Here is a 57,671-nt window from a genome sequence, read left to right on the forward strand (position 1 = left end):
AGGCAGCGCAAAAATCCTGTTTGGTGGCGATGGCGGAGGGGTTCCACGCGTACCCATCCCGAACACGACCGTTAAGCCCTCCAGCGCCGATGGTACTTGGACCGAAGGGTCCTGGGAGAGTAGGACGTTGCCAAGCGAAGAACCACTGTTGATGTATAATCGACAGTGGTTTTTGTTTTATTCAGGTGTTGTAACCATGCTTCATGGATAACGAAGGAATGAATCGCGCCATAATAAGAATCCATGGATTTTGTCCGTTGGGTGCTTCTCATTTGAAGCCAATATTCATAACCCCGCAGGGCATGAGGGCGCACAGGCATTGCTCCGCGATAAAGTGTGATGGAAGCCAGCAGCGGAATAGCTAAACAAAATAACATCTGAAGTAACGCTTACGAATTTTGGAGATCCAGCCAAGAGATGTCTTTTTATAAGCCGTTGTCTTTTACCAGTGGACATATATGTTCAGACATTAGACAAGTGCATTTTCTGTTTGTTTTACCATGTTCAATTCCTTGACAGCTTTGCGGCGCCTTTGCTAAGATGGCAATAATATATTTTCAGAAAACGATTTTCAAGCGATTTTAAAGCCTTGTAGTATAAGGGTTTTGACGAAAACAATACATGACAATGAGGGGGAAGTTCCAAGGTGTGGGAAGACAAATTCAGTAAAGAAGGATTTACTTTTGACGATGTGTTGCTGGTGCCGCGTAAGTCTGAGGTGCTGCCGAAGGAAGTGGACGTGTCCACGAGATTAAGCAAACATGTGAAGCTCAACATTCCGCTGATCAGCGCCGGCATGGATACCGTAACCGAATCCGCAATGGCCATCGCGATCGCAAGAGAAGGCGGGATCGGGGTCATCCACAAAAACATGCCCGTTGAGCAGCAAGCTGAAGAAGTAGACCGCGTAAAACGCTCCGAAAGCGGCGTCATTACAAATCCATTTTCCTTGACTCCCGACCACCTTGTTTCCGATGCCGAGCAAGTGATGGCCAAGTTCCGGATCTCCGGCGTTCCGATTGTGGACGAGCAGCACAAGCTTGTGGGGATTTTGACAAACCGCGACCTTCGTTTTGTACACGACTATAGCATCCAAATCAAAGAAGTAATGACGAGAGAAAATCTTGTAACGGCTCCGGTAGGCACGACGCTGCAAGAAGCCGAAATCATTTTGCAAAAGCATAAAATCGAAAAGCTTCCATTGGTTGACGATAACAACGTCCTGAAAGGGCTTATTACGATCAAAGACATCGAAAAAGCGATCCAGTTCCCGAATGCGGCGAAGGATGCGCAAGGACGCCTTTTGGTCGGCGCAGCGATCGGTATTTCCAAGGATGGCCTTGACCGCGCCGAAGCGCTGGTAAAAGCGGGCGTCGACATGATTGTGGTCGATTCCGCGCACGGACATCATATTAACATTCTTGATTTTGTCCGCAAGCTTCGCGGCTTGTATCCGGAACTTACGATCGTAGCCGGCAACGTTGCAACCGGTGAAGCAACACGCGACCTGATTGAAGCCGGCGCTTCTGTCGTTAAAGTCGGCATCGGACCTGGTTCCATCTGTACGACGCGTGTCATTGCCGGTATCGGCGTACCGCAAATCACGGCGATTTACGACTGCGCGCAGGTCGCCCGCGAATACGGCATTCCGTTGATCGCCGACGGCGGCATCAAATACTCCGGTGAAATTACGAAGGCATTGGCCGCAGGCGGACACGCGGTCATGCTCGGAAGCATGTTTGCCGGCACGGAAGAAAGCCCCGGCGAATCGGAAATTTACCAAGGACGCCGCTACAAGGTATACCGCGGCATGGGCTCCATGGCTGCAATGAAACAGGGCAGCAAGGACCGTTACTTCCAGGACGACGACAAGAAGCTCGTACCGGAAGGCATCGAAGGACGGGTGGCCTATAAAGGCCCGCTGAAGGACACGATCCATCAACTGATCGGCGGTTTGCGCTCCGGTATGGGATATTGCGGCACGAAAAACCTGGAGGAGCTCCGCGAGGATACCCAATTCGTCCGTATTACGGGCGCAGGCCTTCGCGAAAGCCATCCGCATGACGTACAAATCACGAAGGAAGCTCCAAACTATTCCGTATAAATTCGAAGATGGTTTGCACTTAACCAACATCTTCTTGTACAGACAGGCCGAATTTAGGCCTGTCTGTCTTTTTTTGCTTAATTCCCTGTGATAGAATAGAACAAGCGAGATTTTATGGGCAAGAGGGGAGTTAACAATTCATTGAGTAAGAAATGGAAATTATCCGGCCGTCATGGCCACAAAAAGAACAAACGTCACTTCGTTAAAAAGAGCGTAGCTTCGGTTATGCTTTTGAATATGCTTTGCTTAACCGCTTTACCTGCCACGATGGTGTTTGCGGAAAAGGCGCAGACGACTACGAATGCCCAAGTGAACAGTTCGACTTCGGTAGCAGGCAGCATTCAGAAACCGGATTTGAACTTGAAGTCCGCAGTTTTGATTGAACCTACAACCGGTCAGGTGCTTTTGTCGATGAATGCCGATGAGCCGCTTCCGCCGGCCAGCATGACCAAAATGATGACCGAGTATATCGTCGCTGAGCAGGTCAAGCAGGGGAAACTGAAATGGACGGATAAGGTCACGGTTGGGGAAAATGCGGCCAAAACGATCGGTTCGCGTATTTTTTTGGCCCAGGGAGACGTGCATACGGTTAAGGAACTGTATATTGCCATGGCTGTAGGCTCGGCGAATGACGCAACGGTAGCCCTTGCCGAACGCGTAGCCGGCTCCGAACAGGAATTCGTGAAGCTGATGAACGAAACGGCCAAGCAAATGGGCATGAAGACCGCGTATTTCATTAATGCGACCGGCCTTGATAAAAAGGACATGCCTGCCAAATTCCAGCCGGACACCGACAAGGAAGACGTCATGTCGGCGATGGACGCTGCCATTCTCGGCTTGCATATCGTGAAGGACCATCCGGACTACGCCCAATTCACGGCGATTCAATCGTACAAATTCCGGGAGCGCGATAAAGCACCCATCGTGAACTACAACTGGATGCTGGAAGCGAATAAGAACATCCCGAACTTCAAAGCTTATGCATATCCGGGTCTGGACGGCCTGAAAACCGGGCACACCCAAAATGCGGGCAACTGCTTTACGGGTACGGCCGTACGCAACGGCATGCGCTTGATCAGCGTCGTAATGGGGGCAGATTCCGAAGCTCACCGCTTTACGGAAACGAAAAAGGTTTTGGACTTCGGTTTCGACAATTTCGAAGTTAAACAGGTCGTACCCGGCAAATCCAAAGTTCAAGGCCTGGACAGCGTGCCCGTGAAGAAAGGCGTAGAAACGAGCGTTGGCGTCGTAACCGACGGAGACGTCAGCTTCATCGTGCCGAAGGGCAGCGACGTCAAAGGCGTTCAGTTCAAAACGCAACTCGAGCCGGCCGATAAGCTGGTAGCGCCGATCGAGAAGGGAACGAAGGTCGGGACTATAACCTATACGTACAAAGCTGCGGGAATGGACAAAGCCCAAACCAAGACGGTGAATCTGGTAACTTCCGAAGAGGTCGAAAAGGGCAGCTGGATTCGTTTATTCTTCCGGGCTATCGGAGAAATGTTTTCCGATTTGTTTGACGGAATAAAAAATCTTTTTTAAGATATTCAAAAAGCATTGGCTTATAGAATAAGAAGACACACATTTTCGGGAGGCGTGGACATGGAAACAGGGACTTCGAGAGTAAAAAGAGGCATGGCGGAAATGCAAAAAGGCGGCGTCATCATGGACGTCATGAATGCTGAGCAGGCAAAAATCGCCGAGGCGGCAGGCGCAACGGCCGTCATGGCATTGGAGCGTGTGCCATCCGATATTCGCGCAGCCGGAGGGGTAGCCCGTATGGCGGACCCGACGATTGTCGAGGAAGTAATGAAAGTGGTATCCATTCCGGTTATGGCGAAAGCCCGTATCGGCCATTACGTGGAAGCTAAAGTGCTGGAATCCCTGGGCGTCGATTATCTCGACGAGAGTGAAGTGTTGACTCCTGCCGATGAAGTGTTCCATATCGATAAATGGGACTTTACCGTTCCTTTCGTATGCGGCGCAAAGGACCTTGGTGAGGCGCTCCGCCGGATCGGCGAAGGCGCGTCGATGATCCGTACGAAAGGCGAGCCGGGAACAGGCAATATCGTGGAAGCCGTCCGTCATATGCGCCTCATTAACAGCCAAATTCGCAAGGTGCAAAGCATGTCGAAGGACGAGCTGTATGCGGAAGCGAAAAACTTGGGTGTGCCTTACGACCTTCTTCTTGGCGTACATGAGAACGGCAAACTTCCGGTCGTCAACTTTGCTGCAGGCGGTGTGGCAACACCGGCTGACGCCGCGCTGATGATGCATTTGGGCGCCGATGGGGTGTTCGTTGGTTCCGGCATTTTCAAATCGGACAACCCCGAGAAATTCGCGCGCGCGATCGTGGAAGCAACCACCCATTACCAAGATTACAAGCTGATCGCCGAAGTTTCGAAGAACCTCGGGGCTCCTATGAAAGGCATCGAGATTTCGAAGCTTAGTCCGGCTGAACGGATGTCGGATCGAGGCTGGTAAGAGAGAAGGCTGGACATAGATGAAAATCGGGGTGTTGGCACTTCAAGGTGCCGTAGCAGAACATATTCGCAGCATTGAGCTTGCAGGGGCGGAGGGCGTCGCCATCAAGAAAACGGAAGAGCTTCAGGATATACAAGGCCTGATCATTCCCGGCGGCGAAAGCACGACGATCGGTAAATTGATGAGAAAATACGATTTTATCGATGCGATACGCGAATTTTCCGCGGCAGGCAAGCCGATTTTTGGCACCTGCGCAGGCCTTATTGTGCTTGCCAAAACGATTGAGGGTCAGGAAGAAGCCCATCTGGGGCTGATGGACATAAATGTGGCCCGCAATGCATTCGGACGCCAAAGGGAAAGCTTTGAGACCGATCTGGACGTCAAAGGCATTGACGAGCCGATTCGGGCCGTGTTTATTCGCGCGCCGCTCATCCGCAGCGTAGGGGACCAGGTGGACGTATTATCCTCTTACAACGAAGAAATCGTAGCGGCGAGACAAGGGCATTTGCTGGCCTCTTCGTTCCATCCGGAGCTGACGGACGACTACCGGCTCCATCAATATTTCGTGGATATGGTCAAAGCCGTTCAAGCGTCATAAAACCCTGCGTTTGTGCCGATATATAACATGACAGACACCTTGACTCTTTTTATGATATCTAAAGCCCCCAAATAGGGTAAGCTTTGGATAAGCGGATTGTCAGCTTGCCGTTTGTTCCGGTATTCCCGGGGCCGGCCGGCTGGCGCCATCTGCTACAAGGGTCGGGGTTCTTTTTTTGAAGATGCAAAAAGGATAAGAAGGATTCGTTGTTCAAAAATGAGCATCCTTATATCTCAAGAAAAACTTCGGTTGAACGTGGTCTGCTTCCTTTTAAAAGTATGTTGGTGGAAGTTTTTCTTCAGATGTACGAATGAAGGATTTAAATGAAAAGATTAAGGAATTCGGCCGGATCTATGTAACCATTTTGGGAGGAATTTTGGAATGCTGGATGTAAAAATATTGCGGACCGACTTTGGGAAAGTCGAACAGGCGCTGAAAAACCGCAACAAATCGCTGGATTTGATCGCAGGTTTTCCGGAGCTTGACACACGCCGCAGAGAACTGCTGCAGGAAAGCGAAGCGTTGAAAAACCGCCGCAACGTCGTGTCGGGCGAAGTGGCAAAACGCAAGAAGAACAAAGAGGACGCGGAAGAGCTGATCCTGGAGATGCGCGAAGTATCGGACCGGATCAAAGCTTTGGACGAGGAAGTGCGCGAGCTTGAGGCTTCCATTTCCGAGCTGATGATGGCGATTCCGAATATTCCGCACGAGTCCGTTCCTGTAGGCGCTTCCGAAGAGGACAACATCGAAATCCGCCGCTGGTCCGAGCCAAGAAAGTTCGATTTCGAACCGAAGGCTCACTGGGACATCGCGCAGGGGCTTGATATTCTGGATTTTGAGGCGGCGGCTAAAGTAACGGGCTCGCGCTTTACTTTCTACAAAGGGCTTGGGGCCCGATTGGAGCGCGCTTTGATCAACTTCATGATGGACCTTCACAGCGGAGAGCATGGTTATGAGGAAATGCTGCCGCCGTACATCGTGAACGGGGACAGTTTGCGCGGAACGGGACAGCTGCCGAAGTTCGAGGAAGATTTGTTCAAAATCCGCGATACCGACTATTATTTGATTCCGACGGCCGAGGTGCCTGTCACGAACTATTACCGGGACGAGATTTTGACGTCCGAGGACCTGCCGAAACATTTCGTGGCTTATAGCTCCTGCTTCCGTTCAGAAGCCGGCTCCGCGGGACGGGATACGCGCGGTCTTATTCGCCAGCACCAATTTAACAAAGTCGAGCTGGTGAAAATCGTGGATCCGGAGAAATCATACGAAGAGCTGGAAAAAATGACGGCCGACGCCGAGCATGTGCTGCAGCTGCTGAAGCTGCCATACCGCGTCATGACGCTGAGTACGGGCGATATGGGCTTTTCCGCGGCCAAAACGTATGACCTTGAAGTATGGCTGCCTGAAAGCGGTATGTACCGCGAAATTTCGTCGTGCTCGAATACGGAGGATTTTCAGGCTCGCCGTGCCAATATCCGGTATCGTCCGGAGCCGAAGGCGAAACCCGAGTTCGTGCATACGCTTAATGGTTCCGCGCTCGCCGTGGGACGTACGGTTGCGGCCATCTTGGAAAATTACCAGCAGGAAGACGGCAGCGTGATCGTGCCTGACGTTCTGCAGCCTTATATGGGGAACGTAAAGGTCATTGCGCCAAAACAGAAATAAGCTTGATCAATAAAATAAATTATGGTATAATACTTTTGTTGCGCCTAACGTAACATTTTAATGTTTATACCATACGGAGAGGTACCGAAGCGGTCATAACGGGGCGGTCTTGAAAACCGTTAGGGTGCAAGCCCACATGGGTTCGAATCCCATCCTCTCCGCCAGATATAATAAATGACGCCGCATAAGGCATTGCGGTGATTATGACTGAAACGCACTTGACTGTTGAATAGCGGTCTGATGCGTTTTTTTGTGTTCATGACCGTTAGATGAAAATCTAACGGGAGGTACTGAAATATGAATGCAAGAACAAGTAAAACACCACAAAAACGAGGGAAAAGAAAGAACAATTTAGAGATACCTCAGCGGCTTTTAGACCGCCTGACTCCTTCGGTCTTAGAAACGCCCCGCTCCGCACATCAAGAAGCCGAGAAGCCTCGCCCTGAGACGTTGACACTGGACAAGCTATTTAACCGTTACTATGCCGCAAGGCAAGCGGCTGGGGCCGCAGAGCGCACCCTAGAGGACTACAGGAAGCACATGAACTGGTTTCGTCAGTTCTTGGCATTAGAGTACAACGGTCTGGATAACTTTGTACCGAATCGTGATGTCATTCGTTCATGGATTTCCCATATGTTGACGGTACAAAAATTGAAGCCCTCAACAATTAACATTAGATTAAGAACAGTTAAGGCAATGTTCAACTGGGCCATTAGCGAGAGAATCATTAAAGAATCCCCATTTGATAATATAGAATTACTAAAAGTGCCAGAGGAAGATTTCCAAGTAATTTCAAAGACACAGGAACGGAAACTGTTTAACTGTTGTGACTTGACCACCTTTACTGGATTACGCGATGCGCTATTAATGTCATTTCTGCTTGATACAGGGGTGCGTATCGGGGAGTGCATGAGAATTTTTGTAGAGGAAGTTGATCTGCAAAATCGGTCCGCATTTGTTAGGGCTGAATCAGCTAAAACCAGAAAAGCCCGGACAGTTTACTTCGGAGCGAGAACACAAGAGCTATTGGTTATTTACCTTGCTTGGCATGAGATCAATGGACAAGCTCCAAACTTATTTCTTAACGAGTTCGGTCAGCCACTGGATAAGAATTGGGCAACCAGATGTATCAGTTTTATCGGCAAAAAGGCAAAGATTTCAGGTGTTCGCATCAGCCCCCACACGTTCCGACATACGTTTGCTACTCGTTATATAAAGGCAACAGGTGACCCGTTTTCATTACGCAGATTGCTTGAACATTCCTCTATGGAAATGGTCAACCGCTACGTTAATCAAGATGTCGCTGATGTTCGTGAGCAATATGAGAAGTTCATGAACGGAGGAAATGCGCAATGATAATCACACGAACTATATAGTTGGCTATGGAGGATAATATCACCGCTCAAAAGCTTCTGGAGATCGCCAGAAGGCATTGCAAGCTTGCTCTTGAGCATGGAAATAAAGATACCTCTCCTGAACACCGCAAGGCTATAAAATCTGAGATTGCGGTTCTCAGAGACAAAAGCCACAAATACTTGCTTCTTATACTTTGTGAAACAATGGAGGTGTCCTACCATGTAAATCGTAATCTCCAGCTTCGATTTTTTAAAACCCATTTTTGATTTTGAGTTATTCAAAGTCCGCCACCAGGATAAAGAGACGTAAGGAATGACACTATTGTCCGCATCTTGGAGTCCGTAAAAAACTATACGCGACAACCGGGGTGGCACAGGCGACATGTCTACCATGACGAACTATACTATTTCTACAAAGGACAGCGCGGGTGAGAACAATGGCGAACTTGGACTGAACACGTGGATTGAAGTACGTGTTGACAGTACAGGTGAAACTGGTTTCACCAAAATCGATAGAAATCTAACCAAGGCAATTCAAGCGGGTGGAAATACCGCCAACGCTAACGGAACCTTCTCTCCGAATGTGAAGGAGATTTTGGGAGTCATTAACGAAGGCTCGACAGTTAACTGCAAAGGCAACTTCGCACAGGTAACGCTTCAAGCCAATGTACCTGTGACAGCAACTGCAGGTAATGCCAACTTCCTGACCGTGTGGCTTATCAGTACGTGTAACCTGCATCCCTGTTTGTATATTGAGGGGCTAAAGAAATAAAAGTCGCCCCTGCGGGAACAGGAAGCGACCAGTAACAAACACCAAGAGAATGGGTGGGAGCCAGAAGGTTTCCACCCCTCTTGCCTTCATTATATGGGCTATTTTTAAGCAAGTAAAGCGTATAGAGCTAACTGAGGGCGGCTATTTTAGCCGCTTTTTGTATGCTCGCTTTACTGTAGAGATGGAAGTAGTTCAATTTTAGTCATTCGATTTGTATTACCTTTACGGATTAGATAGAATCTCCCCAATTCATGCACTTTTATAAGATGACTTCTACGAATTATTACTTTTTCTAACTGTATGATCCTACTGGTTTCATACCAAAAAGGTTACCTTCGTTCCTCTCCGCATGTTTCAAGTCAAAGACACGCTTGCTAGGGATAGTGACTTCCTTTTCAAAGCAAGGTGGAGAAGATGGCTATTTCTCTGTTACTTTGGCAGATAATCTGGAGGACAATCCATACGTAGTTTTAGATGTTGCAGAAAAACAAGTCATCCAAAACTGCACAGTTTCTATGAAAAAAGGTAGTAAGGGTAACTTAGCTGACTTATTTATGATTGTTAAGGAAGCCGCAGACTCTGTTGAAGCCAACTTTATTAAAAAATTGTCACATGAGGTTGGAAAACTCGATGAATGTCCGTCAGTGAAGGAGTATAAGGAATTTCTGAAAGCAAATATTGTAAAATCCGGTTTAGGGACATTTGATGAAGGTAGTAAAGGAGTCGCCAAAGCAACTAATAGGCGTACTTCTTCGAGAATGATGGCACAGAAGACGCAAACAGTACAAGAAGCGAAACAGGAGCGCAAGGGAATGTCCCTTGAAGAACTTGATAGAATACTAGGAGGGTCTTAAATAATGGAGAAACCAGAATACGCTAAACCCAACGTTGGCCTTGAAGGGCGTGACCGTCGCAATTTGACAATTGTATGTGAAAAGCAGAATATTTTCTGCCATATGCTGAGGATGGAACGGAAAATATTCTTTTTTAAAACAGACTTTGTTCTGTAATTGAACTGAAATAAATCTGTGAAGTGGTAATTTCCACAGACTTTTTTCAGTGATAAATCAATGGAAATCCTTATACAGAAAGGGTTTTAAGCTCCTCTAATAAGTATTATATAAAGAAGTATAGAAGAAGTTTTAAATAAGTGCAGGAGCATTTGTTTAAACCTTGTCCTAAGCTGTAGCCGATCATCCAATAGCGGGTTAGGTTTCAAGACACTTCCTTCGTTCCACTGACTATAATAGACTACTTAGAGCTGTCCCCAAAATGTTCGAATGACAATCTCAATGTACAACCGAAAGGGCCTCAAATTCCATTGTATAGTGGAGATTGAGGCCTTTTTTTTCGAAGAATTTCAGTTCAAAGTGGGGGACAAAAAAATCAAAATTGACTTTTGGGACAGTCCCTTACTTTTAAGAAATGGAATCATGATTTTACAGGCCGATTATCAGGCTTATTGGGTTTTACGATAAAGAAAACATATTGACAATATACATAATTTTACATTTCTATATTCGGGTATTATAATTTATAAAACCAGACAGAAGGGAGTGAGACGATGGAATTACTGATGGTCTTGATGTTCGGTGTTTCAGCAATTCTGCTGACAAAAAGTGCTGTCATGAATCATCAGACACTAAAGCTAATCAAAAAGCAGAAATCGAGTAAAAATGGGTGAGTGCGGTGGGCGAACTAAAGGAACAACTTGATAGAATTGAAAGTAAGATTGATAAACTGTTGGATAGGCTAGGAGAGTCTCCTTTGGAAAAACGGCGTAGAGAAGGAGCTTCAAAGCAAAATTCCTCCAAAACAAGCCAAGAAACAGAAATATCATTAGAAGAATTGAACGCAAGATTGGATAAGTTAATTTAAGGCATGTTCAAAGCGCTATTCATGTCAACGAATGGCGAGTTTTTGTGCTTAAGTTAAGGTTGAGTTCTCATAATTGTGTATTATGAGAACTGGTAGGAGTCGGCAGGGGATCGGCTCCCGGTTGATAAATTCTCCAGTTATAAGCGTTTGCGAGACCCCACCTAGTGCCGAATGAAAGCGTTTTTACCCCAAGCGGGCGGTTTACCTTCGTTCTACCCGTACCAAAATTTTACGATTTTCCTGTGCGTACAAGGATATGGGCGGCAAGGGGCTAAGCCAGTTCCTTCTATAATATTTGGGTGAAACGAAGGGCTTCCTAATAAGGGCAATTGGGGCATAAAGCGTTTCCTGAAAATCCGATACTATAAATATACGTTATGGTCAATAAACTATTGATTAAATAGTATACCGTGCCATCTTTAAAGATAGTATTTTTTAAATCGTTTTTGTAATACTTTTGCTCTACTCATTTTCTATTAAGTCAAAGATAATAGCTTTAAAAGTCATCAATCATCATATTGGAAAAATGTGTAGACTTGTGTAGGATTTTATTAGTAGAATAGACCTAAAAAAGGAGGGTATTTATGTCATATTTAACTTTCAACAAATTGAATAGTATGCCTCAGACAATTCAGAAATCATTTAATGAAAACACTCAATTTAACAAGTCAAACACTGTTTTTCTTTCACACCGTCATACTGATAAAGAAGCCGTGAAAAAGGCAGTAGGATTTTTGGCACAATTTGGTCAGAAATCATATATTGATTGGCTTGACCACAGTATGCCTAGTCGAACATCCTCAGAAACGGCTGATAAATTGAAGCAAAGAATAACTAAATCGCACAAATTTGTTTTACTAGCGACCCCAAAGAGCCTTGAGTCGATTTGGATACCGTGGGAGCTTGGGATTGCTGATGGTACAAAAGGATTGGATAGAATTGCTATACTTCCACTTTTAAATAATGATAGGACTTGGGATGAAAGAGAATACTACGGTTTATACAACTATATTGAACAAGTTAGTGATGGACGGTGGGGCGTCTTTAAGCAAGGACAATCAGAGGGTGTTACTTTAGAGCAATGGTTTGAATCATAATCTAGGGGGGATTATCCTATGGATAAAGATGTTGCTGAATTTTTGAAGACTTTTACAATTGCTATTGAAGAATCAAATGTCGCTATATTTGCGGGCGCGGGACTATCCAAACCTGCCGGATTCGTGAACTGGAAAGAGTTGCTTCGAGATATTGCTGACGAAATCAATTTAGATATCGACAAAGAGAGCGACCTTATAGCAGTAGCGCAGTACCATGTTAATGAAAACGGAGGAAGTAGAGGGAAAATAAATCAAGCGCTTATCGATGAGTTTACTAAGGATGCTGAGATCACTGAAAACCATAAAATCCTATCAAGGTTACCTATAAGTACATATTGGACAACTAACTACGATACTTTAATTGAAGATGCTTTAAAGAGTGAAGGAAAAAGAATAGATGCGAAAATAACGGCTGAAGGTTTGGCGTTCACCAAACCTAATAGTGATGCTAGGATTTATAAAATGCATGGTGATATTTCACTGCCTCATGAAGCGGTTTTGACTAAAGATGATTATGAAAACTACAACATCAAAAGACAATTGTTTACCACCGCTTTGCAAGGAGATTTGGTTTCAAAGACAATGTTGTTTATTGGATTCAGCTTTGATGACCCCAACTTAGAATATATATTAAGTAGAATAAGAATTTTATTAGAAAAGAACCAGCGAACTCACTACTGTTTTATGAAAAAAGTTCAGCGGGATGATTTCAAAAGTGAGTCAGAGTTTCTATATGCTGAGATAAAGCAGAATTTGAAAGTTAATGATTTAAGACGATATAGCATAAAAGTGCTATTGGTAAATCAGTATGAGGATATTACCTCTTTGCTCAAGGAATTGGAGCAACAATACAAACGAAGAAACATATTTGTTTCAGGTAGTGCTTCTGATTATGGAACTTGGGGAGAGCGCCGTTGCTTAGAATTCTCCAGCAACCTTAGCAAAGCAATTATCAAAAACGGGAATAATATTGTAACTGGTTTTGGCTTAGGGGTAGGAAGTTGTGTAATCTCAGGAGCATTGGAAGAGATTTATGAAACGCGAAGTCAACGTGTAGAAGAACGCCTGATATCAAGACCCTTTCCGCAAAATACAACCGGCCAAATCCCTATAAATGAACTGTGGACTAAACATCGAAATAACATGATTCAAAATGTTGGGATTTCTGTCTTTATGTTTGGCAATAAAATCGATTCCGCAACAGGCGATATTATAGATGCTAATGGTATGATCGAAGAGTTTGAAATAAGCTTGAGTCACAGGGTAATTCCTATTCCCATTGGTGCAACAGGCTTTACTGCTAAGAAAATTTGGGAGACTGTATTAAGGGATTTTGATCGGTATGTCCCTGATGCTGAACTAAAAGATAAATATCAGTTGCTGGGAGATACAAGCCAAACAGACGAAGTATTAATTAGAAGTGTGATTGAGATCGTAAATAAGCTTGAAAAAAGAAAAAAGTAGTATGAAGGGGGAAGCAGGCATGGCACGCAAAACATTCATTTCCTATAAATATAGTGAGGCTCGGCATACAAGAGATCGAATTATTACTGCTCTCGGGGCAGATGCCCGTTATTATCAGGGTGAAACGAGTGATTCACCTGATTTGACGGATAGAAAGACAGAAACTATCAAAAATCATCTAAAGGATATGATTTTTGATACTTCGGTAACCATTGTTGTCATATCTCCAAATATGAAACAGAGCAATTGGATTAATTGGGAGATTGAATACTCACTGAAAGAGACAACTAGAGATGATAGGACTTCCAGAAGTAACGGCATTGTAGGAGTAATCCAAAAAGATTACTATTTTGGCGGGTACGAATGGATACTTAGTTCGGTTATGAAGCCTGATGGTTGCAGATCAAGGAACATTGATGATAGTAAATTATACGATATTATCATCAAAAATCGAACTAATCTGAAACATCCCGTATATAGCTGTCAGACCTGTAAAACAGTAGATTCTTTGAATGGCTCGTATATATCATTAGTAACTGAGGATGATTTTGTCTCAAATCCAAATAAGTATATTGAGAATGCGTATGAAAAAAGCAGAAATATCAATGATTTCGACATTACAAAAACAATTCGGCCTCAAAGTGATTGGCGATCATGGCTAGTTTGATAAAAATGGAATAATCCACGACCAGAACGGTAGCGTTCGCCTACATCTAAGCACGAATGAAATTTTTTTGGTTGACTCGTACCTTCGAAAATAATAAGGTGAAGTTATCTAACGGTCATGCACCAAAATAAACGCTTTAACTCAGACCGCCGTAGCGGTTCAACAATAAAGTGCAATAAACTCAGTCATGATAAGGGATGGCGGGATTTTACAACGAGGGGCGGTCTTGAAAACCGTTAGGGTGCAAGCCCACATGGGTTCGAATCCCATCCTCTCCGCCAGAATAGCAAACGACAGAAGTCATCCGAACGCGGATTGGCTTCTTTTTTATTTTATAGGATTTCTCCTCCATCGTCTTTATTTAACTCTACATAAAACCCGCAATCATAAGGAATGGTGAATACGCCGCGCCAAGAGCGAATAAATCCACCGTCTTCTCCACACATTAAAGTGCAGGGGAGGTGTGATGAAATGAACCGAGAATTTCAACTCGATCAGGATCAGCTTGTTCAAGCTTGGCAGTCGCAGCTGCCGCAAAACCTTGAGCCCTCGGATACCGCTCAAGTGTTCGCGGATGAGGCCAATCCGAATGCGCTCCGAATTCACATCGATTCCGCCGGACGCACGATGTACTCTTTTGATTTTCAGTGCTCCTACCTGGATACTCGGGAGGTCAAGGTGGATCTGGTCGACGTGGAACGCGACGGGCAAACGGTGGATGAGCGCACCGAGGTCATCCAGGATATGACCCAAGGATACACCCGCCAGATTCATGAATGCGCTCAGGCGCTTCACGATGTGACTCATCACGTTTAACAGGGAAAAGAGGGAAAGAGATGACGAAAGCGAAAAACGGACTAGACAAGAACTTAAGCAACGTTGTGGATGATTTGAACCAAACGACGGTCAACAGCCATCATGCCCAGCAAATCCAGCAGGATACGAACGACCGCAGGCATCAGGATGCGCTGAACCACGACAAGACGACCGACATGACCCATCAGCACTCTTAATCCGACATTGGGGTGAATTCAGATGAGCAAACCGAAAGCCATTCCCGTACCCGAAGCCCAGCGTCGAGAGCAGCGGCAGCATCGCCGGGACGACGAAAATACGATGCAGGAACCTCTTTCCGGGTCGAAAAAGGTAAAAAACCGTAATCATGTGGATCATTTGAATAAAGAAGGATAACCTTAAACAACATAACTGGAAAAGGAAAAAGCATTTTGGCAGGAGCCGAAGTGCTTTTTTTGCCGTTTTCTATAGGTATAAAAATACTTATAAATCAGCTGTCCGTCATTTTTGAAACCATGGAACATATTTTCCGTATTACGCAATGTGAGCTCACAATGCAGGTAAAAAAGGAAATTAATTATTTTCCAATCATAAAATTTCCAAAAATCTGTTCCAGTTATCCTAAAAATGGTTTATGATGAAAAGGTGTGCTATTTGCCCTAGAGAAAGAGAGGAGAGAAGGTAATGAATAAGAAGCTTGCAGTCCTGATTTTGACACTGATCTTATCCATGACAGTGGTACTTGCAGGATGCACGAGCAAGCAGGATCCGAAAGACGCCATGAAGAGCGCCACGGGGAATGCGATGAAAATGACTTCATACGAAATGAAGAGCAAGGTGGTTATCAAAGACCTGCAGGTATCCAGCAAGGAAACCGCGGACAACGAAGCTGCCAGCCAAGTCATGAGCATGCTCAAAAACGCCGAATTGACAATTGATGGGGTATATCAAAACGATCCGATGCAAACGGAGCTTACCATGGGAATTAACCTGAAGGGCGACATGTCCATGAGCTTCAACATCCCGATGGTCATGACGAAAGAGAAACTATACGTTAAAATTCCAAGCATCCCGATGCTGCCGCTTCCGGAAGATGTAGTCAACAAGTACCTGGTTCTGGACATGAAGGAACTTGCCGAACAAGGCGGTACAACGTTTAATCCGGATTCCTTAGATCAGAAAAAAGCGCAGCAGCTGTCGAACGAAGTCATGAATACGTTATTCGAAGAATACGACGGCAAAAAATATTTCAAAGACATCAACACCAAAGACGCAAACCTGCCGGAAGGCGTGGATGCCAAGCAAGTCGTGCAGTTTAACGTAACGAATGAAAACGTGAAAGAAGCAGCGGAAATTTTCGTCAACCAAGCACTGCCTAAAATTCTCGACATTCTTGCAAAAGACGAATACCGCGAAATGGTTGGCCTGACGAAGGAAGAAATCGATAACGCCAAAAAAGACCTGAGCTCCGCGAATAAAGACGAAGTGAGCAAAGGCCTGAACGAATTGAAGAACTACCTGAAAATCAACCAGTTCAGCATTAACACGGCCATCGACAAGAAGGACTTCCCATCTTACCAAAGCGCTGTGATCAACGTTGAAATGAATGATCCTGATACGAAGGACAACATGAAGCTGGCGATGGAAGTAAACAACCAATACAGCAAAATCAACGAAAAACAAGAGTTCAAGATCGGTATTCCAAAAGAAGGCGACGTTATTACCATGGAGCAATTGCAGCAGAAAATGGGCGGAGCTTACTAAGTTTTACAAACAAAACCACCCGGTCGGGGTTTTCCCGAGCCGGGTGGTTTTGTTTTCTGTTTTAATGAAGGCTGCGCCTCATGGGGCGAGAAAGACTGATGCACAAAAGAAATTTTTTTACAAACGTTATTCACACCTTGCCGCGGAGCTTGCGGAAAAATTGGGTCAGCATGGACGCACATTCTTCCTGCAAGATGCCGCTCACGACCTCCGTCCGGTGATTAAACCGCGGCTCCTGCAAAAGGTTCATCAGCGTGCCGGCACAGCCTGCCTTAGGGTCCCCCGTCCCGAAAATCACCTGCGGAATCCGGGACTGGACGATCGCCCCGGCGCACATCGGACAAGGCTCCAGCGTGACATAAAGCCGGCAGTCCAGCAGACGCCATGCGCCGATCGCCTGGCTGGCCTCGCGGATGGCGACGATTTCCGCGTGCGCGGTGGCATCCTGGGACGTTTCGCGAAGATTGTACCCGCGGCCGATAATTTCGTCACCCCGGATGATCACGGCGCCGATCGGCACTTCTCCGATGGCTTCGGCCCGCTTCGCTTCAGCAATCGCTTCTTTCATCCACCGTTCATGCACAGCCTTATCCACAGATTCATCCACAGAAAGAGGATGACTTGGTTTCTCTTCCAAAATAAAAATCCCCCTTTAATGCCATTTGAGGTTTATTCAGCGAACAAGCATTCGAATGTTAACATGCTGTGCATATTTTTGTGGATAACTTTTTACTTGCACACAGAATTGTCCACAATTTGCTCCTAACAAAATGTGAATATGTGCATAACGTGCATAAGTTATTCCGGCCATGTGCATGTCCTTGTTCAAATGATACGGTTCGCAAATATCCGGTTTTTTTTCTGAGTGTACAGCGGTGATACATTTTATCTATTGTAGAGAAGGATGACTCAAATATCAACGCAAGACAAGACGAAAAACCTGAGTGCAATAAAAAAATGCATATTTTATCTGTCTTTTCAAATATGTAGTTTTGGGGTTATGATGATAGAGTATTGTCATTTTTCGCCAAAGTTCTTTTTTGCCACGAGGTGATCCTTTGTCCATAAAGTATAAATTAACCTTGGTCATGTCTGGCTCCCTGCTGTTAATTTTGCTTTTATATATTCTTCTCAGTTTTTACACGACGCAAGCCAATCTGAAAAGGGATAGCGAAAGCAAAATGCTGGTTGCCGCCAGGCAGATTGCCGCCTCCATCGAGCAGAGCCAGTACAGCTCGAAATACGTGGAGGAGGAAGCGGGGGAGCTGCTTCGGATGGCTGCAATCCTTGCCGCCAAGGAGCTGCCTGCGGATTACCAAGATATTGATAATGAACAGCTCCGGAAATTAAGCAAGGAGGTCGGCGTTACCCATATCTCTTTGTTAGTAAGAACTGCGGACGACATTATCGTCGTCAGGTCCTCCGACCCAAGCGAGCTCGGGTTGTCGACGCGCGACTGGGGATTCTGGTTTACCGCATTCCAGCAGCTGTTCAACATGCAGAAAGTAACCGTTTCCCAGGGAATGTCCCTGGATCATTTCTGGACGGGCCCTTTCGAATATTCGACGTCAAATCCCGACTTTATCGACAAATGGGGCTACTATTATGACGGAAAACGCAACTACATGATCGATCCCTTCATTAGAAGCGACATCGTCAACAATTACGCGAAAATGGTCAGCCCTGAAGCGATTCTCGAAAAAACGAAGCTGGTTAACCAAAATATTCTCGAAATCACATGTATCAATCCCCGGACTTTTGGCAACAAGAATATGACAGCCACCGGTTTCGACGGGTATAATATAAAATTGCGCAACCGTCCCATTCAGTACGGGACCTATCGTTATGGAGATTTGGAAAAAGACAAAGAAGCGGTGTCCCGGGCCATCGGCACCGGTTCCAACGTTATTTTCGAACAAAAGATTAACGGCAAAAAGGTGCTCAAGAGCTTTATCCCGGTGTTTAATCCGGACCAATCCGTTTACATTATCAGCATCGTGACGGACTACCAAACGATCTCGAAGGTGCTGAACGAGCAGCTGATCAATTATATCGCCATTTCGGCATCCCTGCTTGTTATTGTGCTGCTCGGAAGTTACGTGCTGGCAGGTTATATTATTCGCCCGATGGAATCGATTCTAGCCAAGGTTAAGGACGTCACGGAGGGTCGGTTCGACACGCCGCTTACGATCGACAGCAAGGACGAGCTCGGGTTGTTGTCTTCCCGGATCAATGCCATGACGACCAGCCTTCATGATTATACCGATCAGCTGAAGCAGGCGGCCGAGGAAAACAAATCGGTGAAAGATCATTTGGAATCGATAATTCAGCAAATTGCGGATGCGATTCATACGGTGGACTGGTCGGGCCGGGTCATCCAGGTTAATAAAGCCTTTGAGGATCTGTACGGCTGGAGAAGCCATGAAGTCGTCGGGAAAAAGCTGCAGATCGTTCCCGATTTTTTGGAGGAAGAAGAGCGCAAGAACATCGAGTCCCTCAGAAAAGGGGAACAGCTGCCTCCTACCGAAACGCTGCGCCTTCGGAAGGACGGTTCCCTGGTCGAGGTCAGCATCAGCACTGCCCCCGTCAAAGACGAGGACGGGCAGATCACGTCCTTTATCAGCGTCTCCCGCGACATGACCGAACGGAACAAGATGGAGGAGCTGCTGCGGCGTTCGGAAAAGCTGACGACCGTCGGACAGCTTGCCGCGGGCGTGGCGCATGAAATACGGAACCCGCTGACGACGCTGCGCGGATTTCTGCAGCTTCAGCGCGAAACCAATCATGTGTCGCCGCAGCATAACGAGATCATGCTGTCGGAGCTTGACCGCATCAATTTGATCGTGAGCGAGTTTTTGATTTTGGCCAAGCCGCAGGCGACCCAGTTTCAGGTCAAAAGCATTCGGAGCATTCTGAGCGACGTCGTGAATCTTCTCGACAGCCAGGCGCATTTGTACGACATCGAGTTTCAATTCGAGTTTGAGCCTGAAGACTACAAAGTCCATTGCGAAGAAAACCAGATGAAGCAGGTGTTTATCAACATCATCAAAAATGCGATTGAAGCGATGGAAAATGGCGGCGTGATCCGGATCGAGCTCTTCAGGTTAAGCCGGGAGGAAATCGGAATCACGATTACGGACCAAGGGATCGGCATTCCGAGCCATATCCTGCCGAAACTCGGCGAGCCGTTTTTTACGAGCAAAGAGAACGGAACCGGTCTTGGCCTGATGATCAGCCAGGGTATTATTGAAGGCCATAAGGGCATGATGGAGATATTCAGCAAGCCGGGCAAAGGCACGAGGGTGGATATCGTTCTGCCTATAGCATGGGAGATGGAATCAGACAACAATCTTGAGGGGGAAGGACCCATTGCGAATTAATAAATTTATCAGCGAGACGGGGTTTTGCTCCCGGCGTGAGGCCGACAAGCTGGTGGAGAGCGGCAAAGTGACGATTAACGGCGTCGTTGCGGTTCTCGGAAGCCAGGCGGAGGAAGGGGACGATGTGCTGATCGACGGACAACCGCTGCAGGCCAAAAAGAAACATCATGTGTACATCGCCCTGCATAAACCCGTGGGCATCACAAGCACGACGGAGCAGCATATCAAAGGCAACATCGTCGATTTTGTAGGACACCCGGAGCGGATTTTTCCGATCGGAAGGTTGGACAAGGATTCGGAAGGGCTTATTCTTTTGACCAGCGACGGGGACGTCGTCAACAAAATATTGCGTTCCGAAGGCAAACATGAAAAAGAATACATCGTGACGGTGGACAAGCCGGTGACGACTTCGTTTCTCACGGGAATGGCCGGCGGGGTCAAAATTTTGGGGGAAATGACGCTTCCCTGCAAAGTGACGCGGATCTCCGACCGGGTATTCAAAATCGTTTTGACGGAGGGGAAAAACCGGCAAATCCGCCGGATGTGCAGCAGCTTCGGTTATTCCGTGCGCAAGCTTCAGCGTATCCGGATCATGAACATCCATCTCGGTTCGCTTCCGAAGGGCAAATGGCGCGATCTGACCGAAGCCGAAAAAAAAGAACTGGGCCGCTTGCTCCACTACGAGCTTCAATAGAATGCAGGCCCTGCCGCAGAATACACAAAAAAGCTGTATGATCGTTTGTAAACGACAATACAGCTTTTATTATTATCCGGGATTAGGGATTTTGTACCTGCATTTGCTGCGCCGCGTCCGTATATTTGCGGATGATCGAAACTTCGACCCGGCGGTTCATCGCCCGGCCCTGGGTTGTATCGTTGGAAGCAACCGGATGGTATTCGCCGAACGCTTTCGACGTGAACATGGCCGGATTCAGCTTCGGATTCGCCAGCAGAATTTTCATGAAGTGAAGGGCCCGGTCGGAGCTCAAATCCCAGTTCGAAGCATATTCGCTGTTGGAGATCGGCATATTATCGGTATGTCCCGAGACGACGACGTTATAATCCGGGAACTTCTGCAGCATGTTGCTGATCGCTAAGGCCAACTGGCGCGATTCGGGTTTGACGGACGCGCTGCCCGAGGCGAATAGCGCATTGTCGCTGATCGTGATGGTCAGCTCGGATTGGTTCAGCTTCGTATTGAGCAGATTGGTCAACCCGTTGTTTTTAATATATTGATCCAGCTGCTTTTTCAGTTTTTCCATATCTTCTTGTTCCTGCTTCGCAAGCTGGGCTTTTTGCCTTTTCCGTTCTTCGCTGTTCACCACGTCGTTTTGGCTGTCTTTCTTGCCTTTGTCGAGGTTCTTGTCCGAAGGCAGGGCGGAGCTGAAGTTGAGCACCCCGGTGCCCGTGCTAAGCGCGGTATTAAACGCTTTGCTCATTTCCTCGAACTTTTTATTGTCCGTCGCGCTCATGGCGTACATTACGATAAACAGGGCGAGAAGCAGGGTCAGCAGGTCGGAATACGGAAGGAGCCACGATTCGTCGGCATGCTCCTCGTGAGATTCATGTTTAGTCTTTTTGCTCACCTGTTGAATCCTCCTTCTCATTCATTTGAGCACGCTCGGAAGGGGTCAGGAAGACGGAAAGCTTTTGGCTGATCGCGATCGTGGATACGCCGGATTGAATGGACAGAAGCCCTTCGATCATCATGAGTTTCAGCTCGATTTCCTTCTTGGACAAACGTTTCAGCTTATTGGAGATCGGGTGCCACAGCACGTAACCCGTGAAAATCCCCAGGAGCGTCGCAATAAAGGCTGCGCCGATGGCATGCGCGAGCTCGCCCATATTCTCCATTTTGGTCAGGGCCGCAATCAGGCCGACGACGGCGCCGAGAACCCCGAGAGACGGGGCGTACATACCGGCTTGGGAAAAAAGCAAAGCGCCTGCGCGATGCCGTTCTTCCGTCGCCGCAATATCTTCCATCAAAACGTCACGCACAAAATCCTGGTCGTTGCCGTCGATAATCATCCGCATGCCGTTGCGAAGGAATGCATCGTCGATCTCCTCGACTTTGGTTTCGAGGGCAAGCAGCCCTTCGCGGCGGGTGATGGAGGCCCATTCCATAAACATCGCGATGAGCTCCCGGCGTTCCACCAGCTTTTGTTTGACGAAAACCATCTTCAGCAGCTTAGGAAACTTTTTAAGCTCTGACATCGGAAAACCAATAAATAACGTAGCAGCCGTACCCCCGATGATAATGACATAAGCGGCGGGGGTGAGGAGGGATACCAAAGGCGCACCTTTGAGTATCATGCCGACCAGGACTGCGACCAAGCCGAGTATTAGGCCGATAAGTGTTGAAATTTCCATTGCGCACCTCATCCATGAGAAATAGAATTGAATCCTTTCGTGCACCAAGCTTGCATCCTTGCAGCATGGTGTCTGCACCAAGAAACCTGATTATAATATTTATCGTCAGCAATGGCTTTTTTTTTAAGGGGGTTTTTCCGGTATAATGAAACATAGGGGTTCGTCGGCCCTATTAGCCGCATGGGAGAATCGTACAGCTTGCGCCGCCGTCCCTACATAAAATGAACCAGATAAGAAAAAAAGCGCTCCGCCATGCCTGCAAAGGGATGGAAATAGAGCTCGGCGTAAATTTTCGATATGTGACCAGATGGAGGTAAAGCCATGGGAGTAAAACATGGGCGTGAATATGACGAAATATTGAAGGATTTAACGGAAGCGGTGGGAGGGATTCCCGACAGCTACCTGTTTTTCGAAATGGACGGCGGCGAATGGGTGGGACTGAGTCCTGAAGAGCAACGGGAGGTCCATGAGGCGCTTGCGGAGGATCTTTTTTATGCCTTGGGAACCGAACCGGTGATCGAAGTAGGCAGCGGCGTAGTCATGTACGACAAGGACAACCACCGGATCAACCTGCTGATCGGGGACGAGGGACTGACTGTAGTCCCACTCATCTAGTCCAAGGGCCGAATGGATTTTTGAATATCCGTCATGGTAAGATAAAACAAGTGCTTGGCCACGGAGGACGGCCATATTCATATTTATTCATCGATCGGAATACAATGGGAGAAGTTAACAAGGAGCCGGGCTAAGCGACATTCTTGTTAATTTCGATACTAGGGCGTTTTTGTTTCAGGGAGGAAATGAGAATATGGTTTACACGCAAGAAGAAGTGGAAGCGCATTTGGCGAAGCTGGAAGGCTGGCAGTTGGAGGAAGGGCGCTGGATCGTGCGCAAATTCATTTTTTCCAACTTCATGAAAGGGATTTCGTTCGTCGACGAGGTGGCGACGATTTCCGAAGCCTTCGATCACCATCCTTTCATTACGATTGATCATAAGAACGTAACGTTGCGGTTGACCTCCTGGGATGACGGAGGCATTACCGCCCTCGACATCAAGGAAGCGCATCAGTTTAACGAATTGTTCGAAAAAATGCGCTCAGGCGAGAAACGCTAGACGAACATGGCATAGCAAAGCAAAAAAACACGCTCCGTTCAGACCTTTCGGTTGCTGTACGAAGCGTGTTTTTTATTCTTCCGAAAGAAACGGTCATTATTTTTTGGCTGCAAGCCACTCGGCAACGTTGGCGATTTCTTCTTTTTTCAGTTTGTCCTTGAAAGAAGGCATGCCGCCTCTGCCCTTAGTAATGATCGTATAAAGTTCTTCAGCAGACATTTGGGCTCCGATCTTTTGAAGGTTCGGTCCCACGCCGCCCTGCAGCTGATCTCCGTGGCAGCTGATGCAGCCTTGGGCTTTAATGGTTGCTTCAGCCGCTGCAGCGTCCATGGTCACTTCAGGCATGGTTGGTTTTTCTTCTTCGGCTACCTGCTCTTTACCTGGCAGCGTAAACATGAGCACAACGGCAAATACGCATGCGATCGTTATCAAACCGCTCATGATCCATTTTTGCATCCGTTTTCGTCCTTTCTATGTAAACTGCAGTCTTCTCATTTCTTCATTATAACGGAACAGGCCGGTACATCAAATACTTTGTGACAAAAAAGCAAACAAAAGCAAGCACAAATCCACTAAAAATACACAAATTCGTACCATTTTTCAAACGGACGGATGAAATGAATTTTTGCGGAGCCGTCCGTTCGATGGTCCGCAAAAAACTGACGCTAAATCAGGCCGTCGGCGTCTTCGTGCCCTCGTAAACCATGCAGTAAAAACGTTCGGTCCCCTCCGGCGCCGGTTTTTCATAGATGTCCGTAATTTCGAAGCCTGCTTTCAGGTAAGCCCGAATCGCCCGCAAGTTCCAGTCCTGTACCTCCAAATCGATTTCCTGGCCGGGAAAGCGGGCTTTGGCGGCTTCTACAACGGCCTGGATAAAGCTTGTCCCCAGCCCTTGGCCGCATAAATCGGGCCGCATGCCGATGCCGAGGCGAACGACGTTGACCATCGGAAAAAGCTGCGCGAAGCCGCACAGGCTGCCCTGCCCGTCCAGAACCGACACATATTGCTGCCTCCGCAAATCGGGATCGCCGAGCTCGATGCCAAGCGCTTCCATTTGCTCCCAAGGCAGCCAGGCATAGATCCGGTCGTAAGGCGGTTCATACGTCCAGCCGCAGCAGGCTTCGGCCTGCTCACGCGTCATTGGAGCTACGGTAAATGCCTCCTTCGAAACGTTCACCCAGAAAGCCTCCTTTCTTAAGAGACGTCCGCTACTATGTAGCATTTGACTATTCAAGAAAATCTATTCCTGACGGATGTCACGGCAGGCGCAAAAAAATCCCGTACTGAGATTTCGGCAAAAATCTCAAAGTACGGGCTGGTCGTACATACCGTTCCAGTGCTGCGGAATGTTATTGAACGTCATCGTTATCTTCGGAATCAACGGCGGATGCCTGGTATGTATCCGAGCTCATGACACGTTTCGCGCCAACGTAGCGGTTGACGTAATAGCTTTCGCTAAGCGAACTGACGACAACGCCGCGGGAAGTCGAAGCATGTGCGAATTTGCCGTCTCCGACGTAAATGCCGACATGAGATACACCGGAGCCGGATGTATTGAAGAATACGAGGTCTCCTGCTCTCAAGTCGCTGCGGGATACGGAAGTGCCCATGCTGAACTGCGATCCGGATTGATGGGGCAAGTTAATGCCGAGATGCTTGAATACGTACATCGTAAATCCGGAGCAGTCGAAACCGCTTGTCGTCGTACCTCCGGATCTGTATTTCGTACCGAGAACATCGTCGATGACTTTGTCCATTTTAGAATCCGCGAAAGCGCTTCCGGCGCCGACGGTAAATACGATGGCAAAACTCATGACTGCTGCTGCTAGCTTCTTTTTCAAACCCAATACTCCTTCCGAGTGCCTGCGAGGTTAGCTTAAGGATTCGGTAGAAGGTCCCCTATGATCCCTCTGTTGCAAGATCAATTCACCCGTAAATGGTTCCCCCGCTTTCCTAGTGTGAGGAAATTCGGCATCTGACTTTTTACACTATATCCATCGGAAAAACATCTTCAAAATGCTGTCATACAGCAAAGATTACAAAGTTGTTACTAACACTGGACCTATTGTAACAAAGGAATGACGTTTTGGCAATTGTTTCTATCGTGAATATACGAAAAATTCAACAGCATTTCGGGATTTTTGCAAAATGATTGCCGATCTAGGGGCATTATAGAGCATTTTATAGGAAAAAAGGTTTATTTGTTGGACAAGAGGTTTATATTCATAGTAAACGGACGGAGAAATAGAATGAAGAAAAATCGAATAAAATTTTTTTTTTGAAAGTTGTTACCTTTTAACGGTTTGGAACGTCTAATTAGTAACAAGAAACCCGCGAGGGATTTCGGCAAAAATCTCCGCGCGGGCACCGTAAGCTTTTCGTATGTTTATGGGTAAGTTTCTTAGTTGTAGACGGCCGCTTTGTATTTAGCGGTACTCATGACACGTTTGGCGCCAATGTAGCGGTTGGCGAAATAGCTGTTGCTGAGCTTGCTGATGGTAACGCCCTTCGAAGAAGAGGAATGCGCAAAGCTTCCGTTTCCGATGTAAACCCCGACATGGGAAACGCCCGCGCCGGTCGTATTGAAGAATACCAGATCTCCGGCACGCAAATTGCTTTTGGAGACGGCGGTGCCGATTTTAAATTGGGCACTGGATTGGCGTGGGATAGAAATACCTAATTTCTGGTATACGTAACGCGTGAAACCGGAGCAATCAAATCCTTTGGTCGTCGTTCCGCCGGTTTTGTAGGAAACGCCGATCGTGCTGTTCACGACATGATTCAGAGAAGATTGCGCGAATACGCTGGTTCCCATGGAGAACATCAGCGTCAAACCAAGCACAGCAGCTGTCAACTTCTTTTTCAAAACATAATCCCCTTCCATGTTGCCTACGAGGTTAGCTTAAGGATTCGGTTGAAGGTCGTCCCCTATGATCCCTTTACTGCGAGATCAATTCACCCAAAGTGGTTCCCCCGCTTCCCGGTGCCAAGGAATTCGGCCTTGATCGGGCACCCGAAAGTGACTGATGTCTATCATCGAACGGTATCTGACATTAAAAATTATCGTTACAGCACAAATTAAATAGTTACAGTAAAAATGACAAAGTTGTTACTAACTTCTTACTCGGATTATTTTAACAGACGATTGCGTCTTTGGCAAATCGTTCTAATACCTAAAAACGACAAAACCCCGCCCTTTTTGATTTAAAAGGGTGGGGTTTTTCTTATATCAGAGGGTTGAAGTGATGACAAAAATTTAACTTTCGTAAATTATTTTTCGGCGTTCCGATGCGCCTGGGCGTACCACAGGTCAAACTTGGCCGAAATGCTCCATAATCTCATGATGCAGCTGACCAGATGGTAACCCTGCTGAAGGATCAGTGCGATGATGCCGGCCCAGATCAGGGAAACTCCCGTGCTGAGGCTGAACAGAAGCAGGCTGGTCGAGCCGAGGACAAGCGAAACGCCGATAAGCGGCAGCGACCCGCGCAGGCAATGCCACAGGGGCAGCAGGAAGCCGGCGCCTCCGGTCTTGCCGAACTGCATGAAGAGGATGAATTGATGCACGATATATCCGTACAGAAGCCATCCGAGAATCCAAGGAAGGAGAGACAGGCCGGACGTTTGCAGCTGCATGCCTGCCAGAAGCCCGGCATATGCTTTGGGTAACACCCAGTAGGCCGGGGCCGCGATCAGGAGCCACTCGATCAAATGGAACAAAAAGACGGTTTTGCCGTGACGTTTCATGCCTTGAAAGAAAAACAGCCCGACTTCGCCTTCGCGTTCGCGGTGCAGCCCGTAAAATATCCCCGCATGGATAAAAGGGGTCAGCAGCATGCGCAATGCGAACATCGCAAGCAAAATCCACATGTACATATGCACGGTGCCGCTCGTTGAAAGGCTCATCTTGCCCTCGATGTAATAAAGCAGCTGGCTCAGCTCGTTGGGCTGCGGGTCGGGATAACGCATCAGCAGCGGGGTGACGGCCGAATGGACCAGCCTGTACAGGAAGTAGCCCCAGATCAGCTGGTATAAAAAGAGAATGATGACGATATAAAATTGATTCTTAAGACTTTTCCAGCCATGTGCAATATGGGATTTCACCGATTCTCACCTCACCAGGACAGACTTCCAAGCAGAGTCTCAATCAGCTTGGTGATGCTTACGTTCCAACGGATCAGAACCTTCCTGTCCATATCCGCCTTCAAATAATTGTTGATATGCCTGTTTTCGATCACGACCGAATAATTCGGATCGACCATGGCCCAGGCGAGGGGCGCTTTGTACTCCAGCTTGAACTCGATGCTCTCTCCCGAACCGTTCCATACCTTGTTCAGCGTATGCCCGTCCGTGAAGACGAATTGAACCGGGACCTGGGCATAGTCGCCGCCTTTTTTCGATACCTTGACGGTCGATTCGTAAACCGTGCCGGAAGCGGCGTCCTTTTTGCGGACGGAGATGGAGTCGACCGCGAAGTCGGCCATCTGGTTGCCGTACACGTACTGGTCGAAAAAGGTTTGCCAGGACCGCTTGGTCACCTGCTCGACCACCTTTTGAAAATCGGCGGTTGTCGGGTGCTTGAACCGGTACTTTTTAGCATAGGTGCCCATAATTTTGCTCATCGTCTGCGTACCGACCTGCTGCTCCATCGCCTTAAGCAAAAGCTTGCCGCGATAATAAACGTTCAGGGCATATTGATCCTGCGAGCCGTATTTCCACGCTTCCTGCGTCAGCGGCATCGGAGAGGCGATCAGGGATGCCTGTACAGGCAGATTCGGAATGACGCCGTATTCCTGCTCCATCAGTTTATCTTCGGCATAGGAAGTAAAACCTTCGTCCAGCCAGGCTTCCTCGAACTCGTTGCTCGCCAGCATGCCGTAAAAATACTGGTGACCGATCTCATGAATGACGGTTCGCTCCAAATCGTAGCCCGGCGAATCGTCCTTGGCCCCGAAGGCGGTGATCAGCGTCGGGTACTCCATACCTCCCGCGCCGTTACCCGATTCCGGCGGCACGACAATGGAGAGGGTAGAGTAAGGATAGCGGCCGTACCATTTGCTGAAATATTTGAGCGCGGCCTTGGCGGCAAAGAAATATCTTTCCTTCAAGTCTTTATGGGCCGGGTCTAAATAAAGCTTGATCCGGACGCCCGGAACCTCGGGAGAAGAAAACGGCTCTTCGGCGACGACAAAGTTCGGCGATGCCGACCAGGCAAAATCATGAACGTCGTCGGCGTAAAACTGATAAATTTTCTCTTTGCCCCGAACCTGGGCCGACTGTACGGGGAAGCCGGTGGCGGCAACGATATAGTCGCTCGGCACGTGAATGCGGACGCTGTAGATGCCGAAATCGGCGTAGAACTCGGAATTGCCGTGATACTGATGCAGGTTCCATCCTTCCGTTTGGCGTCCTCTGGTACCGGCAGGCTCGTAGACGCTGATTTTCGGGAACCATTGGCCGGCCATGACAAAATCGTCGTCTGCGATGCCCATCCGGGCGAATATTTTCGGAAGCTTGACCTCAAAGCGGATGCTGAGCGTAATGCTTTCGCCGCCCTTGACCGGCTTCGGAAGCCGTACCTTGACGAGGGTCTTGTCCTTGACGTTGCCGTCATCGGGCTGGACATATTGCATGCGATGCATCAGGGAAAGGCCTTCGGCGGTTTTCATCTCGGTGATTTCCATCGATCCGAAGCCGTCCGGAGGCATGGCATCATTCCGGAGCTTTCCTCCGGATTCTTTCATAAACGTGGAGTCCATCGAAGAGAAGGCGTTGGGATACAGGTGAAAGTACAGCTCGTTCACCGTTTTTTTGCCGGGATGGGTCCAGGTCAGCGTCTCGGTTCCTTTGATGATGCGGTTTTCGGTATCGAGCGTCGTGTCGATATGGTATTCCACCACCCGCTTGCTGAGAATTTCGGCCGTCGGCTTTTGTACGCTCTCCTGCTGGACGATCGGAGTGGGAGGCTTGGCCTGATCCGGAGCATAGGAAGGCTGCGATTCCGGCGTATCCCGAAGAAGGAGCACCCCTGTTCCCGCAAGCAAAAGACAGAGGGCAATGATAGACGAAACAACGATTTTGGCGCGTGCTGGAGCCATATACGAATACCTCCCGTTGACAAGCATCTACAGCATGTATATGTTGGCTTTCCAGCGATTATTAGTTAAAATAAAATTATGTTGCATGAAACTAGGCATAGAAAGCAGGACGCCTGTTTGGAAAATCCGGACAGCGCGTTTTCCAATAGGAGGCACGCGAAACGTGGAAAACAAGGAGCAAGTAGGCAAGAAACAGATTGCACTGAATATCGTCAGCGGCAAGAGCAAGCATAAAATCGGTTTTGGCGCGGGCTCCATCGACTTGAACAACATTTCTCCGGTTGTCATTGACCGCGGCGTGGCCACGATCGATATCGGCGCCATGCATGCCAAGAGCAAGCCGGAACGCCGCATCCGCTTTTCGACCAATCGTGAGGATGTGCCGAACGGCCGCCAGGTGTGGATTGTTTGGGTGGCTGTCGACCGCGACGAGATGGGGCAATATTACGCCGGCGCAACCGCAAGCGAAATGTGGATCGATGAAGAAGCCCGCAAAGGCTGGAAAATTCTCGCCGATCACGTCAACCGGATGGATGCCGCTTTGAAACGCAAGTTTATGCTCAGCGAACTGAGCACGGAGGATAAAAAGCTGCTGAAGGATTTGCTGGTATCCCATAACGAGGAATGGTGGGAGAGATCGCCGGAGGAACTTAAGCAAGCGCTTGATGTTTAAACGCATATTTCTTTCGATCAAACGAAATAAAGGGTCTGCCCGCCGCTTGTTGGGTTAACGAGCGCCGGAGCGGACCCTTTCGTTTTTTGCCGGATAGTCTGTCCATCTCCGGCAGGTCGCCTTCCATTATAAAAGAAGGTATGCACTTTTTTTCGATGGATGCCTCAAGGCAAGCTATGCCTGCTTCCAGGGGGTCGGCTGCTTGTCCTTAACGGAAACGTAAGGATTCCCTTCGATATAATAACGCCAAGGTTTTAGAGCATACTCGCCGGCGTAATCGATGTTGATTCTTGGACACTGCACGATTGGCAGCTCGTCCACCGGGTCCCCGGCTTCCAGGCGAAGCATGCCGTCGTCCCTGTTTAACGGATAGCCGTTCAGGCTTCTGTCGATGCGCAGCGCGCGGCACAGCTTGCCGGGACCGTTGCACAGGTTGGCCTTTTTTCCTGAAAAACCGCCGCGGTAAGCAAGCATCAGCTCTTCATCCTTGTCGCTTAGCGGTTCCACGGCGCGAATCAGCACCGCCTGCGGATCATCGGGATCGCCGACGACCACATTGAGACAGGAATACATGCCGTAGATCAAATAGACGTAAGCGACGCCGCCTGCGGCAAACATGACCTCCGTCCTGGCGGTGCGCCGGTTGCCGAAAGCGTGGCTGCCCCGGTCTTCCGCCCCGCCGTAACTTTCCGTTTCAACGATGCGGCAGCGGACTTCACCGTCCTCCGTCACGCGCACGAGCGTTTGGCCAAGCAGGAGCGGGGCGGCTTCAAGCGCCGTCCGCGCCAGCAGCGAAGGAGAGATTAGTCTAGAGTTATGCATGCATTCAAAGGCCTCCTTGTGCTTATTTTAATACAAACTCGGCCGTCACCGGATTGTGGTCGCTATGTTCATGCTTCAGGTCATGGCCCTCCACCTTAAGGATGTCGACATTCGGCGAAACCAAAAATCCGTCAATGACCGCGCGGAAATTGATTCCTTCCTTAAAAGGAACGTCGACCGTCCGGACCGACGGGACGGTTTTGTCCACGGCCCAATGAAAGCCCTCCGGCAGAACGTTTTCCGGAAAAGGCTGCAGCCACTCCGGCCAGGACTGGGTCGTTTTGAACGCTTTGGGGTCGGTTCCGGGCAGCGAGTGGTTCCAGTCGCCTCCGAGGATGACGTAATTTCCTTTCTCCGCTTCCTTTTTCATATATTCCTTCATGAACTGAAGCTGCTGCTTGCGGATGCTTCCGCCCTGATCGAACGCAGACAAATGAAGATTCGCTAGAATCAGTTCCTTGCCATTGTTCACGGGGATCCGGCTTTCGATGAATGCCCGGTCGAGGTCGAACTGCTGCTTTGGCCATTTTTCCTTGCCGGGAAGATCATACCGCGTCGCGCTGCTGCTTTTGTATTTGGCAAGCGTCAACAGCCCGCCGCGCGCATGGCCCATCGGATGGAAGACAGGCACGGGAACCCAGGGCACTTTGTAATTGTCCGCATAGGAGAAGCTGTATTTCGGGAGGTACTCCTTCAGCGCCTCGGCCTCATTAAGGCGATAACTGCGCGTTGAATTGACGTCTACTTCCTGGATAAAAATGAAGTCGGAGCGGTTGCCGCTCAAAAACGTCCCCATGCCCCTCAAATTCAGCTCCGTTTGCCTTTTGCTTCTCGAACCCGATCCGGTCCCGCCGTCCATAAAGAAGTCCTGATCACGGTCAAGGCCGGCGTACCCGATATTAAAGGTCGTGACGGTAAAGGCATTCCCCGTTTCCAGGACCCTGTCCGGATTGTTTGCGACGGCGATCGGTTCTGTTTTGCCCGGCCTATAGTCGGTCACGGTCACATACAACAAAAAACCGCCGGCGAGCAATAAAGCGGCCAGCACGACACCCCCGACAATCCACAGCATTTTTTTAACCATTCAAAATCTCCTCTATGTACGGTTATGATTTCAACGTGTTATGAAATTTTTTCCATTGGGCGTTACTTCTACTGTATCATGCAGAAGCTTGCGCAATCCAGAAGAAAAAAGGCCCGCAAGTCCGGGGAGGTCGCCGACCGGAAAAGGGGCCAATTTTTCGCATCTCGTTAATCGGTAAACCAGCGTTTAATGGTTTTCCACCATGAGCGTTTTCCAGGAGCGCTTCGCTCGGACGCAGATTGCTGCTCCGTGTCTCCGCCGTGATCGGCGCAATACTCGGTCGGCTCCGTGCCGGCGATAAACACTTCCAGCTTTTTGTCCGGGCAACCGGCAGTGGCCAGCTTGCCCGTTTCCCGATCGACATAGACGGCAGCGACGCCGCTCGGAATGTTGAAAATTTTCGGCGGCACGTTTTCCAGCGCTTTTTCCGTGAACCGGGCAAAAATCGGCGCTGCGCGGTGACCGTCCAGCGTGGTAATATTCCGTCCTTTGTCGTAGCCAACCCAGACGGCGGTGGCCAGCTCCGGCGTATAACCGACCATCCAGGCGTCGGTATCGGTCGTGCCGGTTTTGCCGGCGACGGGCCGTTTGATAAGGGAAGAGACACGGCTGCCGGTACCCCCGGATTCGAATACGCTCTCCATCAAATGCGTAAGAACGTATGCCGCTGCAGGGTCGACCACCTGCTCGCCGCCGTTTTCCGGAGCTTGGTAAAGCACCTCGCCGGCCGCGTCCGTAATTTTCAGCACCGCGACGGGCGGCATCCGTTTGCCTCCGTTGCCGATGACGGCGAAAGCGGAAGCCATCTCGAACGGACTGACGGGCGAGGTGCCAAGCGCAAGGGAAGGAACCGGCTTCAGCGGGCTGACGATCCCGAGCTTTTTGGCCATCGCGATGACGTTGTCCGCCCCCACCTTCAGGAGCGTATTGACCGCATAGATGTTGTCCGAGGCGGCGATCGCTTCCTGCATGTTGATTTCTCCCAAATATTTGCCGCCGAAATTGCTTGGCTGATACGTTTTCCGGTTATGGTCATAATGGAACAGGGTAGGTTCGCTGTTAAACGTGCTGAGCCCGGTCATCGTTTTCGAGGACAACGCCGTCAAATACATGATCGGTTTAAAGGCGGAACCGGGCTGACGCGTTTTGGCGAGCGCGTGATTAAACTGGCTTGCCTTATAGTTTTTCCCTCCGACCATCGCCTTGACGTAACCGGTGCGCGGATCGATCGCCACAAGGCCCGTCTCCAGCTCGCTTTGCGGGTCCATGCCTTGGGCCACGGCCTCTTCGGCCGCCGCCTGCGCATGGGGATCCAGCGTCGTGTAGATGTTTAATCCGCCGTGATCCAGCTGCTCTTCGCTGATGCCAAGCTGGCTGGTTACGAGGTTTCGGATATAATCGCGGAAAAAGGGAGCGGTCACGCGGGCCTGCTGCTGGCCGATAGGCTTCAAGCGAATCCTTTCCGCGGCGGCTTCTTCCGCCTCCCGCTGCGATATTTGCCCGGTTTCGACCATCGTGCCGAGCACGACTTGCTGGCGTTTCTTCGCATGGTTCAAATGGTTATAAGGCGAATAATAGGTTGGACCTTTCGGGATCCCGGCCAGCATTGCGCTTTCGGCCAGGTCCAGTTCGGAGGCGGATTTGCCTAAATACAATTGCGAAGCGGCTTCGATGCCGTACGCTCCATGTCCGTAATAAATTTCGTTCAAGTACATTTGCAGAATCTCGTTTTTGCTGTATTTCATCTCCAGCTGGGCGGTATACATCGCTTCTCTGATTTTCCGGGTCCACGTTTTGGCATGATTGAGATACAGGTTGCGGGCAAGCTGCTGTGTCAGCGTACTGGCTCCCTGAGCCCGGTCCATTTCCTTGAGATTGACGAGGATGGCCCGGCCCATGCCTTTGATGTCAAACCCGATATGCTCGTAAAATTTCCGATCCTCGACGGCGAGCGTCGCCTTGACGAGCAATGGGGAGATCCGCTCCAGCGGGACGGGTTCATAGCTCCGGCCGCTTGCCGAAAAGGTGGACATAATGTTGCCCTGGCTGTCCAGAAGGCGGGAGTTGCGGTCGGTGTCGGCGACGGGAAGGCTTTTTTGGTACAGAAACCCAAGCAGGATGGCTACGCTAAGAAGAAGGGCCGCGGCGGCGGCCAGCATCAGCTTGATCAACGCGGCAAACCGGCTTTTGCGTCTGGGCTTGGAGTGATGTTGCTGCGGCATGGCGTTTTCTTCCCTTCCATTTTTATACACTCATTATGGGAAAGGAGGGGCGGGGATATTCATCATGCGTTCATAATCAGGCCGGAAACAGGCAAAGAATAGACGGGGATGAAAGGTTCTTTTTCCGGGGCCGGTACCGCTCCGAAAATGAAGAATAACTGTGTCTTTACAGCCATTTCGCCAATCACGTATAATTCAAAGGATGTGTTAAAGAATCCATAGTTTGGTACAATGAACGAAGCGGGGATTCAGCTGGACCGAAAAGCTCCGCGCGAAGGAATAAACGGAAGCGAAATCCCCTCTATTCTAGAGGAAAGAAGGTAATGTCGATGGAATTGTGGTTTACGGAAAAGCAGACCCCCGCTTTCGGGATTACAGCTAAAATCAAACAAACGTATGTAAACGAAAAAACCGATTTTCAGGATCTGGCCATGGTGGAGACTGAAGAATTTGGAAATATGCTTTTGCTGGACGGCATGGTCATGACAACCGAAAAGGATGAGTTCGTGTACCATGAAATGGTGGCCCATCCTGTGCTGAACACCCACCCGAATCCGAAACACGTGCTGGTGGTCGGCGGCGGCGACGGCGGCGTCATCCGCGAAATCATCAAACATCCGGAAGTGGAAAAAGCGGTGCTCGTGGACATCGACGGCAAGGTCATCGAATATTCGAAAAAATACCTCCCTTCCATCGCCGGCAAGCTGGACGATCCACGGGTGGAAGTGCACGTGAACGACGGCTTCATGCACATCCACGAGCACAAAAACGAATACGACGTCATCATGGTCGACTCCACGGAACCTGTAGGTCCGGCTGCGCCGCTGTTTGAGCGCGGATTCTACCAAGGCATCTACGAAGCGTTGAAAGACGATGGCATTTTCGTGGCCCAAACGGACAACCCTTGGTTCAAAGCCGACCTGATCCAAAAAGTAAACCGCGACGTGAAAGAGATTTTCCCGATCGTGCGCGTGTACGGCGCAAACATCCCTACGTATCCGAGCGGCCTGTGGACGTTTACGATGGGCAGCAAAAAATACGACCCGCTTGAAGTCGACGAAGCGGACATTCCGGAAATGGACACCAAATATTACACACCTCGTCTTCATAAGGCGGCATTCGTGCTGCCCAAATTCGTGGAAGACTTGACGAAATAAGGAGGCACCATAAGAACGATGAAACTTGATCAAGCATATTCCGGCAACGTGTTTATCCTCAGCTCCGAGGATTATGAAAATTCCAAGGCTGTCATTTACGGCATGCCGATGGATTATACGGTGAGCTTCCGCCCGGGTTCGCGGTTCGGTCCCGCCCATATCCGCCAGGCATCGGTTGGCCTTGAAGAATACAGTCCGTATTTGGACAAAAGCATCGAAGACATCACCTATTTTGACGCGGGCGACCTGCTGCTGCCTTTCGGCAATGCATCGCGCAGCCTGGACATCATCCGCGAATACGTAGGCAAGCTGCTTGACGACGGCAAATTCCCGATCGGTCTCGGCGGCGAGCATCTCGTCACCTGGCCGGTCATCGAGCAAATGTACAAAAAGTATCCGGACCTGATCCTGATCCATATCGACGCGCATGCCGACCTGCGCGAACAATACGAAGGCGAGCCGCTTTCGCATTCCACGCCGGTCCGCAAGGCCGCTGCCCTGATGGGCGGGAAAAACATTTACCAATTCGGCATCCGCTCCGGATCGCGCGAGGAATTCAAATTCGGACGCGAGAACATCAACTTCTACCCGTTTGACGTAGCCGCTCCGCTGAAAGAAGCGCTGCCTCAGATGGGCAAGCGCCCGGTTTACGTAACGATCGACATCGACGTGCTTGATCCGTCGGCCGCTCCGGGCACCGGTACCGCTGAAGCGGGAGGCATCACCTCCAAAGAGCTTCTGGAGGCGGTGCACCTCATCGCCCGTTCCGACGTGAACGTGGTCGGCTGCGACCTGGTGGAAGTGGCGCCTATATACGATCATTCCGAACAAACGCAAATCGTGGCCGCCAAGCTCATCCGCGAAATGCTGCTCGGATTCGTAAAATAAGGATTCGAACCTAAATCAAAGCATCTTCCGTAAGGTACCGGGAAAGATTCATTCCGGACCAAACCAGGGAAGATGCTTTTTTTGTGCTTTAGGCAAGGAAACTTGCGAACTTCGGCCACAAGCGGTCTGCAGGTGTTCACATGACAGCTTATATATTGGGATGAAACGTGTAATTCGGGGGATGAACGGGTAAGTTCAATATATACGGAGGTGTTGTTCATGAGATTGCACAAATGGATCAAGCCTGTTTCGGCTGCCGCAGCGGCGTTTTTGTTGGTGTTGCCGATGGGCTGGGGGCCATCCCCGAAAGCGGCGGCAGCGGCTCAGCAGACGCCGGCTCCCTGCGGCAGCGGCGATCACGGCCTGTTGCAGGATTTGCAGCTGCAGGACACGGGAGCGGGCCGGGAACCGCTTCGTTTTACGGATATCCAATTTCTGAGCCAAAGCACGGGTCGGGCGGCCGGGACGGGCTTCATCATCGGCACGTCGGACGCCGGATGCCACTGGCAGGAAATTTACAAAGGGTCGTGGCAATTCGGACAGATTGATTTTACGGACAACGTCCACGGCTGGGCTTTAGCTGTGCTGCCGGCGAAGCAAACGCCCGTTTTGCTTGCATCGGCGGATGGCGGCGCCCATTGGAAAGGCGTTTATACCGGCAATCTTCATTTTGAACGGATTCAATTGATGGGAGCCAAGTCGGGTTACGGTTATACGGCGACCGGCGCGTATCGGACGAACGACGGCGGAAACAGCTGGGCGAAGGTGCCGACCCCGGCAAATACGCGGTATGCTATCTTTAATGATGCCAAAATCGGCTATGCGCTGACGGTAGCCCCTGGAGGAGGATACCGTGTTTGGCAGACCCGGAACGGCGGCCACAGTTGGGGCGAGAAGCTGAAGGTCGGCGCCTCATCCACCGCCGGCGGCCAACTCTACAGCCGGGATAACCAAGTATGGGCGGTTCTTTACGGGGGTTCGGGCATGTCCCAGGTATCGTATGCTTTATACGGAAGCACGGACCAGGGGGCTCACTGGAAGCGGGTGATCGCGCAAAACACGGCCGGCGGCGGCCCGGCTCCGGGAACCGGTAAAGCGGTGGTTTCAAGCGGTCCGGCTCAGCCTGGCGGGCATCCGGGCAACATGCAGCTTTACGGCAAAGAAACCGCCATTCTGGCGGGAGGATCCCCGGCCGGGGGCATGGTATCGGTCGGCGTTACCTATAACGGCGGAAAGACGTGGAAAAACCTGAAGCCGTCAATCAACGGATATGACGCGCGCATCTCCTTTGCAAACGGTAAAGACGGGTGGCTGGCCGTCACCAGCGCCACCAAATCCTCCATTTATTCCACTCACGACGGCGGAGCGACATGGAACCGCAAATTTGCTTTTCAAGAGGCGCTTCAACCGTAAAACATGGTCAAAAGGATAGACCGCAAGCGGCCTATCCTTTTCGTTTGCTTTTTACTTCTTCCCATTCCTCGCGGAGCATCCCCATCCGGATCGAATCGTAAAAGACCCCGTTATACAGCCTGCATTTCCGCAGCCTCGCTTCCATCGTAAAACCCAGCTTTTCGCCGACCCGGATCATCCGGCGGTTGCCCGACCAGGTAGTAAACCCCACGCGGACCAAGGGGAGCGTTTCGAACAGCCTGTCGATCCACAGCGTAAGGGCACGGGTCCCGTAACCTCCGCTCCAGTAGGATGGGTGATAAATGACGATGCCCATTTCCAGCCAGTAGGAAGGTTTGTGCTCCCAATAGTAGCTGACCGTTCCGATCAGTTCCCCGTCCGCCTCGATAGCCCAAAAATTATCCTGGTCTACCAGGTTTTCCTTATTGGCCGCATATTTTTCAAAGGGGACGGCCTTATGCTCGTAATAGGGGGCGTCCCACTTTTTCCACTCCGGCGCCTCTTCTTTTACGGATAGCTCCCATAGACGGGGCAGATCCTTTTCTGCAACAGGCCGAATCCGCAAGTTGCCGTCTTGATATACCGCCAAAAAAAATCCTCCTTATGGCCGAGGTTTTGTTTGCCAAAACCGTAGATATCATGCATAAACAAGTTCTATTTCGCTATCGCCAAAGCCGAATCCTTTTATGAATCATCTTTCATCTGTGTCGGGGGTTTGCCGAAACCTGAAAGAATGGAAAGAATGGCAAGCGCGAAAGATGTATAATAGCTGAATGGGAAGGCGCGCACAGCGGACGGATTCGGGCGCAGCGGCTTCTTCCTGTTGAATTGAACCCTTGAACTGGATATAGTATTACAATAGGAAGAAACAGAATGGAGCCGTAACGAAATGCAAGAAGCCAAAAAAGCGCGCATCCGTCTGCAAAGCAAGCAGGGCGAGGACGTCGTGCTGCAAGAGATGGCGGCCGAAGTATTTGAACGCGGCGGGGCGCTTTATCTCAAATATGAGGAGCCGGAGGCGGACCTGAACGGACAAAAAACGCGGACGCTCCTGAAAATCACCCGGGACAGCTTGAAAATGATCCGGCACGGCGCGGTGGAATCGGAGCAAACGTTTCAGGAAGGCGCCATGCTGCCGGGATATTACCGGTCCCCGTATACCTCGTTTAATCTTTCGACCCGGACAAGCTCGCTTAAAATGACATGGACCCGCGGATTGTCCGGAACGGTTTCCTGGACGTACGATTTGTACGTGCATGAGGAATGTACAGGACATTTCGACATTAGTTTGCATATACAGGAGGATACGCAATGACAACCAACCCATTAGAACAGATCAACCAGCTGGTGGCCGAGGCGCTTGCCGACGCGGTGGTGGCTGCAGGCATCGCCAGCCGCGAGGAGCTGCCTTTGTTTGCGCTTGAAGTGCCGAAGGACAAGTCGCACGGAGACTTGGCTACGAATGCCGCCATGCAGCTGACACGGATCGCGAAAAAGAACCCGCGCCAGATCGCCGAAGCGATTTTGGAGCATTTCGACATGGATAAAGCTTCTATTGAAAAAGCGGATATCGCCGGACCCGGATTCATCAACTTCACGCTGAACAAAAGCTATCTGTACCCGGTCATCCGTCAGGTGTACGAGCAAGGCGAAAACTACGGCCGCATCGACGCCGGACAAGGACAAAAAATCCAGGTGGAGTTCGTCAGCGCCAACCCGACGGGCAGCCTGCATTTGGGCCATGCGCGGGGCGCGGCCGTAGGGGATGCGCTGTGCAACGTGCTTGATTTTGCCGGTTACGAAGTGACGCGCGAATATTACATCAATGATGCGGGCAACCAGGTCGAAAATTTGTCCAAATCGATCGAAGCCCGTTATCTGCAGGAACTCGGTCAAAACGCCGAAATGCCGGAGGACGGATACCATGGCGAAGACATCAAAGGTTTTGCCAAGGAGCTGGTCGCCGAAAAAGGCGATTCCTTGCTGTCCATGGAACCCGGAGAACGTGCAGCGTATTTCCGGACCTACGGGCTCGAAAAGGAACTGGATAAAATCAAACGCGACCTGAACCGGTTCAGAGTCCATTTCGACGAATGGTTCAGCGAAACGTCGCTGTATCAAAGAGGTTTGGTCGAGGAGTCCTTGAACGAACTGAAAGCGAAAGGACAAGTATACGAACAGGACGGGGCGACTTGGCTCCGCACGACGGATTACGGCGACGACAAAGACCGCGTGCTGGTGAAAAACGACGGCACTTATACGTATTTGACGCCAGACATCGCCTATCACCGCAATAAATTCGAGCGCGGGTACGACCGCCTGATCAACATCTGGGGCGCCGACCACCACGGGTACATTCCGCGGATGAAAGCGGCCATGGAAGCGATCGGTTACGATCCGGAGAAGCTGACGGTATTGATCGCCCAAATGGTCAGCCTGTTCCAGAACGGGGAAAAGGTAAAAATGTCCAAACGTACCGGCAAAGCGGTGACGATGGAGGATCTGATGGACGAAGTCGGCGTCGACGCGATCCGCTATTTCTTTACGATGCGCAGCATGGACTCGCATCTGGATTTTGACATGGATTTGGCGATTTCGACTTCCAACGAAAATCCGGTATTCTACGTGCAGTATGCGCATGCCCGGATCTGCAGCATCTACCGCCAGGCGGAGGAGCAGGGGATTATGCTGCTGCCGCTTGCCGAGGTGGATCTCAGCCTGCTGAATGCCGAGCATGAATATGACCTGCTCCGCAAGATCGGCGAGCTCCCCGAGGAGATTGCCGTCGCTGCGGCCAATTACGCTCCGCATCGCATGATCCGCTATGTGTATGATCTTGCGTCCCTGTTCCACAGCTATTACAGAGCGCAGCGCGTCATTACCGAAGACGCCGCCCAAACGCAAGCGCGGTTTGCCCTGCTTGGAGCCGTCCGCACGGTGATTGCCAACGTGCTGAGACTGGTCGGCGTTAGCGCGCCGGAACAAATGTAAGCACTTCGAAGCGGATCGACTGAACTTCCGGTAAGGAAGCTATAAATATACAAAAGCCCCTGTCCCGGCCGCCGGAATTCTTTGTGAAATCCAGTGCCTGCGGACAGGGGCTTTTTGTTTGGCGGACAATGGGGGCCGCTTGTTGAATTATAGAGGAAAATTCCATTTATTGTAGAATACGACCAAATACGCTCGTTTGAATGCGTTTTGAATGATACAGGGGAAGGGAGGATTTAAACGTGGCGACTATATTGGTAGTGGAAGATGAAAAACCGATCAATGACCTGATAACGATGAATTTGAGGCTGGTTGGGCATCAGTTTTTTAAGGCTTTCAGCGGAATGGAAGTGCCGCCTATTTTAGAGCGGGAGAAAATTGATCTCATTTTATTGGATGTGATGTTGCCGGAGTTGGACGGCTTCGAACTGATGAGGCGAATTCGAAGCCTGAATATTCCGGTTATATTCATAACGGCCAAAGACTCTTTAGCTGACCGTATTACCGGTTTTGAACTGGGCGCGGATGATTATATTATTAAACCTTTTGAAATTTTGGAGATGCTGGCCCGGATCAATGTGGTGCTGCGCCGGAGTACCAAGGAGCAATCCGCTTTGATTATCGACGATGTCGAGATTCGTACGTTGGAGCGGCAGGTATATAAGCTTGGTTGTGCCGTGGAGTTGACGGCAAGGGAATTCGAACTGCTCGACGTTTTGATCCAAAACCGAAATATTGCGTTATCGAGGGAAAAGCTGCTGGAGCTGGCCTGGGGGTATGATTATGAAGGGGAAACCCGCACGGTCGATGTCCATATCCGGCAGCTGCGCAAAAAGTTGGGATGGGAAGAGCGGATAAAAACCGTCTTCAAGCTTGGATACCGTCTGGAAGTGCCGGGTGAGCCATGAGATTTTGGCAGAAAACATTGTTGGTCGTGCTGATTTTGTTTATTGTGGCCCTCGATGTCAGCGTCATTATGATTATGCATAAAAGCTGGCGGCTTAATATGGAAAGGGAGATGCAGAGATCTTCAAATGAGCAGGCATTAATCGCCAACAACATCTATGAGAACTTAAACTCGATCAAATCGCGGGGCATGACCATAAGTGGCGATGTATTGTTCGATGTAGCGCGCTCTTATGCAGAGTATTATCTGAAGCAAAACATTTCCCTGCAATTGTGGGATCGGGAACAGCTTGTGTATGATGGGGCTTTATCGGCCGGGAAGCGGCAAGGCTTAGGTCAAGCGAATACGGAAGAACAACATGTTCATGAAATTGTAACCTCGGGCGAACTGCCCGCTCCGTATCAAGAGTTGAAGCTGGTGTATAAACGGAATATTGAAGAACTGTATACCAGTCAAAAGGAATTGAACCGTTATTTTGTTTACGTTAATGCCATTGCCGGTCCGATTCTCGCCTTCTTGTTATATATTCTGATCCGCCAATTAACCAAACCTTTACGGCAGCTGTCCAGGACGACCCAAACGATCGCCGGCGGGAATTACAACGAGCGCGTAGCATTAAAAAAGAACGACGAGTTCGGGGAACTTGCGCAAAATTTCAACCAGATGGCGGAAGCCGTCGGAAGGCACGTCACCGAGCTTTCTGCGATGGCGGAGGAAAAACAGCGTATCGTTGATAATCTGGCCCATGAATTGCGCACCCCTTTGACAAGCATGCAAGGTTTTGCGCAGTATTTGAATTCAGCCCATATCAGCGAGGAGGAACGGATCACGGCGAGCGGTCACATCTGGAGCGAGACGCTCCGTTTGAAAAATTTAGCCTTCAAGCTGTTGGACTTGTCCGTTTTGCGCCTTCAGTCGGTAGAACGTATCCGATTATCGGTGGATGAGCTGTTTCAATCTGTCCGGCAGATGGAACAAGAAAATCTAGAGCAAGCTGGCGTAAAGCTTGTTCTGAATAACGGCATAGAGAGCATATGGGGAGACCCGGACCTGCTTTCGTCGTTTCTGGTCAATTGTATCGACAATGCCATTCATGCTTCGGCGAAAGGTTCCGAAATCCGTTTGTCGGCTTATAAACAAGGTTCAGCGGCGGTGCTGGAAGTTCGGGATTTTGGCAAGGGAATGAGCGAAAGCCAGGCTCAGCGGGCATTTGAGCCGTTTTACCGGGCAGACAAGGCCCGCACGAGGGAACATGGCGGGGCCGGTTTGGGATTATCCATCTGCAAACAAATAGCCGAGGCGCATGAGGCGCCATTATCCCTCGAATCCCGGGAAAATGAGGGGACCTGTATCCGCATCTTTTTACAACTCCATAACAACGAAGGCCTTACTCGATAACATCCTTGGTTTAAAGTATGGATTGGCCGGGCCTGGCCCATAAATGGAGGTTATTATGCAGATGAAAAACAAAACAAAAAATATTTTGACGGCGCTAGCCTTTTGCGTCGTTTCCGGCGGTTTGCTTGCATTCAACGCGTATGCGGTCCCGAATATTGCAACGTTAACGCAAACCAAACCTGTTTCTCTACAGTCGTTTGCAGCGTCGGCAGCGCAAGAGAAGCCGGTTGCAATTACGCTGGCAAGCAGCAAGGTTCCGGTGTTAAATGTAGAAGGGAAAGCCCCTGTCTCGACTGTGAACGATGAGCTGGAACGAACGATGACGGCTGAAGAGATGCAGCAAATATACAATTACATCGACAACAGCAAAGAGGTAACGGAGAGTCGGAAAATGAGCGATCAAGAGGTCAATCGGAGAAAAGCGTTGGAAGATCGATATGTCTATGACGGTATCCGCCCCCAAAACAAGCTGCCTCTGAAACCAGGCGCTTCGAGCTTCTACTTCGACATGAGCAAAGACATTTGGATTTACCCTGACCGTGAGCTGACAGATGAGGAACTGCTGCAATTTGTTGATTGGTCCTACCGAGTCGTCTTTGCTCAGTCCAAGCGGCTCCAAAAGCAGCAACTGGATGCGAAAGATATAGGAAAAGAAGAGGCAATGGCGAAGGCCCGCGAAAGCGTAAGCAAGCTGTTTGATGCCGATATATCCAAAATGGAAGCGAGTGCCGCATTTAATAAATTTGGACCGGAGCAAAAGGGAGAGTGGCTCGTCCATTTTCAGCCTTATAAAGTCCGCACACTGGAAGCAAACGGAAGTGCTTTTATGATGTATGATGTCATGATTGATGCATTGAGCGGGACAGTGATCGATACCACGATTTTTAATTCGGCTTATAAAAGAACGCCGATTACATCCGTCATGAATAAGCAGATCAGACAAGATCCAAGCTGGATTGAAGCGGCCAAAGCCATTGTCGTCAAAAAACAGGGAGACACGCGCCCCATTCAAAAATCAACAATTATACAAGATCAAGCATATGATCAGCGCGGCGTTGTAGCCGTATCCATCGAAATGAAAGGCGGAAGCTCCTATACCGTGGAATTGCGTTATCCGGAAAAAACGTTGCGATGCCTGATTTACGAACCGGCGGCAAGCGGCAAATAAACTGAACGGCATGAAGCAAGGAAGGCTGTCCTCAGCCCGGTTTACGGGACGGGAAGACAGCCTTCTTTTTTAGGATGTAAGACATCCATGCCTCACTTGCATCGATAGAGCCTCTTTTGGCTTTCAGCCAAAACGAACGGTGTGGCATTTCGTATTATGATTTGGACTTTTTTTTCTTCATGCCTTCCTTCAGCAGCTTCAGCGCATTGACCTCCAGGCCTTCGACGGGGCGGCGTTGTCCTTTACGGCTTTTGATAGGGGTGGCCGTTTGCTGCAGCAGCGCTTTGATCTCGTCTGGCATTAAATCCGGGTTTTGGGCAAGCAAAAGCGCAATCGCCCCGCTTACATGGGATGTAGCCATGGACGTGCCGCTCATCTCATGGTATTTCCCTTGAGTCCAGGAGGAGATGATTTTGTCTCCAGGAGCATAAATGTCAATGAACTCGCCCCTGTTGCTGAAGCTGGCGATCCGCCGGTGGCGGTCGGTTGCCCCAACGGAGATGGTTTGCGGATATTTGGCCGGATAGTCGATGTTGCGCCGCTTCGAGTCATTGCCGGAAGAAGCGATGATCGATATGCCGGATACGTAGGCTTTGTTGACGATTTCGAGCAATGCCTTGCTGCGTGTTTTCATGCCGAAGCTCATGTTGATAATGTGCATTCGGTTTCGTATGCACCAGTCGATGCCCTGGATGATGTCGGACACGTAAGCCGAACCGTTATGGTCAAAGGCTTTGACCGGATAAATGGTTGCCCTCGGCGCGACGCCGATCATGCCTTCCGTGCTGTTGGCGGCCGCGATGGTGCCGGCGATATGGGTTCCATGCCCGTTGTCATCGAATGGCAGCATATGTCTGTTCAGCAGATTGATGCCTTTGGCGAGCGACCCTCGCAGGTCCGGATGATAATAATCCGCGCCGGTGTCGATGACGCCGATTTTGATCCGGTATCCGGTGGAGGTGGACCAGGCTTTGGGGGCCTGGATTTGCTTGACGCCATAAGGAATGCCCGGGCCTTGGCTGGTTTTGTTCGCCAGCGTATGGACTTGGACCAGGCTGTCCTCTTCGATCAGAATGTCGTTTTTATAAGGATCCAGATGTTTTGCGCTGCCGGACAGGGGTGTCAGAACCGCTTTAAGCGCACGGGATGTCGGCAGGTCTGGCCAATCGGGATGAAGGGCTTTTAACTCCTGCAATGTTAGTTCAAATGCATCATAATGCCGGGGATCGGCGAAGGTAATGATCCGTTTCGCTCCGGACGGTGCGGGACTCTCCATGTCTTCAAGCAGCATCTGTATCAATCCGGTGTAGTCCATATTGGGCAGTCCCCCTCATAATGAACCCTGCTTTTGCATTGTATGTGGGAGGGCGCCGCTTCGAGTGGGAACTTGCCCTTGTTTGCTCATAAGAATCGATAATTTTTTGCGAAATTGGTCCGAAGCTTGTCGGTGGAAGGGGAGGCCCAAGTCGGTGCGGAGCGATCTTTTGGGAAAGGAGCGAGTGTAAACGTTTTTTGCGTAAATAGGCCCCGCCCTCAATGGCAAAACAAACCTCTGGACATAAAATAAATGGAAGAGACTTCAGGGCTCTTTCAAAATTCCCGGCAGGGAAAGCCATGTCCGGGCGGATACAGTCAAAGGGCAGGGGTGACCCTGCCTTTTTCCATTCACGCAAAGCCCCGAAATTCCCGGATAAAAACTTGCAATTTGTTTATAAATAGGTTTTACTTAGTTTTGATAATGGATATGTTGTTATAAAGCAGGATGTTATACGGGCTGAACAACTTCAAGATTTCCGTATAAGTTGAACATTGCGTGAGAGGAAGTGTCCGTTAGTGAGTAACTCACTCCAATTAAAGCTGGACCCTGAAAAAATCAGGGAAATGCCATTGGTGGATTTGGCCTTTGCCGTTTTGAAGGCAGCGAATACGCCATTTTATTACCTCGACCTGATGAAAGAGGTTGCCAAGCTTCGCGGCTTGACGGAAGAAGAAATCAAAGAAACCGTTGCGCAGCTATATACAGAAATTAACATCGACGGCCGATTTGCATGCGTTGGCACCAACCTTTGGGGGCTGAAACGCTGGTATCCGATCGACCGTTCGGAGGATCCGATCTCGAGCTCGAAACGTCCGCGCATCATTAACGATGACGACGACGAGGATGAGGACGACGAATTCGTCGATGAGGACGACAGCTTCAGTCCGGACGACAGCGACGAAGATTTCGACCGCATTGACGAAGATCATGACGATATTTACTCCGACGACGATTCCGACGACGACCTTGAGGACGAAGGCATCATCGAAGACGAAGAGCTGGAAGATGAAGACGAAGACCTCGAAGAAGAGGATGAGGATCTGGGCGACGAGTCAGAAGACGACGATAAATATTAATCCGTTTGCCATTCTCTCTTGACAGGGGACAAGGCAACGAGTAAACTATTGCATGGGCTTATGATTGAGATTCAAATATGCGTAAAATAATAAAAAGTGCCCCGTCCTACGGGTGTCACTTTTTTTGTTTTTAAGAGGCAAAACGGGTTGCGTTTTAAGCTGTTTTGCTTCCATAGAATGGACTCGCTCGTTAAAAGTTCACTCTATATAGATGCCGGATTACCTCACTGTGCCATTTGATTTCAAATGGCGCATTGTTGTTCAAGCGGACGGTAAAGGCAATATTCCCGGCGCGGCCGTTTTTCGGGTGGAAATCATGAAAAAGGGTTACGCTAAACATCATATGTCGCCTGAATTTACTGGAACTTTAATAGGAGGGTTTTTATAGTGACAAAGTACATTTTTGTGACGGGCGGGGTTGTGTCATCCCTGGGTAAAGGGATTACTGCGGCTTCTCTGGGCAGACTGCTGAAAAACAGAGGATTAAAGGTTACGATCCAGAAATTCGATCCTTATTTGAACGTGGATCCGGGAACCATGAGTCCGTACCAGCACGGTGAAGTTTTCGTCACCGACGACGGAGCCGAGACGGACCTCGATTTGGGGCACTATGAGCGTTTTATCGACATCAACCTGTCCAAGAACAGCAACGTCACGACAGGCAAAGTATATTCTTCCGTTATCAGCAAGGAACGCCGCGGCGAATATTTGGGCGGTACCGTGCAGGTTATTCCTCATATTACGAATGAAATCAAAGAACGCGTATTCCGCGCCGGCCGCGAAGCGGGATCGGACGTCGTTATTACGGAAATCGGCGGTACGGTAGGCGACATTGAAAGCTTGCCGTTCCTGGAAGCCATCCGTCAAATCAAAAGCGAAATCGGACGCGAAAACGTCATGTACATCCATGTGACGCTGATTCCTTACATTAAAGCTGCCGGCGAAGTGAAAACGAAGCCGACCCAGCACAGCGTGAAGGAGCTTCGCAGCATCGGGATCCAGCCGAACGTCATCGTTTGCCGCACCGAGCATGAATTGTCGGCCGACATGAAGGCAAAAATCGCCCTCTTCTGCGATATCGACGAAAGCGCGGTCGTGGAGTGCCGCGATGCGTCCACGTTGTACGAAGTTCCGCTGAATTTGCGCGACGAAGGTTTGGACGAAATCGTGGTCAACTACTTGAAGCTGACGACGCCGAAACCGGACATGACCGAATGGGAAAGCCTCGTCGACCGGATCAACAAGCTGGAAAAAACGGTGGAAATCGCAATCGTCGGCAAATACGTCGCTCTTCACGACGCTTATTTGAGCGTGGTCGAATCGCTCTCCCATGCCGGTTTTGAAGCAAACTCCGACGTCAAAATCCGTTGGGTCAACGCGGAAGAAGTCACCGACCAGAACGTGGAAGAACTATTGGGCGGAATAGGCGGCATTCTCGTTCCGGGCGGATTCGGAGACCGCGGCATCGAAGGGAAAGTTTCCGCCATCCGTTATGCGCGCGAGAAGCAAATTCCGTTCTTCGGCATCTGCCTCGGCATGCAGGTATCGGTTATCGAATATGCGCGCTCCGTTCTGGGCATGGATGACGCCAACAGCTCGGAAATCAACCCGGCTACGCCGTATCCGGTCATCGACCTTTTGCCGGAGCAAAAGGATATCGAGGATCTGGGCGGCACGATGCGCCTTGGCCTGTATCCGTGCAAGCTCGCCGAGGGTTCCCTGGCGATGAAATGCTACAATGACGAGCTCGTGTACGAAAGACACCGTCACCGTTACGAATTCAACAACCAATACCGCGAAGCGATCGAAAAAGCAGGCCTGCGCATTTCCGGCACCTCCCCGGACGGCCGCTTGGTCGAAATCGTGGAACTTCCGGACCATCCGTGGTTTTTGGCCGTGCAATTCCATCCGGAATTCACTTCCCGCCCGAACCGTCCGCAGCCGTTGTTCCGCGAATTCGTCAAAGCATCGATTGCGCATAAAACGATATAATCCGCCATTTGAAAAAACGGACCTTTTTACAGGTCCTTTTTTCATTTTTGCGCAGAGGCAGGAATTCGTAACCAGAGGGCGAATAACATAAACTGGATATATGGCGTGCTAATTTAGGAAATGGATGGGAATTGTAGATAGGCAGGGTCAGGCTGATGTTGGGAGGTTTGCCAAAAGTGGACAAGAAGAAAGTGTTGATTGTCGATGACCAGAACGGAATACGCATTTTATTAATGGAAGTGTTCAACAGCGAAGGTTATACGACGTATCAGGCGGCGAACGGCAAGATCGCGCTGGAGATCGTAGAAAACGATGCGCCCGATCTGGTGTTGCTCGACATGAAAATCCCGGGGATGGACGGACTGGAAATTTTGAAGCATATCAAGGAAATGAACCCCGCCATCAAAGTGATCATGATGACCGCCTACGGCGAGCTCGACATGATCAAGGAAGCGACCGAGCTGGGAGCTTTGATGCATTTTACCAAGCCGTTTGACATCGATGAAATGCGGGTTGCGGTAAACATGCAGCTGAAACACAATCCTGTTCAATCCGGGTAACGGGAGAGGATTCTGCTTAGGCAGAATTCTTTTTTTGCCTTCGTCTATCAAGGGGTACGGGTTATTTTCAAATGCTTGTTTAGCATTTGTAACATGATGTGGTATAATAATCCCGAATAAGAGAAGTCGGCTTTAAACCATAGACAAAACGATGACTTTAGGAGGATTGAAACCATGCCATTGGTATCGATGACAGACATGTTAAACAAGGCGCTGGAAGGGAAATACGCGGTAGGTCAATTCAACATCAACAACCTCGAATGGACTCAGGCGATCCTTCTCGCTGCTGAAGAGGAGAAATCTCCCGTGATTCTCGGCGTATCGGAAGGCGCTGCCCGTCACATGAGCGGTTTCTATACGGTAGTGAAGATGGTCGAAGGCCTTATCCATGACCTGAAAATTACGGTACCTGTAGCGATTCACCTGGACCATGGCTCCAGCTTTGAAAAATGTAAGGAAGCGATCGATGCCGGATTTACGTCCGTCATGATCGACGATTCCCACAGCCCGATCGACCACAACATCGAAACGACGAAAAAAGTGGTTGAATATGCGCATGCCAAAGGCGTTTCCGTCGAAGCTGAAGTAGGTACGGTCGGCGGACAAGAAGACGATGTTGTCGGCGGCATTATGTATGCCAAGCTGGAAGAATGCGTCCGCATCGTCAAAGAAACAGGCATCGATACGCTTGCTCCTGCGCTTGGTTCCGTCCACGGACCTTACCATGGCGAACCGAACCTTGGATTCAAGGAAATGGAAGAAATCAAAAACGCGACGCAAATCCCGCTCGTCCTTCATGGCGGCACAGGCATTCCGACGCATGACATCCAAAAAGCCATCTCTTTGGGCACATCCAAGATTAACGTCAACACCGAAAACCAAATTGAATTTACAAAAGCTGTCCGTGAAGTGCTTGCCGCAAAACCGGACGTTTATGATCCTCGTAAATACATCGTGCCTGGACGCGATGCGATCAAAGCAACCGTCATCGGCAAGATCCGCGAATTCGGCTCCAACAACAAAGCGTAAAACCGGCGTTTCGTTGTTTCTGTGCTTTGCCGCACAAGAGAGCTTACGTGTTGTTTGATAAGAACATGGGCAGCCCCTGCGCAGGGGTTGTCCAATTGAATAGGTTGGAATGGAGAGCACACCGCTTAGCCGGTGTTTTTCCATTTCATCCGCCAAAATTAACACCAACGATTTTGCTGCTGCGAAGTAAGTGGGGGGAACCTGAAACGTATGGAAAAATTGATGATAAGTGGTGGACGCCCACTTCATGGCGCCGTGTCGATCAGCGGGGCCAAAAACAGCGCCATTGCCCTGATTCCTGCCGCGATTTTGGCCGAGTCCGAGGTCGTGCTCGACAATTTGCCGCTTCTTAGCGACGTGGCTGTGTATGCCGAGATATTGGAGGAGCTGGGTGCGAAAGTGTCGTGGAAGGAAAGCCAGATGAAGATCGACCCTTCCGATATCAAATCGATTCCAATGCCAAACGGCCCCGTCAAAAAATTAAGAGCTTCTTATTACATGATGGGAGCTATGCTTGGCCGTTTCAAAGAAGCGGTCATCGGTCTTCCCGGGGGCTGCAACTTCGAACCTCGCCCGATCGATCAGCACATCAAAGGATTTGAAGCATTGGGCGCAACCGTGACCAATGAACATGGCGCGATACACCTTCATGCCAAAGAGCTGAAGGGCGCCAAAATTTATTTGGACGTATCCAGCGTGGGTGCGACGATTAACATTATGCTGGCGGCTGCCAAAGCCAAAGGCTCCACAATTATCGAAAATGCGGCCAAAGAGCCTGAGATTATAGATGTAGCAACGCTTCTTAATTCCATGGGCGCCGTCATCAAAGGAGCGGGAACGGAAACCATTCGCATCGAGGGCGTTTCCGAGCTTCGCGGCTGCCGCCATTCCATTATCCCGGACCGGATTCAAGCAGGCACGTACATGATTGCCGCAGCAGCCACCCGCGGGGATGTACTTATCGACAATATTATTCCCAAGCATCTTGAAGCGCTGACGGCCAAGCTGATCGAGATGGGCGTACAAATCGAGGAACTGGATGAAAGCATCCGCGTCATCGGCCGGCCGAACTATGGGCATGTGGATGTGAAAGCACTGATTTATCCAGGATTTGCTACGGATTTACAATCCCCGATGACCAGCTTGCTGACGCAGGCCGAAGGCGTTAGCGTGCTGAGCGATTTTGTCTACAGCAACCGGTTCAAGCATGTGCCGGAGCTCGTTCGCATGGGCGCGAAAATCCGGGTGGAGGGCCGCTCGGCGATCATCGAGCGAAGCCGCCTGAACGCGGCCAAAGTAAAGGCGACGGACCTTCGGGCCGGAGCCGCGCTGGTCATCGCCGGCCTGACGGTCGAAGAAGGCGTTACGGAAGTCACCGGGGTTGAATTCATCGACCGTGGCTACGATCATTTGGTAACGAATCTTCGGCTGCTGGGCGCCGACGTATGGCGCGAAAAGGAATAATCATTTTGCGGAAGGGGATTACGCGGATCTTCACGAATCATTAAGGAAAACGATTTTTGAAGCAAAACTGCATATCTCCTTCCCATTTGGGTAATGCTATCCTAATAAGGATTTTCATAGACTGCTAGAAACAGCATTCGGACCCACAGGACTTATAAAATTGAATAGGTGGTTATTACATGGATTTGCAAATTGCCGATTTGGAAGAAATGAAGCTGACCGATCTGTATAAGCTTGCCAAAAAGTATCAGATCCCGTATTACGGCCAGCTGAAGAAAAAAGAGCTGATTTTTGCCATTTTGAGGGCACAGGCAGAGCATAGCGGACTCATGTTCATGGAGGGGGTTTTGGAAATCCTCCCGGAAGGGTACGGCTTCCTCAGACCGATCAACTATTTGCCGAGCACCGAGGATATTTACATTTCGGCCTCGCAAATCCGCAAATTTGATCTCAGAACGGGAGACCTGGTTTCAGGGAAATGCCGTGCGCCTAAAGAAAACGAACGATACTTCGGTTTGCTGCAGGTTAATGCAGTCAATGGAGAGAATCCGGAAACGGCCGCGGAACGCCTTCACTTCCCTGCGCTTACACCTCTTTATCCGCAAAAAAAACTCGTGCTTGAAACATCCCCTAACCATTTGTCTACACGGATTATGGACTTGCTCGCTCCCGTCGGTTTGGGACAGCGCGGGTTGATCGTCGCACCTCCGAAAGCAGGTAAAACGCTCCTCTTAAAGGAAATTGCCAACAGCATCTCTACCAACAATCCCGAAATCGAACTGTTTGTACTGCTCATCGATGAACGTCCCGAAGAAGTGACGGACATGCAGCGTTCCGTTAAAGGAGAAGTGGTTGCTTCCACGTTTGACGAACTGCCGGAGAATCACATCAAAGTGGCGGAGCTTGTGCTTGAGCGTGCCCTTCGGCTGGTGGAGCATAAGAAGGATGTCGTTATTTTGATGGACAGCATCACCCGTTTGGCGCGCGCCTACAACCTGGTCATTCCGCCATCGGGACGCACGCTGAGCGGCGGTATCGATCCGGCGGCATTCCATCGTCCCAAGCGCTTTTTCGGCTCGGCCCGGAATGTCGAGGAAGGCGGCAGCCTGACTATTTTGGCGACGGCGCTGATCGACACCGGTTCGCGTATGGACGACATCATCTACGAGGAATTTAAAGGAACGGGGAACATGGAGCTGCATTTGGACCGCAAATTGGCGGAGCGCCGCATTTTCCCTGCGATCGATATTCGCCGTTCGGGCACGCGTCGTGAAGAAGTGCTGTTGACGAAGGAAGAACTGGACACGATCTGGGCGATCCGCAAAAATATGAATGAATCGGCCGATTTTGTGGAAGGTTTCTTGAAAAAGCTGCGGGACTGCAAAACGAATGCGGAATTTTTGGCGTCTTTTGACGTCAGCGGCGTAGGAAACGGCAAAAGCTCCGGCAGCGGCCACGGCGGCAGCGGGAACCGGAGAACCTCAAGGCCGGCAGCCGCTTCGGTTCCGCTGACATAAATACTTTTACAAACAAAGAGGAGAACACCATGTACCTGGTATATGCAGATGAGAAAGGCAATGTATACGACCATCCTTCGCTTTACGGGCTTGCCCGCAGCGGCGACATGATCGTGGAAATTTTGGAGGATGAGCTGATTCCGCTGCCGGAGGGGGCCACGCTGGTGGGTCTGCCGAATACGCGGGCGATCGGGATGGACCCGGAAACCGGGGAAATGATGCCGCTGCCCGGCGAGTCGCAAGCCGTTGGGGCGCTTCTTCCTCAAGGCTATACCCGACTGTGTCTGCCCGGCTACGTGAAGACGGATAAAGAATACAAGCTGCCGCTGTTCGGCTATTCCGCCGTCGTGTGGAAGGATGGCCGTTTTTACACGACCGCCCGACTTTCCGACGATCCGGAAAAATGGAATCCGCTCAATTGCGACCTTGATGAACTTAAATTGGGCGTCAAGAACCTCAGACAGAAATATCCGGACAACCGGCTGTATGAGCATTTGTCCAATTGCGCGCTTGGTTACGAATGCCTGACGGCCTCCAATACGTTCCTTAACCGTTGGGAGGGCGCCGTTCCGGTATCTTATTCGTGCAATGCGGGCTGTTTTGGTTGCATTTCCGAGCAGCCGGACGATAGCGGTTTTGTGGCGCCGCAGACGCGCATGAACTTTAAGCCGACGGTGGAGGAGCTCGTTCAGATCATGCTCGAGCATCTCAAAACGCCGGAGTCCATTATCAGCTTCGGGCAAGGCTGCGAAGGCGAGCCGTCGACGCAAGCCAAAATCATTATCGAGGCGATCCGGGAAGTTCGCTCCATCACCGATATGGGATACATTAACATCAATACGAACGCGGGATTGACGGATTTTATCCGCGGCATCGTCGATGCCGGGCTCGACCTGATGCGGGTGAGCACGATCAGCGCGCTGGACGATCATTATAACGCGTATTACAAACCGCGCAAATATACGCTCGCGAATGTCGAGAAATCGCTGAAATATGCGACCGAACAAGGGGTATACACCTCGATCAACTACCTTATTTTCCCCGGCGTGACCGACCGTGAAGAAGAAATCGAAGCGATGATCGAATTCATCCGCCGTACAGGACTTAAGCTGATTCAAATGCGCAATCTGAACATCGATCCGGAAAGCTACCTGGAACTGATTCCGCCTGCCAAAGGGGAAATTCTAGGCATGAAGCAGATGATCGAAATTTTCCAGGCGGAGCTGCCGGACGTCGTTATCGGTTCCTATACCCATGTACCGCCCGAGGGCATGAGAAGGCCGAAGAAGCCTGTTTTGGCACGGGACTAACAGATTCTAACATTTCGTTGATTATTGTGTTTGTCCCTGTTATAATATGATTATTGTGTCATTATAACTCTGTGTACGCATGAGACCCAGGGCAAAAAGAGGTGAAAGACATGAAACAAGAGGTTCAACCAAAATACCACGTAACAACCGTAACATGTGCTTGCGGCAATACGTTCGAAACAGGTTCCGTTAAAGAGGATCTGCGCGTGGAGATTTGCTCCAACTGCCATCCGTTCTTTACAGGCAAACAGAAATTCGTGGATGCCGGCGGCCGTGTTGATAGATTTAAAAAGAAATACGGTATCTAATACGCATACAACCAATCCCTTGTCCGCTTTTGCGGGCAAGGGATTTTTTCTGTTCCATGGCGGTGGCGTCCAGGCCTCTTTAACGTAAGTTACATTGTGTGAGGAGCGGTAATGGTTGGGAATGGCCGAGCTCTAAAGCATGGTTCGGCAGCCAACTTTTGCTGCGGGTTGCACTTTGTCCTGAAATGAACTATACTATTCCTTGCCGTGCTAGACGGGGAGGTAGCGGTGCCCTGTAACTCGCAATCCGCTGTAGCGAGGTTGAATTCCTGTTAGAGGTTTTGTTGATGTGAGGTTTGGTCCCTGCGTGCGTCGTTGACGGTTGGGTCCTCCGCAATGAGCACTTGTGAACCTGGTCAGGTCCGGAAGGAAGCAGCCATAAGCAAGCCCGCTCTTGTGCCGGAGGGTGGCCTAGCCCGAGGCGTTACGCAGGGGTGCCGCTTGGATCACAATTATCAATAACAGGTGCACGGTATTACATATCGTGAATCGGTAAGCATCTTTGCTTTTGCAAGGATGCTTTTTTGTTTTAGGATGCAGGACAAAGCCTAAAGTTTATGAATCGTTCCCTTGCGTTTTCAATAAAAATTTCCCTTCTCTGAGGTTTGAATTTGTGTGTCGTCGTGCCGATAACCGTCTTTATTAAAAGCGCCTTCTTATGCCCTTTTTGGGCCGGTTGCCAAAAAAAGCGAATTCAACAATGTCGGCTGGACGTTTTGTATAAAGCCGGATTATAGTATAATGATGAAGCGACGAACATGAACGCAAGGGAAGTTGAAAGAGGGTATAGCAAGTGAAACATATAGCGCTCTACCGTGCCTGGCGGCCGCAGTCGTTCGGGGACATGGTTGGACAACAGCATATTATTCAGACGCTGCAAAACGCCATTCGCGAGCAGCGGGTTTCCCATGCTTACCTGTTCAGCGGTCCGCGCGGAACCGGTAAGACGACGACCGCGAAGGTGCTCGCCAAGGCGGTTAACTGCGAACGGGGTCCGGCACCGGAGCCGTGCAACGAATGCGAATCCTGCCGTAGAATAACGGCCGGGGCGGTCATGGATGTGCAGGAGATTGACGCCGCCTCAAACCGGGGCGTAGAGGAAATCCGCGACCTGCGCGAGAAAGTAAAATATGCACCAACCGAAGTTCGGCAAAAGGTGTATATTATTGACGAAGTGCATATGCTGACGACAGAAGCGTTTAACGCGCTGTTAAAGACATTGGAGGAACCTCCTCCACACGTCATGTTTATATTGGCGACGACGGAGCCTCATAAGCTTCCGGCAACCATCATTTCGCGCTGCCAGCGTTTCGATTTCCGTAGGGTATCCCTGGAGGAGCAGACGCAGCGGCTTGCGCAAATCGCCCAAGAAGAGGGAATGGAAGCCGAAAACGAGGCCCTTCAGTATATAGCCCGCTTATCCGACGGGGGCATGCGGGATGCGCTCAGCATTTTGGATCAGATTGCATCCTTTACGGGCGGTCATGTATCCTATGAACAAGTGCTGAGCATGACCGGCGGCATCGCTTCCGAACAGTTCGGCAGACTTGCCGGCGCGATTCAAAAGGGTGATGCAGGCCATGTGCTGCAGATCGTGGAAGGTTTCATGCAGGAGGGCAAAAGCGCCGACAAGTGCATGGAGAACCTGCTGTATTACTTCCGCGACCTGCTCATGATCCAAATGATTCCGAACGTCACCCAGTTGACGGACCGGGTGCTTCATCCGGAGGAATATAAGGAAATTGCGGCTTCTTTTTCGAGGCAACAACTGTTTCATATGATTGAAACCTTGAACCACTATCAAAGCGAGATGAAGTATTCTTCCCAGCCGCAGACATTGTTTGAGGTAGCCCTGTTGAAGCTTTGCGGCATTCCGCAAGGAACTGCTGCCGGATACGAACAGCAGCAGGCCCAGCAGCCGTCCGCGGCGCCTGCAGACTCCGCCGAAGTGAGCCAGTTGAAGCGCCAAGTGGCGGCGTTAGAGAAGAAGTTGGAGAAGCTCATTACAAGCGGTTCAGCACCTTCTTCCGGCACTTCCTCAGGAGCCCCTGCCCGATCGTCCCAGCCGGCTCCGCGGATGTCTTCCGCAGCCAAAATACCGGCGAACCTTGATCAGTTCCTGGCCGGCAAGAACAGCCCGGAATTCGTAGAGGTTCAGCGGCAATGGGGACAGGTCCTTCAGGGCGTCAAGGATGAGAAGGTAACCGTTCACGCCTGGTTTATGGACGGGGACCCGGTATCGGTGTTGGAGGATGCGGTGTTGGTAGCTTTTAAAAATAACATCCACCGCGAGACGACGGAAAAGCCCGCCAACAAGCAGGTCATCGAAGGCGTGCTGCATGACAAGCTCGGCAAGCATTACCACCTGGTCACGATGATGCAGAGGGACTGGGCGGCGGCCATTGAGGGCGCAGGCACCCAGCAGAAAGAGGAGCTGCAGCTGGAGCATGAGCACGAGGGCAAGGACCCGAACGAAAAGCCATGGATTGATGAGGCGCTCCAAATGTTTGGAGAAGATCTCGTGATCATAAAAGATTAACCCGCGCATGTTGCGCGCCAATATTCCATGAACAAAGAGGAGACGATACTTATGAATAATATGAACCAAATGATGAAACAGGTTAAAAAAATGCAAGAGCAAATGCTGAAGGCCCAGGAAGCCCTCGCAGACAAAAAAGTCGAAGGCAGTTCCGGCGGCGGCGTGGTTACGGTTGAAGTGAACGGACATAAGAAAGTGCTGTCCATCACGATCAAGCCGGAAGCGGTCGA

The 57,671-nt window shown here is 49.9% G+C and carries 54 protein-coding genes, 1 tRNA gene, 1 rRNA gene, 1 other RNA gene and 2 riboswitches (1 of these 59 running past the window's edge); of the genes, 43 read left to right on the forward strand and 14 right to left on the reverse strand.

Annotation, left to right across the window (positions count from 1 at the left end; genetic code table 11):
• Positions 1–19 precede the first annotated feature (19 nt).
• The 19 genes from rrf (at position 20) to RJP21_RS29235 (ending at position 16,646) form a co-directional block, all read left to right on the forward strand.
• Positions 20–136, forward strand: a 5S ribosomal RNA gene (gene rrf / locus RJP21_RS29145).
• Positions 137–646: 510 nt separating this feature from the next.
• A complete protein-coding gene (guaB, locus tag RJP21_RS29150; RefSeq protein ID WP_160045473.1) occupies positions 647–2,104 on the forward strand; it encodes an IMP dehydrogenase in 1,458 nt (485 codons plus the stop codon).
• A gap of 225 nt (positions 2,105–2,329) precedes the next feature.
• Entirely contained in the window at positions 2,330–3,646 is a 1,317-nt protein-coding gene (locus RJP21_RS29155) for a D-alanyl-D-alanine carboxypeptidase family protein (RefSeq protein WP_310862361.1), read from the forward strand.
• Between the two features lie 60 nt (positions 3,647–3,706).
• On the forward strand, positions 3,707–4,588 hold the full coding sequence (pdxS, locus tag RJP21_RS29160) for a pyridoxal 5'-phosphate synthase lyase subunit PdxS (RefSeq protein WP_310862326.1): 882 nt from the start codon (positions 3,707–3,709) through the stop codon (positions 4,586–4,588).
• A 19-nt stretch (positions 4,589–4,607) separates the two neighbouring features.
• Complete coding sequence (gene pdxT / locus RJP21_RS29165; protein ID WP_310862327.1) at positions 4,608–5,186, forward strand: pyridoxal 5'-phosphate synthase glutaminase subunit PdxT; 579 nt, start codon at positions 4,608–4,610, stop codon at positions 5,184–5,186.
• 381 nt (positions 5,187–5,567) lie between these two features.
• The gene (gene serS / locus RJP21_RS29170) at positions 5,568–6,854 is read left to right on the forward strand and encodes a serine--tRNA ligase (RefSeq protein ID WP_160045477.1); all 1,287 of its coding nucleotides are present in this window, start codon (positions 5,568–5,570) and stop codon (positions 6,852–6,854) included.
• Positions 6,855–6,929: 75 nt separating this feature from the next.
• Positions 6,930–7,018 (forward strand) — tRNA-Ser (locus RJP21_RS29175).
• Between the two features lie 133 nt (positions 7,019–7,151).
• Positions 7,152–8,210, forward strand: coding sequence for a tyrosine-type recombinase/integrase (locus tag RJP21_RS29180; protein WP_310862328.1), 1,059 nt, complete (start codon positions 7,152–7,154; stop codon positions 8,208–8,210).
• Between the two features lie 381 nt (positions 8,211–8,591).
• Positions 8,592–8,981, forward strand: coding sequence for a hypothetical protein (locus tag RJP21_RS29185; RefSeq protein ID WP_310862329.1), 390 nt, complete (start codon positions 8,592–8,594; stop codon positions 8,979–8,981).
• A gap of 383 nt (positions 8,982–9,364) precedes the next feature.
• Positions 9,365–9,835: a hypothetical protein gene (locus tag RJP21_RS29190; protein ID WP_310862330.1), complete on the forward strand. Its 471-nt coding sequence runs from the start codon at positions 9,365–9,367 to the stop codon at positions 9,833–9,835.
• Between the two features lie 3 nt (positions 9,836–9,838).
• Entirely contained in the window at positions 9,839–9,991 is a 153-nt protein-coding gene (locus tag RJP21_RS29195; RefSeq protein ID WP_310862331.1) for a hypothetical protein, read from the forward strand.
• A gap of 679 nt (positions 9,992–10,670) precedes the next feature.
• Positions 10,671–10,859: a hypothetical protein gene (locus RJP21_RS29200; protein WP_310862332.1), complete on the forward strand. Its 189-nt coding sequence runs from the start codon at positions 10,671–10,673 to the stop codon at positions 10,857–10,859.
• A 584-nt stretch (positions 10,860–11,443) separates the two neighbouring features.
• Positions 11,444–11,956, forward strand: a complete 513-nt coding sequence (locus RJP21_RS29205; RefSeq protein WP_310862333.1) for a toll/interleukin-1 receptor domain-containing protein — start codon at positions 11,444–11,446, stop codon at positions 11,954–11,956.
• Positions 11,957–11,974: 18 nt separating this feature from the next.
• Complete coding sequence (locus tag RJP21_RS29210; protein ID WP_310862334.1) at positions 11,975–13,420, forward strand: SIR2 family protein; 1,446 nt, start codon at positions 11,975–11,977, stop codon at positions 13,418–13,420.
• A 19-nt stretch (positions 13,421–13,439) separates the two neighbouring features.
• Positions 13,440–14,087, forward strand: a complete 648-nt coding sequence (locus RJP21_RS29215; RefSeq protein WP_310862335.1) for a TIR domain-containing protein — start codon at positions 13,440–13,442, stop codon at positions 14,085–14,087.
• Between the two features lie 471 nt (positions 14,088–14,558).
• Positions 14,559–14,903: a hypothetical protein gene (locus tag RJP21_RS29220; protein WP_160045478.1), complete on the forward strand. Its 345-nt coding sequence runs from the start codon at positions 14,559–14,561 to the stop codon at positions 14,901–14,903.
• A gap of 20 nt (positions 14,904–14,923) precedes the next feature.
• Entirely contained in the window at positions 14,924–15,100 is a 177-nt protein-coding gene (locus RJP21_RS29225) for a hypothetical protein (protein WP_310862336.1), read from the forward strand.
• A 22-nt stretch (positions 15,101–15,122) separates the two neighbouring features.
• A complete protein-coding gene (locus RJP21_RS29230) occupies positions 15,123–15,278 on the forward strand; it encodes a small acid-soluble spore protein P (protein ID WP_310862337.1) in 156 nt (51 codons plus the stop codon).
• A gap of 288 nt (positions 15,279–15,566) precedes the next feature.
• Entirely contained in the window at positions 15,567–16,646 is a 1,080-nt protein-coding gene (locus tag RJP21_RS29235; protein ID WP_310862338.1) for a DUF6612 family protein, read from the forward strand.
• 130 nt (positions 16,647–16,776) lie between these two features.
• Here the strand turns inward: RJP21_RS29235 and tadA are convergent, their stop codons facing one another.
• Positions 16,777–17,283, reverse strand: a complete 507-nt coding sequence (gene tadA / locus RJP21_RS29240; RefSeq protein WP_397386303.1) for a tRNA adenosine(34) deaminase TadA — start codon at positions 17,281–17,283, stop codon at positions 16,777–16,779.
• A gap of 421 nt (positions 17,284–17,704) precedes the next feature.
• On the opposite strand from tadA, the gene RJP21_RS29245 reads away from it, so the two are divergent.
• Positions 17,705–20,026 (forward strand): PAS domain S-box protein, encoded by a 2,322-nt coding sequence (locus RJP21_RS29245; protein ID WP_310862339.1) that lies wholly within the window; start codon positions 17,705–17,707, stop codon positions 20,024–20,026.
• Positions 20,016–20,720 (forward strand): 23S rRNA pseudouridine(2604) synthase RluF, encoded by a 705-nt coding sequence (gene rluF / locus RJP21_RS29250; protein WP_160045482.1) that lies wholly within the window; start codon positions 20,016–20,018, stop codon positions 20,718–20,720. Before RJP21_RS29245 ends, rluF begins: the two co-directional genes overlap by 11 nt.
• 82 nt (positions 20,721–20,802) lie before the next feature.
• Here the strand turns inward: rluF and motB are convergent, their stop codons facing one another.
• Positions 20,803–21,612 carry a flagellar motor protein MotB gene (gene motB / locus RJP21_RS29255; RefSeq protein ID WP_310862340.1) on the reverse strand — a complete coding sequence of 270 codons (810 nt, stop codon included), beginning with the start codon at positions 21,610–21,612 and terminating at the stop codon, positions 20,803–20,805.
• Positions 21,596–22,396 carry a flagellar motor stator protein MotA gene (gene motA / locus RJP21_RS29260; protein ID WP_160045484.1) on the reverse strand — a complete coding sequence of 267 codons (801 nt, stop codon included), beginning with the start codon at positions 22,394–22,396 and terminating at the stop codon, positions 21,596–21,598. Before motA ends, motB begins: the two co-directional genes overlap by 17 nt.
• A gap of 321 nt (positions 22,397–22,717) precedes the next feature.
• Between motA and RJP21_RS29265 the strand changes: the two genes are divergently transcribed.
• Together RJP21_RS29265 and RJP21_RS29270 are read left to right on the forward strand one after the other, a co-directional pair.
• Positions 22,718–23,011 (forward strand): hypothetical protein, encoded by a 294-nt coding sequence (locus RJP21_RS29265; protein WP_160045485.1) that lies wholly within the window; start codon positions 22,718–22,720, stop codon positions 23,009–23,011.
• Positions 23,012–23,204: 193 nt separating this feature from the next.
• Positions 23,205–23,510, forward strand: coding sequence for a 4a-hydroxytetrahydrobiopterin dehydratase (locus RJP21_RS29270; protein ID WP_160045486.1), 306 nt, complete (start codon positions 23,205–23,207; stop codon positions 23,508–23,510).
• A 96-nt stretch (positions 23,511–23,606) separates the two neighbouring features.
• Here the strand turns inward: RJP21_RS29270 and RJP21_RS29275 are convergent, their stop codons facing one another.
• From RJP21_RS29275 to RJP21_RS29300, 6 genes are all read right to left on the reverse strand, one after another.
• The gene (locus RJP21_RS29275) at positions 23,607–23,966 is read right to left on the reverse strand and encodes a c-type cytochrome (protein WP_160045487.1); all 360 of its coding nucleotides are present in this window, start codon (positions 23,964–23,966) and stop codon (positions 23,607–23,609) included.
• Between the two features lie 214 nt (positions 23,967–24,180).
• Positions 24,181–24,651: a GNAT family N-acetyltransferase gene (locus tag RJP21_RS29280; protein ID WP_310862363.1), complete on the reverse strand. Its 471-nt coding sequence runs from the start codon at positions 24,649–24,651 to the stop codon at positions 24,181–24,183.
• Between the two features lie 208 nt (positions 24,652–24,859).
• A complete protein-coding gene (locus RJP21_RS29285; RefSeq protein WP_160045488.1) occupies positions 24,860–25,351 on the reverse strand; it encodes a C40 family peptidase in 492 nt (163 codons plus the stop codon).
• Between the two features lie 3 nt (positions 25,352–25,354).
• Positions 25,355–25,494, reverse strand: a riboswitch (cyclic di-AMP (ydaO/yuaA leader).
• Between the two features lie 417 nt (positions 25,495–25,911).
• Complete coding sequence (locus RJP21_RS29290; RefSeq protein WP_310862341.1) at positions 25,912–26,376, reverse strand: C40 family peptidase; 465 nt, start codon at positions 26,374–26,376, stop codon at positions 25,912–25,914.
• 5 nt (positions 26,377–26,381) lie between these two features.
• A riboswitch (cyclic di-AMP (ydaO/yuaA leader) is annotated at positions 26,382–26,521 on the reverse strand.
• Positions 26,522–26,780: 259 nt separating this feature from the next.
• The gene (locus RJP21_RS29295) at positions 26,781–27,614 is read right to left on the reverse strand and encodes a hypothetical protein (protein ID WP_310862342.1); all 834 of its coding nucleotides are present in this window, start codon (positions 27,612–27,614) and stop codon (positions 26,781–26,783) included.
• Between the two features lie 11 nt (positions 27,615–27,625).
• Positions 27,626–29,608, reverse strand: coding sequence for a M1 family metallopeptidase (locus RJP21_RS29300; protein ID WP_310862343.1), 1,983 nt, complete (start codon positions 29,606–29,608; stop codon positions 27,626–27,628).
• 163 nt (positions 29,609–29,771) lie between these two features.
• Here RJP21_RS29300 and RJP21_RS29305 point away from each other — a divergent pair, with 163 nt between their 5' ends.
• A complete protein-coding gene (locus RJP21_RS29305; RefSeq protein WP_310862344.1) occupies positions 29,772–30,281 on the forward strand; it encodes a YwhD family protein in 510 nt (169 codons plus the stop codon).
• Positions 30,282–30,455: 174 nt separating this feature from the next.
• Here the strand turns inward: RJP21_RS29305 and RJP21_RS29310 are convergent, their stop codons facing one another.
• From RJP21_RS29310 to RJP21_RS29320, 3 genes are all read right to left on the reverse strand, one after another.
• Complete coding sequence (locus RJP21_RS29310) at positions 30,456–31,103, reverse strand: DNA-3-methyladenine glycosylase (protein WP_310862345.1); 648 nt, start codon at positions 31,101–31,103, stop codon at positions 30,456–30,458.
• A 22-nt stretch (positions 31,104–31,125) separates the two neighbouring features.
• Positions 31,126–32,187 carry an endonuclease/exonuclease/phosphatase family protein gene (locus RJP21_RS29315; protein ID WP_310862346.1) on the reverse strand — a complete coding sequence of 354 codons (1,062 nt, stop codon included), beginning with the start codon at positions 32,185–32,187 and terminating at the stop codon, positions 31,126–31,128.
• A gap of 167 nt (positions 32,188–32,354) precedes the next feature.
• On the reverse strand, positions 32,355–34,409 hold the full coding sequence (locus tag RJP21_RS29320) for a transglycosylase domain-containing protein (RefSeq protein ID WP_310862347.1): 2,055 nt from the start codon (positions 34,407–34,409) through the stop codon (positions 32,355–32,357).
• Positions 34,410–34,738: 329 nt separating this feature from the next.
• Between RJP21_RS29320 and speE the strand changes: the two genes are divergently transcribed.
• The 3 genes from speE (at position 34,739) to RJP21_RS29335 (ending at position 37,867) form a co-directional block, all read left to right on the forward strand.
• Positions 34,739–35,566: a polyamine aminopropyltransferase gene (gene speE / locus RJP21_RS29325; protein WP_160045496.1), complete on the forward strand. Its 828-nt coding sequence runs from the start codon at positions 34,739–34,741 to the stop codon at positions 35,564–35,566.
• Positions 35,567–35,584: 18 nt separating this feature from the next.
• Positions 35,585–36,454 carry an agmatinase gene (gene speB, locus RJP21_RS29330; protein WP_310862348.1) on the forward strand — a complete coding sequence of 290 codons (870 nt, stop codon included), beginning with the start codon at positions 35,585–35,587 and terminating at the stop codon, positions 36,452–36,454.
• A 219-nt stretch (positions 36,455–36,673) separates the two neighbouring features.
• Positions 36,674–37,867, forward strand: a complete 1,194-nt coding sequence (locus RJP21_RS29335; protein ID WP_310862349.1) for a WD40/YVTN/BNR-like repeat-containing protein — start codon at positions 36,674–36,676, stop codon at positions 37,865–37,867.
• A 31-nt stretch (positions 37,868–37,898) separates the two neighbouring features.
• Here the strand turns inward: RJP21_RS29335 and RJP21_RS29340 are convergent, their stop codons facing one another.
• The gene (locus RJP21_RS29340) at positions 37,899–38,456 is read right to left on the reverse strand and encodes a GNAT family N-acetyltransferase (protein WP_310862350.1); all 558 of its coding nucleotides are present in this window, start codon (positions 38,454–38,456) and stop codon (positions 37,899–37,901) included.
• A 300-nt stretch (positions 38,457–38,756) separates the two neighbouring features.
• Here RJP21_RS29340 and RJP21_RS29345 point away from each other — a divergent pair, with 300 nt between their 5' ends.
• The 5 genes from RJP21_RS29345 to RJP21_RS29365 all read left to right on the forward strand — a co-directional run bounded on the left by RJP21_RS29345 (position 38,757) and on the right by RJP21_RS29365 (position 44,328).
• Positions 38,757–39,182, forward strand: coding sequence for a YwiB family protein (locus RJP21_RS29345; protein WP_310862351.1), 426 nt, complete (start codon positions 38,757–38,759; stop codon positions 39,180–39,182).
• On the forward strand, positions 39,179–40,858 hold the full coding sequence (gene argS, locus RJP21_RS29350; protein WP_310862352.1) for an arginine--tRNA ligase: 1,680 nt from the start codon (positions 39,179–39,181) through the stop codon (positions 40,856–40,858). Before RJP21_RS29345 ends, argS begins: the two co-directional genes overlap by 4 nt.
• Positions 40,859–41,097: 239 nt before the next feature.
• Positions 41,098–41,763, forward strand: coding sequence for a response regulator transcription factor (locus tag RJP21_RS29355; protein WP_310862353.1), 666 nt, complete (start codon positions 41,098–41,100; stop codon positions 41,761–41,763).
• Positions 41,760–43,160 (forward strand): sensor histidine kinase, encoded by a 1,401-nt coding sequence (locus RJP21_RS29360; protein WP_310862354.1) that lies wholly within the window; start codon positions 41,760–41,762, stop codon positions 43,158–43,160. The genes RJP21_RS29355 and RJP21_RS29360 overlap by 4 nt, the downstream gene beginning before the upstream one ends.
• Positions 43,161–43,221: 61 nt before the next feature.
• Positions 43,222–44,328, forward strand: coding sequence for a hypothetical protein (locus RJP21_RS29365; RefSeq protein WP_310862355.1), 1,107 nt, complete (start codon positions 43,222–43,224; stop codon positions 44,326–44,328).
• A 154-nt stretch (positions 44,329–44,482) separates the two neighbouring features.
• Here RJP21_RS29365 and RJP21_RS29370 read toward each other — a convergent pair whose 3' ends face one another.
• Positions 44,483–45,643: a S8 family peptidase gene (locus RJP21_RS29370; protein WP_310862356.1), complete on the reverse strand. Its 1,161-nt coding sequence runs from the start codon at positions 45,641–45,643 to the stop codon at positions 44,483–44,485.
• A 518-nt stretch (positions 45,644–46,161) separates the two neighbouring features.
• On the opposite strand from RJP21_RS29370, the gene rpoE reads away from it, so the two are divergent.
• From rpoE to RJP21_RS29425, 11 genes are all read left to right on the forward strand, one after another.
• The gene (gene rpoE / locus RJP21_RS29375) at positions 46,162–46,722 is read left to right on the forward strand and encodes a DNA-directed RNA polymerase subunit delta (RefSeq protein ID WP_160045505.1); all 561 of its coding nucleotides are present in this window, start codon (positions 46,162–46,164) and stop codon (positions 46,720–46,722) included.
• Between the two features lie 387 nt (positions 46,723–47,109).
• On the forward strand, positions 47,110–48,714 hold the full coding sequence (locus tag RJP21_RS29380; protein ID WP_310862357.1) for a CTP synthase: 1,605 nt from the start codon (positions 47,110–47,112) through the stop codon (positions 48,712–48,714).
• 176 nt (positions 48,715–48,890) lie between these two features.
• A complete protein-coding gene (locus RJP21_RS29385) occupies positions 48,891–49,274 on the forward strand; it encodes a response regulator (protein ID WP_268895087.1) in 384 nt (127 codons plus the stop codon).
• A 174-nt stretch (positions 49,275–49,448) separates the two neighbouring features.
• Positions 49,449–50,303, forward strand: a complete 855-nt coding sequence (gene fba / locus RJP21_RS29390; protein WP_160045508.1) for a class II fructose-1,6-bisphosphate aldolase — start codon at positions 49,449–49,451, stop codon at positions 50,301–50,303.
• Positions 50,304–50,513: 210 nt separating this feature from the next.
• A complete protein-coding gene (locus RJP21_RS29395; RefSeq protein ID WP_160045509.1) occupies positions 50,514–51,767 on the forward strand; it encodes a UDP-N-acetylglucosamine 1-carboxyvinyltransferase in 1,254 nt (417 codons plus the stop codon).
• A 179-nt stretch (positions 51,768–51,946) separates the two neighbouring features.
• Positions 51,947–53,284, forward strand: a complete 1,338-nt coding sequence (gene rho / locus RJP21_RS29400; protein ID WP_310862358.1) for a transcription termination factor Rho — start codon at positions 51,947–51,949, stop codon at positions 53,282–53,284.
• Between the two features lie 29 nt (positions 53,285–53,313).
• Positions 53,314–54,594 carry a radical SAM protein gene (locus RJP21_RS29405; RefSeq protein WP_310862359.1) on the forward strand — a complete coding sequence of 427 codons (1,281 nt, stop codon included), beginning with the start codon at positions 53,314–53,316 and terminating at the stop codon, positions 54,592–54,594.
• Positions 54,595–54,704: 110 nt separating this feature from the next.
• The gene (rpmE, locus tag RJP21_RS29410; RefSeq protein WP_036714885.1) at positions 54,705–54,902 is read left to right on the forward strand and encodes a 50S ribosomal protein L31; all 198 of its coding nucleotides are present in this window, start codon (positions 54,705–54,707) and stop codon (positions 54,900–54,902) included.
• Positions 54,903–55,107: 205 nt separating this feature from the next.
• An RNA gene (ffs, locus tag RJP21_RS29415) (signal recognition particle sRNA large type) lies at positions 55,108–55,375 on the forward strand.
• Between the two features lie 320 nt (positions 55,376–55,695).
• A complete protein-coding gene (gene dnaX, locus RJP21_RS29420) occupies positions 55,696–57,441 on the forward strand; it encodes a DNA polymerase III subunit gamma/tau (protein ID WP_310862360.1) in 1,746 nt (581 codons plus the stop codon).
• A 51-nt stretch (positions 57,442–57,492) separates the two neighbouring features.
• On the forward strand, positions 57,493–57,671 hold the 5' portion of the coding sequence (locus RJP21_RS29425) for a YbaB/EbfC family nucleoid-associated protein (RefSeq protein WP_160045513.1). 133 nt of this gene lie beyond the right edge of the window; 179 of the gene's 312 nt are visible here — the first part of the coding sequence; its start codon is at positions 57,493–57,495; the stop codon falls past the right edge of the window.

The sequence above is a fragment of the Paenibacillus sp. VCA1 genome (genome assembly GCF_031583795.1).
Classification (GTDB): Bacteria; Bacillota; Bacilli; order Paenibacillales; family Paenibacillaceae; genus Paenibacillus_AQ; species Paenibacillus_AQ albilobatus.

Excerpts from the sequence above, each read along its gene's own strand:
- RJP21_RS29155 (WP_310862361.1), top strand. The coding sequence starts at position 2,330 with ATGCTTTTGAATATGCTTTGCTTAACCGCTTTACCTGCCACGATGGTG.
- pdxS (WP_310862326.1), top strand. The coding sequence starts at position 3,707 with ATGGAAACAGGGACTTCGAGAGTAAAAAGAGGCATGGCGGAAATGCAA.
- pdxT (WP_310862327.1), top strand. The coding sequence starts at position 4,608 with ATGAAAATCGGGGTGTTGGCACTTCAAGGTGCCGTAGCAGAACATATT.
- serS (WP_160045477.1), top strand. The coding sequence starts at position 5,568 with ATGCTGGATGTAAAAATATTGCGGACCGACTTTGGGAAAGTCGAACAG.
- RJP21_RS29180 (WP_310862328.1), top strand. The coding sequence starts at position 7,152 with ATGAATGCAAGAACAAGTAAAACACCACAAAAACGAGGGAAAAGAAAG.
- RJP21_RS29185 (WP_310862329.1), top strand. The coding sequence starts at position 8,592 with ATGTCTACCATGACGAACTATACTATTTCTACAAAGGACAGCGCGGGT.
- RJP21_RS29195 (WP_310862331.1), top strand. The coding sequence starts at position 9,839 with ATGGAGAAACCAGAATACGCTAAACCCAACGTTGGCCTTGAAGGGCGT.
- RJP21_RS29205 (WP_310862333.1), top strand. The coding sequence starts at position 11,444 with ATGTCATATTTAACTTTCAACAAATTGAATAGTATGCCTCAGACAATT.
- RJP21_RS29210 (WP_310862334.1), top strand. The coding sequence starts at position 11,975 with ATGGATAAAGATGTTGCTGAATTTTTGAAGACTTTTACAATTGCTATT.
- RJP21_RS29215 (WP_310862335.1), top strand. The coding sequence starts at position 13,440 with ATGGCACGCAAAACATTCATTTCCTATAAATATAGTGAGGCTCGGCAT.
- RJP21_RS29220 (WP_160045478.1), top strand. The coding sequence starts at position 14,559 with ATGAACCGAGAATTTCAACTCGATCAGGATCAGCTTGTTCAAGCTTGG.
- RJP21_RS29225 (WP_310862336.1), top strand. The coding sequence starts at position 14,924 with ATGACGAAAGCGAAAAACGGACTAGACAAGAACTTAAGCAACGTTGTG.
- RJP21_RS29230 (WP_310862337.1), top strand. The coding sequence starts at position 15,123 with ATGAGCAAACCGAAAGCCATTCCCGTACCCGAAGCCCAGCGTCGAGAG.
- RJP21_RS29235 (WP_310862338.1), top strand. The coding sequence starts at position 15,567 with ATGAATAAGAAGCTTGCAGTCCTGATTTTGACACTGATCTTATCCATG.
- motA (WP_160045484.1), bottom strand. The coding sequence starts at position 22,396 with ATGGAAATTTCAACACTTATCGGCCTAATACTCGGCTTGGTCGCAGTC.
- RJP21_RS29265 (WP_160045485.1), top strand. The coding sequence starts at position 22,718 with ATGGGAGTAAAACATGGGCGTGAATATGACGAAATATTGAAGGATTTA.
- RJP21_RS29270 (WP_160045486.1), top strand. The coding sequence starts at position 23,205 with ATGGTTTACACGCAAGAAGAAGTGGAAGCGCATTTGGCGAAGCTGGAA.
- RJP21_RS29275 (WP_160045487.1), bottom strand. The coding sequence starts at position 23,966 with ATGCAAAAATGGATCATGAGCGGTTTGATAACGATCGCATGCGTATTT.
- RJP21_RS29280 (WP_310862363.1), bottom strand. The coding sequence starts at position 24,651 with ATGACGCGTGAGCAGGCCGAAGCCTGCTGCGGCTGGACGTATGAACCG.
- RJP21_RS29300 (WP_310862343.1), bottom strand. The coding sequence starts at position 29,608 with ATGGCTCCAGCACGCGCCAAAATCGTTGTTTCGTCTATCATTGCCCTC.
- RJP21_RS29310 (WP_310862345.1), bottom strand. The coding sequence starts at position 31,103 with ATGCATAACTCTAGACTAATCTCTCCTTCGCTGCTGGCGCGGACGGCG.
- RJP21_RS29315 (WP_310862346.1), bottom strand. The coding sequence starts at position 32,187 with ATGGTTAAAAAAATGCTGTGGATTGTCGGGGGTGTCGTGCTGGCCGCT.
- RJP21_RS29320 (WP_310862347.1), bottom strand. The coding sequence starts at position 34,409 with ATGCCGCAGCAACATCACTCCAAGCCCAGACGCAAAAGCCGGTTTGCC.
- speE (WP_160045496.1), top strand. The coding sequence starts at position 34,739 with ATGGAATTGTGGTTTACGGAAAAGCAGACCCCCGCTTTCGGGATTACA.
- speB (WP_310862348.1), top strand. The coding sequence starts at position 35,585 with ATGAAACTTGATCAAGCATATTCCGGCAACGTGTTTATCCTCAGCTCC.
- RJP21_RS29335 (WP_310862349.1), top strand. The coding sequence starts at position 36,674 with ATGAGATTGCACAAATGGATCAAGCCTGTTTCGGCTGCCGCAGCGGCG.
- RJP21_RS29345 (WP_310862351.1), top strand. The coding sequence starts at position 38,757 with ATGCAAGAAGCCAAAAAAGCGCGCATCCGTCTGCAAAGCAAGCAGGGC.
- argS (WP_310862352.1), top strand. The coding sequence starts at position 39,179 with ATGACAACCAACCCATTAGAACAGATCAACCAGCTGGTGGCCGAGGCG.
- RJP21_RS29360 (WP_310862354.1), top strand. The coding sequence starts at position 41,760 with ATGAGATTTTGGCAGAAAACATTGTTGGTCGTGCTGATTTTGTTTATT.
- RJP21_RS29365 (WP_310862355.1), top strand. The coding sequence starts at position 43,222 with ATGAAAAACAAAACAAAAAATATTTTGACGGCGCTAGCCTTTTGCGTC.
- RJP21_RS29370 (WP_310862356.1), bottom strand. The coding sequence starts at position 45,643 with ATGGACTACACCGGATTGATACAGATGCTGCTTGAAGACATGGAGAGT.
- fba (WP_160045508.1), top strand. The coding sequence starts at position 49,449 with ATGCCATTGGTATCGATGACAGACATGTTAAACAAGGCGCTGGAAGGG.
- RJP21_RS29395 (WP_160045509.1), top strand. The coding sequence starts at position 50,514 with ATGGAAAAATTGATGATAAGTGGTGGACGCCCACTTCATGGCGCCGTG.
- rho (WP_310862358.1), top strand. The coding sequence starts at position 51,947 with ATGGATTTGCAAATTGCCGATTTGGAAGAAATGAAGCTGACCGATCTG.
- RJP21_RS29405 (WP_310862359.1), top strand. The coding sequence starts at position 53,314 with ATGTACCTGGTATATGCAGATGAGAAAGGCAATGTATACGACCATCCT.
- rpmE (WP_036714885.1), top strand. The coding sequence starts at position 54,705 with ATGAAACAAGAGGTTCAACCAAAATACCACGTAACAACCGTAACATGT.